This is a genomic window from Labrenzia sp. C1B70, assembly GCF_000475395.1.
Lineage (GTDB): Bacteria > Pseudomonadota > Alphaproteobacteria > Rhizobiales > Stappiaceae > Roseibium > Roseibium algicola.
This window is the reverse complement of the sequence record NZ_AXCE01000014.1, coordinates 1-57,671: the sequence shown is the minus strand read 5'-3', so window position 1 is coordinate 57,671 and position 57,671 is coordinate 1. Positions and strand designations below refer to the sequence as shown.

The following is a 57,671-nucleotide window of genomic DNA, read 5'->3' as shown; positions in this document are numbered from 1 at the left end:
GTTCAGCCGGAAGGTGGAACGCTGAAGGCGAAGCTCACCTTGCTACCTGAAAAAGGTACCTTGAAGCTGCCGGGAGGCCGGGCCGTTGCTGAGGGGGACGTGATAGATGCGGCAGAGCTTGCCAGTCTCGAGTTCTTTCCGGAAGGCTCCCAACCCGGCGACGTGGAACTGATCTCCTACGAAGTAGAGGACCAATGGGGTGGTTCTGCATCCGCGATCGCCTCAATTACGGTCGCACAGGCCGAAGCGCCGGTGCAAAACGAGCAGGTGGAGGAAAACCGCACGAAGCGGCTTGAAGCTCTCCTGTCATGGCTGGGTAACACGGCCTCAAAGGGAGCGGTAGAAGCTGATATCGGCACCGGCCCCGTAAACGTCTATCCGGATGCGCCTGTCGAGGATCTGCCGGCAACAAGCGATTGGTTGAAGGTTGTCTCTGTCGATACGGACCTGCAGCTTGCTTCCGATAACCGCTTGCTGCAGGCCGGCGACCGTTTTCCTGTTTCTGCGCTCGCGACATTGACCGTCCGTCCGCAGATCGGCAGCGAAAGTGAAGCGCGGAAATTTGCTCTGGAATTGCCGGCTGTCGAAGGAACGCCTGCAAGAACCATCACGCAGATCGTTCAACCCCGTGTAACGCAGTGCGATCGCCTGGCAACCCAGCCTTTCGATTTGCAGGCGGTTACGGAAGGACGGCTCGCCAACGATCTGGATGCGGCGGCTGTGGATACGGCCTGCGCCGAAGCGATGGCTGCTTACCCGGAGATCGGCCGGTTCGTCTTCCAGCGCGGCCGTGGAGCATTTGCTGCCGGTAACCTGCAACAGGCTGTCGGTTACTTTGAACAGGCCTACCAGATGGGACATGTTCGTGCCGGCCAGGTGCTGGGGCGCATGTATTTCCTGGGTGCGGGGATCGATCGTGACCGCGAGAAAGCTGTCGACCTATACCGCAAGGCTGCGGAGCGGGGAGACGCCTATGCTCTGCATTCGCTTGGTATGGCCGAGATCAAGGGCGAAGGCACGGCCCAGAACGAAAAGGACGGCCTGGACAAACTGCTACAGTCGGTGGAGGCAGGCCACACGTTCTCGTTCAATGCCATTGGCGGTTTCTACCTGAATGGCCAGCATGTGGAAGAAAACATCGACCGCGCCGTTTATTACTACAATCGCTCGGCATCGCGGAACGACATTTATGGCTACCTGAACATGGGGACGCTGTACCGCGATGGTAAAGGTGTGCCGCAGGACTATGAAGCAGCACTTGGCTGGTTCATGAAAGCACATGAAGGCGGGCATCCCGCAGCAGGCACGGCTATCGGACTGCTTTACTACAATGGCCAGGGTGTTGAGAAAAATGCGGAAGAGGCAACTCGCTGGTTCCGTGAAAGCGCCCAGCGCGGAGATCCCTGGGGTGCATTCAACACCGCGTGGATGCTTGGCCAGCAAGATGGCGATGCCGCAGGCCAGGACCGTGTTCGCATGCTTGCCATGGCTGTGGCTGTTGAACCGTCTTCGCAGGCTGCCGAGCAGGCAAAGACCGCTCTCGGCGATGCGCGGAAAAACCTCAAGGCAAAGGTGTTGCAACAGACCCTGACCGATCTCGGTTTCGATCCAGGACCGGTTGACGGGCAGCCGGGACGGAAAACCCGTGAAGCCCTGGCCGACTTCTTTGAAGCCTCTGGACGGGCGCCTTCCGAAGGCGATGAGGCCCTGATTGCACTGGTAAAGCATCAGTGGGAACAGAACCGTCCCAGATATGATCTGTTTTAATCGTTGAGGGAGATATTCAGATGAAATCGTTCTTGTACTTATTGCCGGTCACAGGACTGCTGACGCTGATGGTGGCAGGATGCCAGACACAGCAAAACCCGGCCCCGCAAGGTGTCAGGCAGCCTGCGACCACGAGCCCGACGACCAATAGGGCTTCGAGACCTGCCTATGATCCGATCAACGATCCTAGCGCTCAAGACCGCAACAACGGCAATAGCGGTGGCGGCAATAGCGGCGGCGGAAATAGTGGAGGCGGCGGCAACAGCGGCGGCGGAAGTGGCGGCGGTGGCGGTGGTGGCGGCGGCCCAAGTGGTGGCGGTGGCGGTAGCTGGGGCTAACCTCGCACAGAAAAGGTAACACCGATGAATGTTCCATTTGGCCTGGCGTCCGGACGATATTTCTGGGCCAGAGTGTGCAGCCTGTTTCTTATCGCAGTGAGCTTTGGCTCGACAGCGGAAGCCGGACAGTGGCGAGCACTCGTTGTGGGCGTCGACGCCTATCAGCACGTTTCTCCCTTGAAGGGGGCGGTCAATGATGCGCGAGACATCGCCGAAACACTGACAGCTGCCGGTGTTACCGACCTGACCACGCTATACGATGCCGATGCGTCGAGGCAGGCAATCCTGTCCTCATGGCAGGATCTCATTTCCCGCGCGGACGCTGATGATGTTCTTGTTTTGTCCTATGCTGGGCATGGGGCACAGGAGCCCGAGTGGGTAAAGGGTTCGGAAGAAGATGGCATGGACGAAGTCTTCCTTCTGGCCGGTTTCGATATTGCAGCTCCGGGTAATGGCGAGAGACTGCGAGACGATGACATCGCCGCAATGCTCCGGGCTGCCGGTGGACGCAGTGTTCTGGTTCTGGCAGATAGCTGCCACTCGGGCACGATGACCCGATCCGTGGACCCGCGTATCACACGGCTGGGGACGCGGCTGGTTGGTTTACCCCCGTTCGAGAACGACGCCCTTCGCTCTCAGCCTCTTCCGCCCATGCTGGCCGGAAACGCCCAGCAGACAGGCGACGTCCAGGACCTTCCCAACGTTATCTACGTAGGCGCTACTGTCGATGGACAGGTCATCCCCGAGCTTTTGATTGCCGGTGAACCGCGAGGTGCCTTGAGCTGGGCCTTTGCGCGCGGTGTCGAGGGAAGGGCGGATCTGGATCGCGATGGCGGTATCTCCATGGAGGAGCTCAGCCTGTTTCTCAAGGAAACCGTGCGGGTCGCAACGGAGGGGCGCCAGTCGCCCAGCCTGACCATGAGCGGTGACAGCCGCGCCGCTGTCCTTCCGCGTGTCAACGAGCAGATATTCGCACATGAAAACGGCGTCCTGACCCTGTCTGCGAGCACCAATGCTGCCACGCCGGTATTGCAGCAGCTGGCCGGCAAACAGGAGGGCCGCCTCAAGGTCGTTGAAGATGGGACCGCGGATCTGTTCTGGGATGTGGAAGAAGGCGACGTCCTGACCAAATTTGGCGACGTGGTGCTGCGCGGCAAGGCGACCAACATCGACCGGTTTTCCGATGTTGTGACCAAATGGGGTTTTCTGACCGATCTTTATGCCTTGTCGCGTGAGCGCCAGCCTATTGAAGGAACACTCCAGCCGTCAGTCGGGCATATCCCCGAAGGAGATGCATTCAAGGTTGGTCTTAAATCGGACCAGGCAGGCAATATGGCCGTGTTTGCACTGGAAGCAGACGGCACGCTTCGTCTGCTTGCCCCCAACAAGAAGGCAGACCCGCTTGGCAAGGACACCATGGTTCAGGCAGCCAAGCCTTATGTGTTGAACTTGAGGGCTGCCCTGCCGTTCGGTGCGGACCATATCGTTATGGTACGGGCGGCCAAACCGATGCCTCAATTGGTCGGCGTATTGGCTGCACTCGATGGCAAACCTCTGAGCGCCGAGCTGACACCAAAATTGCTTGAGTTGATTGGCCAGTATGCAGATGCCGTGGGTATTGCCGGTGTCTACACTGAGCCCGCCGGCTGACACGCGAAGTCTCCTTCTATCTTGTTGCGCTTGAAAAGAATTTTTGTGACCATGGCCACACTCATTTCGCCATCCTCTGGTAATATCGAACCATAGTCAGCGCTGGGCTGCGTCGAAAAGGCCGGGCGTATTTGGAATGACCAGGGAATCAGGAGCCCTTCATGAAACGGATTTTGAAGCATGCCTGTTCAAGGCGAAGTTTGCAGGCCACGAGTGCTCTCGCGGGTCTGATGTTTGCGCTGTCCGCCGGATCTGCACTAGCGGATCCGATTGCGCTGGTGCTGGACAAGTCGGAAGGTGTTGATGTGTCCGCGTTTACCGAGCTTATGCCTGGTGACGTAGTCGATCTCGGCGCTACCGGACATGTTGACCTGCTGGACTATTCCGCATGTCAGGAAGTCAGGATTCAGGCCGGTGTGCTGAAGGTATCTTCCGAAGGATACACCGCAGAAGGTTCTGAACAGAAAGTTCTGAGAGCGGGTAACTGCTTGCAGGCAGACAGCGGAACCGACAGCGAAAAGGCTGACAAAGGTCTGACCGTCACGCTGCGTGGCCTTACACTGGAAAACAAGAAAGCTGCGTCATTGATGCTGCGGTTCGACAACAAGCTGCGCGATCAATACGACACGGTGTTTGTTTCCTTTGGGGGCGGTGAACCCAAGCGCTTCGATATGCTCGACAATATTCTGACCGACATGCCGAACCGTGAGCCGGAAGACGAAGCCGTAGAGGTTGAGCTGTTCCTGCAAGGCAAGGCGCCAGACTATGGTGTCGTCATGCGCACGATCACCATTGACCCGGTCCAGGTTGGACGGAAAACCGCTGTCGTCATCGTGAAATGATATTTGGCGGCCGGTTCGCGGACGCAGCCATTGGACGAAAACAGCTCATCTTGCTCATCGCACTCGTTGCGGTAGGGGCTGGGATCGCCATCGGTTTATCCGCTCAAAAGGCCATCTGGGAAGGGTGGGTGACAGACCGCCTGTTCCAGATCAAGGCCCTCATGGACAACAAGGAGCAGGCAGGTCCTGCACCTGTTGTCGTGGTCGGCCTTGATCAAAAAGCGCTTAACTCCGACCGGTTGGCACCAATACCGCGGGTTCTGATGACCCCGGTTCTGGCAGAGGCCGGACAAGCCATGTTGAATGCCGGCGCGGTGGCGCTGGGCTATGACTTTGTATTTGCCTATAGTGCGGACGGCTTTGTGGACCCCAGCACCGGCGAAGCCAGATTGAAAGGCTTTGACCTGGCATTTCAGCGGTTCCTCTATCAGAACCGCGGCAAGGTCTTCATTGCTCACACCGAAATAGGCGTACCTCAACGCATGTTTTCCGCTGCAGCCGGTGAGGGCGGTGTCAGGTCGGTTATCGTTTCAACTGACAGCGACGGTGTGGTGCGACGACACGAGCCGCATTCACCTCTCACCGCTTCGCCACATCTGATCGATGCGCTTTTGGGTATCGCAGGTGTCGAGGTCGCTGAAACCTACATTCCGGTGCCATCCGCCCGCCTCGCAACGTCCGTTCCGTATCTTTCGCTTATCGACGTTCTGCAGCTTCTGGAAAGTGATGAGGGCAGGCAGGAACTTGCCCGTTTTGCAGAAGGCCGCATCGTACTGTTCGGCGGGCTGTTGCCCTATGAAGACGAGCATCTTTTTTCTGACCGTTTCCTGCCTCATCTGCCAGAACAGCTGGCAGAAACGGGGCCAAGCGGGCGACCGCGCGTACAGCCGCAAACCGCCGGTGTATTTGTACTGGCCGATTTCATCGGCTCGCCTATCGCCGGAAGGATCGTGACCGAGCCTCCCGCTGGTCTCGTCCCCGCATTTGCGGTCATCTTTGCCGTGGTTGGCGCGCTCGCAGGTCTGTCGCTTCCGCTGGTCGTCTTACCTGTTGTGGCTGTCGGCGGAGTGCTTTGCGGACTGGGCGTGAGCCTTGGCAGTATGGAGCTCGGTATGTTTCCTTCGCCAGGCGTTGCTCCGGTTGCCTTCGTCACCGCGACAATCATCTCGGCTGTCGGGAAGGTCGGCATCCTGCAGCGCCGGCAGAGGTCTCTGGTAAGGCTCTTCGGTCACTACCTTGCCCCGGATGTCATCAAGCTGATGGCGAGTTCCGAACAATTGCCGGCGCTTGGTGGGGAAACCCGGCATGTCGTCGTGGCCTTCATCGATATCGTCGGCTTCACCAAGATGTCGGAAAAACTCGCCGATAAGGATGTGGTGCGCGTGGTCAATTCCTGTTTCGACAGCATCGGACAGGTGATCACCGCTCACCAAGGGTATATCGACAAGTATATCGGCGACGCGATCATGGCGGTGTGGAACGCACCCAATACGGTCGAGCATCCCGAAAAATCGGCTGTCGATGCCGCAACAGAAATTATAAATCTGCTAGACAGATTGCGCGAAATTACCGGACAACCACCGCTGGACCTGCGCATAGCCCTTAACGCCGGACCGGTTCTGGTGGGCGACATCGGTGGTGAACATCGCCGTTCCTTCACCGTCATGGGTACCACCGTCAACACGGCAAGCCGGGTCGAATCCGTTGCCAAGGACCACAAGGTTCGTCTCGCAGTCAGTCAATCGGTCGCCGAGAAACTGCCTTCGTCCTATCCGGTTGCTGAGATCTGGAAAGGACAATTGCGTGGTCTCAGTTCCGACATCACCGTTTACACTCTGGATCTACCTGAAATGTACATGGAGCCGGAAGAAAAACGGACGATCTCGCGGCAGGAACAGGACAGGAGCAAGCTGGTCACGTTTCCGCGCTCCTGACGAAGCGCTTTCAAACACAGCATTTTTTGCATCTTTCCCAATCATCCTGCATGATCAGGATATTGATTTTCGGCAGCCTGAGCAGCTGCGACGCTGCGCTTAAGGTCTCACAATGGTCCAATGGCCTGACAACCAAAATCCGGGTGCTCATCGCCCAGAGTTTGACAGGACCGTGATCCGTCCGTCGCAAAAGGCGCCACAAGCTGGCCCTACCGCTACACCACCACCAAAGCCAGGAGCTGCGCCGGCCAAGGGGGCGGCTCCGAAACGGTCACCCATTGTACTTTATGCTGCAATGGCCATCGGGTTCCTGGTGCTGGGCGGTGCTGCTGGTGGCATTGCCCATCTGATCTCCTCCGGCGCGATATCCTTGTCACCACCCGAGGAAATCGGGTTACAGGATATCGCCGAAGCGGTGTCGGACAGCGCCTCTCCGGAAAATGCTCCGCAGCAAGATCCGGACGAAAGCGTCGCCAACGACCAAGCCCTGGAACAGGATGTTGATGACACTGCGTTGACCAACGAGGAGGATCTCGATGTTCCGGCCGATCCTTTTTTCGACATGGCCCTCTCTGCTGTCATTCCGTTGGCGGGCGACCCGGTCCTTTTGAAGGATGGTTCCGCCAATCGGCGGATAGACTTGTCGGAGCGTCCAGTGCCAGCCGCTGCGATCGGGGACGGTGCTGCGTCGGTACCGTCTGTTGCCGCATATGTGCTGGACAGCCAGATGCTGGACGATGACGGCAACCTTGTTATACGCGCACCGGGTAGTGAGGCGGACTTTCAGTTCGGCAATTTCGGGGGCGGGGATGAGGCCGAGGGCATAGTCGTTGAAGAAGATGCGCAGCCCGCGGACGATGGTTCTCCCGATTTGCCGGTGTTTCTGAAGCCCTCAACTGACACGTTGAACCTCTATCTTACCGAGCGTCCCATCGGTCAGGGGCCCAGCCGGGTCGAAGTGCGCGAGGAGGTAGCAAAAGCGGCTCCGCTCAAGGATTTCCTGAAAGGCAAAGGGTTCGACGAGGAAGTCCTGGATTCGCTGGTGGAATTCGTCAAGGAGAACTTTGACAAAAGCGATTTGATCGCAGGCGACAAGATCGCAGTGCGTGGTGTTCGCATGCCGAACAAGGTAGGCCGGATTGGCGATTATTATCGGCCTGTCCAGATTTCGATCTACGGCCAGGAAGGGTATATAGGTACAGCTGCCTATTCGGTCGGAAGAGACGGGGACGGGTATGTAGCCGGCGCCGATCCCTGGTTTGGCAAGACGATCGTGGAACAGAAGATCGCGAGTGAGGAGGCAACTCAACCTGCCAACTTGCATCGCTTGATCGACGGTGTTTATGCCACCGCAGTCCGCAATGCCGTGCCCGCTTCTATCGTGGGCGAGGCAATCGCATATTTGGCGCCCATGACCGACCTCAAGCGGTCGATCAAACCAGATGAGAGAGTCACTCTGGTATTCACGGACAGTGCTCGAGACGAGAAGCGTGGCGGTGGCAGGGTGCTCTTTGCCGGTGTTCGGCGTGGGGACGACTGGTCCGTTCGCTGTTACGTGCTGAAAGCGCCCGGTAATCGCGGTTTTGCCTGTGTGAACGAAGGCGGCAAGGTCAGTTTGTCCGGCGCCATGCTTGTCCCGGTCAAAGGTGTTCTGACATCGAAGTTCGGCATGAGATTTCATCCGATCAAGAAAACGGAACGCCTGCATGCCGGTGTCGATTGGGCGGCCCCCACTGGAACCGCGATCCACGCGGCCTTTTCCGGAAAGGTCACCTATCGCGATGTGCGAGGCGGGTATGGCAATTTCATTGAACTCACCCACAAGGACGGAATTACCAGCCGCTACGCGCATATGCATGAATACGCCGATGGCATCCAGCTAGGGTCTGTGGTTCAGGCGGGTGATCTGATTGGTTACGTCGGAACTACGGGGCTTTCCACCGGACCGCACCTTCATTTCGAAATCAGACACAGGGGAGAGCCGACAGACCCGTTGGCCTTTGAAATGGAGACGGGAGCGGAAGCACCGCAGTCTGTCGGGGGCAAGGATCTGCAGGAATACCGGACGGTGATTGCCGACATTTTGAGCGTGCAGTGAAACAGGACTTGCGGCAGCGCTGAAATACGCCAGACTGTGATCCAGGTCCCAGTATTTGTCGCAGGAACGTTCATTCTGGCAAGAGTGTAACAACGCACGAGGCTGCCATGACCAGACCAGCTGCCCGCCTGGGCGATTTTCATATGTGCCCGATGACACCCGTTCCGCCAGGGTTGCCGATTGCGCCCCCCTGCAAGATCAACGTCCTGATCGGTAAGCGTCCTGCTGCGAGAATGACGGACCTTTGCGTGTGTGTCGGCCCTCCGCCCGCAAATGTCGACCCCATTATCATGGGGTCGCTGACTGTTCTTATCGGAAGTTTGCCCGCGGCCCGCATTGGTGATCCAACAGCCAAGGGTGGCGCGATCACGACCGGGGAATTTACCGTTCTTATCGGGGGCTGAACCAGGACCAGCGACAATCAGGCAGATTTCCGGGCAGAATCGAAACGCCGGACAGGTGGGAGAACCTGTCCGGCGTTTTTGTTGGTTGATGTCAGCTGGCCGGCTCGATTTCGATACCGGTTTCCGTGGCTTTCAAGGTCACGCCCTTCAGTTCTTCGCCGTTCATTTGCGCCGTGAGGAACGCACGCGACAGCTTCGGCAGAAGGTCGTTGGTCAGGATGTTGTCGATCATGCGGCCACCGCTGTCCGGGTCGCGGCAGAGTGAAACGATATGGCTCACCACGTCGTCGCCATAACTCAGCACGGCATCCCGGTTCTGCTTGACCCTTTTGACAATACGGTTGAGCTGAAGCCGGACGATGAACCCGAGCATGGATGGCGATAGCGGATAGTAGGGGATGGTCACGATACGGCCGAGCAGGGCCGGCGGGAACACGTCGAGCAATGCTGGTCTCAAGGTTTCCGCGAGCTTCTCCGGATCCGGTGCGTTCGGGTCGGTTGCCGCAAGATCCGGATCACTGGAAACCGGCGCATCCAGCATGTGACTTGCTGCATTCATGATGATGTCAGTACCGACATTCGAGGTCAGCAGTATCAACGTGTTGCGGAAGTCGATCTTCCGACCCATGCCGTCTTCCATCCAACCCTTGTCGAAGACCTGGAAGAAGATTTCGTGAACATCCGGATGAGCCTTTTCGACTTCGTCCAGAAGGACGACCGAGTAAGGCTTACGCCGCACGGCTTCGGTCAACCGGCCGCCTTCGCCATAGCCTACATATCCCGGAGGAGCGCCTTTGAGACCGGAAACGGAATGCGCTTCCTGGAATTCGGACATATTGATGGTGATCAGGCTTTCCTCACCACCATAAAGGGTCTCGGCAAGGGCCAGGGCGGTTTCGGTTTTACCAACACCGGAGGGGCCGCACAGCATGAACACGCCGATTGGCTTGTCCGGATTGCCCAATTGGGCGCGGCTGGTCTCGATGCGCTTCGAGATCATTGCCAGGCCATGGGCCTGACCGATCACGCGCTTGTTGAGGCTGTCGGTCAGCGTCAGGATCGTCTGCATTTCGTCCTGCACCATCCGGCCGACCGGAATGCCGGTCCAGTCGGAAATGATGCTGGCAACAGCCTCATCGTCGACATAGGCATAGACCATGCGATCATCTTCGGGGATTTCGGAAAGCTCCGTGCGCATCGCCTGGAGCGCATCGCGAATGGCGTCTTCGTTGGTCAGGTCGACGTCAAGTTCAAGCTCGATCTCGTCGATCGGAACTAGAGCGGGCTTGTCGTGCTGCGGATCTTCGATTGCCTCGCTTTCCGGATGAGGCGCAGGTTCAACACCGCGAAGCTTTGCAAGAGCGGCATTCAAACGCCTGATTCCGGCTACCAGTTTCCGCTCGTTTTCCCACTGATTGCGGACAGTCTCAATGTCGCTTTCGGTTTCCGTAATCGCGTTGGAAAGTGCCTCGAGCTGTTCCTGATGCTCCAAGCCCAGTTCGGCATCGTTGGTCAGGGCCTTTTTCTCTGTCTCCAGAAAACCTTTTCGGGCAACCAGGTCCAGCAACCGGGCCGGCTGTGCTGCTTGCGAGATGTTGACGCGTGCCGAGGCGGTGTCGAGAACGCTGACCGCCTTGTCCGGCAGCTGGCGCGCTGGAATGTAGCGATGCGACAAAGATACCGCTGACCGCACAGCGCTATCGAGGATGCGAACCTGGTGATGATCTTCCATCGGGCCAAGCAGGCCGCGCACCATGGCAAAGCACTTTTCCTCATCCGGTTCGTCAACCTGCACGGGCTGGAAGCGCCGTGTCAGGGCCGGGTCTTTTTCAAAATGCTGGCGGTATTCCGACCACGTCGTGGCCGCGACGGTCCTGAGTGTGCCGCGGGCAAGCGCAGGCTTCAGAAGGTTGGCTGCATCGCCCGTTCCGGCAGCGCCGCCGGCTCCGATCAACGTATGGGCTTCATCAATGAACAGGATCGTCGGCACGATGGAGCCATGGACGGCATCAATGACCGCGCGCAAACGTTTCTCGAATTCGCCTTTCATCGACGCACCGGCCTGAAGCAAGCCGAGATCCAGCGCACAAAGGCGAGTGCCCAGAAGCGCGGGAGGAACATCCCCGGCAACGATTTTCTGCGCAAAGCCTTCGACGATGGCCGTTTTGCCGACGCCTGCTTCGCCGGTCAGGATCGGGTTGTTCTGGCGGCGGCGCATCAGAACGTCGATGACTTGCCGGATTTCTTCGTCGCGGCCGACGATCGGATCGAATTCCTTTGCCCGCGCACGAGCTGTGAAATCTACAGTGAACTGGCTGAGTGCATCTTCCCCGGGGCCGCCTGCCGCGAGCGGCTCTGCGCCCGGTTCGCCTGCTGCGCTACCGGAGGCTGGACTTGAACCGTCGATGGGCCTCGCCCGCACTTCACCGGATGATCCGGCGATGGCGTCAAGGTTGTTCGCGATTTCGTCGTGCTTGAGCTTGTTGAGAGCCTTGGACAGCTGGAAAAGCTGCGTGCGGGTGCTCTCTTCGCCAAGCATGAAAAGAAGGACATAGGCCGTGCGGATCTTGTAGTCGCCGTATGTCAGCGTGCCAACGAACCAGGCTCCTTCCAGCGCTTCGCGGAAAGGCTTGGACATGGACGGAAGTTCGGTCTGGTTGATCTTGAACTCTGCAAGCGCGGCCTGCAGGTCCTTGTCCAGGGTGCCGAGATCGACGTCGAAATGCCGCAGAATATGAAATACATCAGAATTTTCGTTGCGGATCAGATAGTAGAACCAGTGGACCAGCTCGAGATGCCGGTGGCCGGCATCCTTCGTAAGCCTCATGGCCTTGTCCAGGCTGTCGTAGGCAGTTGAGTTGGTCTTGTTGACAACTTTTTCAACCGTAATGTCATTCATAATATCGGTCCTTCAGACTTGAGACCTATTGGTAGACTGTGGTGTGGCGACGCACAGGCCGGAAACGGGTGTCGGTAAGCATTTCTTCTTCTTCGGCCTCCAGGTCAGTATCGTCGTCGGGGCCGGAAGCGGCCGGCTTCAGCCAGCCGATATGTCCAAGCGTTGCGGAGTTGTTGGCATCCATCCGGACAGCGGATGCGCATCTCTTCGGCAGCGCAAGTTCAATTTCATATTCAATTTCCAGACCCAGATAAAAATCGATGAGGTCGAAAAGCTTCTCTGTCCAGGGATTGGGTCTTGCCCGGGTTGGCGGGAGAAACTGCCGATATTCCTCCAGACTGCTCGTGAAAATCCTGATCCGGATCTTGTCACTCACACTATAGACCTTGGATCCAACGATCGTGTCGGCGCCAAGTTGCCCGGCTCCGCCTGGCCCGAAACCTCCAAGCTTGAGCTGATCGTCCTTGTCCAGATGCAGCCACGTCCCGACACATTGATCAATCTCTACCCGGACATCGAAAACGCCCGTGATGAGGGCCTTCAGACGAGCGGCGCTCTTTGTCTTGGGGGCCATAAGGCCCGCGTAGAGCAGCTTGAGCCGATCGTCGATCCTGTCGAGGTCCCGGTAAAACGGGGTGCCGATGCCGATCGCCGACCCGAGATAGGCGAGAAACCGGTCGTCGTCTGGACGGTCATGTTGAACGATCGGTCTGGCATCGGCCCACGCGCGGTAGAATAACTGCAGGAAGCGGTTGTTGAACAGGTCAAGGAATCTTGGAAAACTGTCATCGCCTCTGAGCCCGCGCATGATCGCTTCATCGGTATAGGCGGATGGCAGAGCGCCTTGCGGTCCAAGCAAACCAAGGAAGCGTTCCAGCAAGACCAGGCCGCCGTCACCGTCCTTTGTCGCACGCTCAATGGTCGACGTGGCGAATTCGCTGGACGGGTCCTGACCGAAGCGAACGATGTCTTCCATCATGCGCCGGCTTTTACCGATCCTGGGTGGAGCGGGCTCATCGGCGTTCTTCGGCTTTATTCCGCTTTCTGATATTCCCGGAGCGGTCTGGCCTTCGAGCATTCTCAGCACTGCCAGCAGATCATGTCCACCTGGATGCTTCTCGATGCGGTCTCCAAGGGCTGCAAGCAACGACGCGTATTGCTGCTGGACCGGCACCTCGATACGCGGGCTTTCCGGAACTGCTTCCTCAGCTGTTGGATCAGGCGCAGTCTCTGCGGTCTGCGTTTCAATCACCTCTTCCGTAACCTCGGCAGGGGTCTCCGCCGGAGGATCGATTTGTGGGGCAGGCGTTTCTGGTTGGGTGTCGGCAGGTGAGGGAGCGGCGTGTTCGGCCGATGTGATCGCGGCAGATTCAATCGCGGGCGACTTGATTGCGGGCGCTTCTGCCTCGTCCGCAGGTGTGTTGTTGTCCTGCCGTTTTACGGTCCAGATATCGTCAGCGTCGGCCTTCTCATCAGTCTCGACTGCCGTCGCCGTCTCCTCTTTGGTCGGCCATGCCGGGGCCTTCCGGGAGGATGAAGGCACAACGGTCTTGTCCCGTGCAACACGGGTTTTCGTCAGATCCTTGTCTGCCGGACCGCTCATAGAATTCCTTTCGCGCCGATCCGCGGAGGCCACTTCATGATAACGCCGCGCTCTGTCGTTGCGATCACACACTGCGTGAAGTGATTGATGGAGGCGTATTCGGCGACAAACCGATCTAGGACAGCCCCCATCAGAAAGGCACTCGCCCCTTCAAAAGCCTTGTCATCGAGCGTGATCGTGATTTCGAGCCCCCTGGCGACACCTGTCCCGGACTTCTGTTGCAGGCGGCGCACAACTGGCCTTGTCGAAACCGACCGAACCGACTGGGCCTGCCGGTCTGCTGAACTGTCGGAAAGTGGCGCGAAGACGCTCAGCACATCGCGGAAAGACCGACCGTCCTGACCTGCCGCATCGTGCACAAGGCCGGTATGGTTCAAGGCCAGAATGTTAATGAGCCGCCAGGCAATAGCGCCAGCGTGGCCCTGTTCGCCTAGTCTTTCATTGTAGGAAAGAAGCGGCGGCCTCGGGGACGTCGGTCCGGCGACACAATCTACCTTGAGGCCGATATCCTCCAGTATGCGGAAATCCCCAATCTCGGACTTGTCCGGGTTGGTTCCCACGGGGAGATCTGCGGCCAGCGACCGGTTGGATGCCAATACCTTCAGTGATAGTTCCGAAAGACGTTTCTTGCCGGTTTGCAGCAGGGCGGCAGCCTGCGCTCCGCTTGAGATAGAGATGAAGGTTTCTGTACCTATGTAGTGGCTTGGCTGCATGCGCCGGATTTCGGAAGACGACTGGCGTCGCGGCAAACGACGAATGGTATAAAACCACTCGTGACCGGCTTTTTCAGTGTCTGGTGCAACGCTGTAGAGCGGCTCAACCGGTCGTTTCTCGCCTCCTGAGAAGTGGGCGGAAACTTCAGTGACGGCATGCACTTCATAATCCAGTGGCCGTGTCCGGTCCGTGATGACAGCAAACTCGTGCTGCCCTTTCTTGATCGGCACCCGGTCAGTCTGCCTTTCGAACAAGTTGACGGCCGGTGCTGAGTGAAGCGCGAAAATCTTGCGTTCAACGTGAGCAGGCAACCGGTTTTCTGCTTCATCGAACACGAAGACCAGATCGAATGCTTTTGCCTTGACCCTATCCAGGTAACGGCGCAGACCCGTCAGACGGAACCCGAGGAAGCTGCGCGGAAAGTTGAAATAGTCGCGCAAGTGATCAAAGCCGGTGAACAGGCGCAAGTCGTTGTGCAAGAGGGAATCTTCTTCATCGAAACCCAGCTGCTCGATGGCATCGACGGGCAGGCGCTGCAGGCTGGCCTGACCGAAGGCGTCCTCGGTACGGATGTAGAGCGCGATTGTATGTCCGAAGATCTGTTCATAGACCTTCGCAGCCAGATCCAGAGGTCCGATCAATCGGACGGGAAGTGAATCGATCCGACAGCCGGCCACCTGGTATTCTGGTTTCTTCAAGGCTTCTTCGGCTGAAACCTCGTTTTCCGGATCCTCGGACATGCGGTGTGTGAACGTGATGGACAGACCTGCGCGTGTGCGTCTGTCTTCAGCCATCTCCGCACCGAGACCGGAGACCTGCGCAGCTGAGCTCAGGTACTTTGCAGCTGTCAGCTCCAGGGGCGTCAACGTAATAGGAGAGGTGAGAGTGAACCTGCAGCGAACCTCTCCCTGGCGTTCACGGAAGACGGCCTCCATGGGAGCATGGCGATCGACCTTTATGCCGTTGCGCAAATTCGCATCGCCATATTTCGGCGTCACGCGGGCAAGTACCAGAGAGGGAATGGGCGCCAGCGCAGTTGGATATAGTTGTTCGAACAGGTTGGAAGTGAATTCGGCGAACTCATGCTTCATTTTCAGCTGCACGCGAGCTGACAGGAAGGCAGTACCTTCAAGCAATCCGGACAGCATGGGGTCGGAACGATCTTCCAGAAGCCCACCCAGGCGTTCTGCTACAGCAGGATAGGCCTCCGCGAATGACGCCCCTTGTTCTCGCAGGTAGGTGAGTTCCTGATTGTAGAGGTCGAGAAATTCCCGGTTCATGCAGTTGCCCCGATGATCTTGATACGGCCGAAAGCAGGGTCGACGTCGGCTACGAATTCACTCGCGACCCGGATCGGATCGCAGCGTATTTCTGCCTTGATGAGAAATCTTACCTTGAAGGTATCGCTTTCGACCTTGTCGTCGCGCTCGACCTTGAGCGTGCGTGGGTCCATGCGCGGTTCGAAATGGATGAGGGCCTGTCGGATGTCTTCGGCAAGTCGGTCAATGCGAACGCTGTCAACAATATGGACAGAAAGGTCTGGCAATCCGTAATTGATGATCGAGCTCTCAACTTCCGGAAAATCGGAAAGGTCCTGAGTGGAATTGAGGTTGACCGTATTGAGGAGCGCCTGCAGATCTTGCCGGACTTCGGAAAGCAGCGTGTGTTCAGAGACACCGTAGGATCTGGAAAGCCGCCGACCGGACCTGAGGTTGGCGCCGTTCTGTGCTTCTTTTTGCCTGTCCTGAGCGGCCTTGTAGTCTGGGTCGTCCATTGCACGGAAGGCCCACATCAGCGGGGAGTGCATTTTCACATTTGATTTAGCCATCGGCCAAGCCCACGCTGACTGCTGCCCCGGAAATTCCTAAGTATGACCGTGGCGGTGCCGCTTCGAAAATTGAAAGTCTGCATCGCCGGTCCGAACCAAAGAAGGCTGCCGCGCCGAAGCGCGGCAGCCCTGCAGGCCGAAGCCTTATTTCTTTTCGTTTGCTGCAATGTCCCAGGCAAACTCAGGGGCTGCGCCCTTGGAGCCGTCCGGCTTCTGTTCGGTGTAGATGTACTTGTACTCACCGAAGTTCAGCGTGACGCTCTCCGTGATGCGATCGTCGGAGCCACTGCCGCCGGTCGAAACGTTGGTCACGATAATGTCCTTCATTTCGAGCTTGATGTATTCCAGCGGGTTATCACCGGCAGCTTTGCGAACAAAGAGAGTGCCTTTGGTGATATGCTTGCCGGTCGACACGTGCTGCAGAAGCACAGGGGTGGATTTGTCGACGAACTTGGTGATGCTCAGATCCTGGAAGTGTGCCTTGCCGGAGCCGGAGCCCGAACCCATGTGGGTGGTGCCGGACTGGGAAGCGCCCCAGGACCAGGAAAGGACGTCAATCTTGTCCTTATGGGTCTTGTCCTGTGCTTCGCCTTTGATACCTTCAAGTTCCAGATAAAAATCGACGGCCATTTTAATAGATCCTCTTGGTTGTTGAGGGCCAGGTAAATGTTCCTGGCTCAAACTCTGCTATTCCTGACAACTACCTCGGACCTCGCGGTCCAAACCCCTAGGCGCTTGCGCACCTTGTTTGTACCTCCGCCCGGGAAAACCGGGCTGCATCCCGTGGGATGCATGCCGGGGGGCGGGCTGCCGCCCCGCCGGCAATTTGTGAAATCAATTACCGTCTTGCGGAATGCGGGACGCCAGGCTCATGCCGATGTCCATACCTTCCAGCTGATAGTGCGGACGAAGGAAGAACTGAGCCCGGTAATATCCGGGGTTTTCCTCGTCGGGCACGATAGTGACCTTGGCTTCCCGCAGCGGCTTGCGCGCTTTGGTTTCCTCGGTCGAGTTGTCCGGATCACCATCGACGTAGTCCATGATCCAGTCATTCAGCCAACGCTGCAGCTGCGCCGATTCCTTGGTCGAACCGATCTTGTTGCGCACCATCACTTTCAGGTAGTGGGCGAAACGAGTGGTCGCGAACATGTAGGGCAGGCGGGCAGACAGGTTGTCCGATGCCGTTGCATCCTTGCCGTCCGGTCCGGAGAACTGGCGCGGTTTGAAGACGGACTGAGCTCCAAGGAAGGCTGCCTGGTCCGTATTCTTGCGGTGGATCAGCGGGATCAGGCCCAGACGGGAGATCTCGTGTTCGCGCCGGTCGGAAATCGCGATTTCCGCAGGACACTTCTGGTCCACACCGCCATCGTCGGTTTCAAAGACGTGGGTCGGCAGGTTTTCCACCAGACCACCGCTTTCGACGCCGCGGATGCGCACAGTCCAACCGAATTCCTTGTAGGCACGGTTGACGTTGGTTGCCATGGCATAAGCCGAGCTCATCCAGGCGTAATTCTCGTGGCTGTCTTCGCCGAACTCTTCTTCGAAGGCGAATTCTTCCACCGGGTCGGACTTCGCACCGTAGGGCTGGCGAGCCAGCACGCGGGGCATTGTCAGACCAAGGTAACGGGAGTCCTCGGATTCCCGCAGCGTCCGCCACTGGGCGTGGATCTCCGTATCGAAGATCTTGGACAGATCACGCTTGGCCGGCAGTTCCGTCCAGCTATCCATCTGCATCAGTTGCGGATTGGCCGCTGCCAGGAACGGTGCATGGGCTGCCGAAGCGATCTTTGCCATGCCGCGCAGCACGGTGATGTCCTGCGGGTCGTAGGAGAACTCATAGTCACCCACGAGACAGCCGTAGGGCTGACCACCCAGTTGGCCGAATTCGGCTTCATAGATCTGTTTGAACAGCGGGCTCTGATCCCACTTGGCACCACGGTAGCTCTTGAACACGCCTGCAAGTTCTTTCTTGGAGATGTTCAGGAACTGAAGCTTGAGCGAAGCGTCGGTTTCAGACTGGTGCACGAGGTAATCGATCCCGCGCCAGGCACTCTCAAGTGTCTGGAACTCCTCGGCGTGAATGATCTCGTTCACCTGAGCCGTCAGTTTTTCGTCCAGCTTCGCGATCATCTCATCGATCGTGTCGTAGACGTCTTCCTTGATAAGCGCCTGATCGGACAGGGCTTCGGCGAGGAAGGTCGACATGGCGTTGTCAACCAGCTGATTGGCCGTATCGTTTTCGTTCTTGATCCGGAAATTCTGTTTCAGGATCGAAGCGAACTCCTCGGGGCTCTTCTCAACCGCAACTTCGCCGGCTGCTGCGCCACTTGCCTGGGCGCTGGTATCGGTGCTGCTCATTTATGCCTCCTCCGTGCCGTCGCCGTCTGCCTGCTTGTCGGCGGACGATGCCTTGTCGGCTTCGATTTTCTGAGCAAGTGCCTGCATCAGGGCCGGGTCCCGGGTCAGCTCCTCGAGCTGGGAGATCGCCTGGACACGTCCGTCCATCATGGTGCGCAATGCAGCCAGGCTGCGGCGTGCATCGAGCAGCTTCTTGAGTGCCGGAACCTGTTCGGCAACGCGTCCCGGGGTGAAGTCGTCCATGCTCTTGAAACGCAGCTGGACGCTCATTTTGGAGTTTTCTTCGCCGGACAGCTTGTCCTTCACGGTGAAGGAGGTGCCAGGTTCAATTGCTTCCATGCGCTTGGAAAAGTTGTCCATGTCGATGTCGAGGAACTTGCGGTCATCGATATCGGCTTTTTCCACGCCAGGGTTGTCGCCGGAAAGATCGGCCATGATGCCCATGACGAATGGCAGTTCCACCTTCTGTTCCGCGTCAAACGGATCTTCATAAAAAATGTGGACCCGCGGAGGTCTGTTGCGCTTGATAAAGCCTTGCCCGCTGTTCGATGCCATTGTACTTGCCTTTCATTTTCATGACCCAGAAGAAAAAAAGGTCAATTTTAGTCAAATACTAGCGCGTAACTCTTGTTTGCTAATTGCTGTACTTAGGTCGGCGCTGCGTTTCGTTGATATCTATGTACTGCGTTTCTGGGGAACGGGAAGTGATCACGGTCACATGATCGATGGTTTATTTTTTTCTCGAAATATTGAGGACCCGTTGGCCATTGGTGTCAAGTAAGAAGCTGAAAACCCTAGGTAACATAGGGGTTGTAATGGCAGTTGAATCAGTCCTCCTCCGGCCTCAGGAAGAGGTTGAGAAGACCGGTGAATGAACCGGAACTCATATTCTGCGCCTCGTCCAGCAAAAGGGGGATTGGGCTGGTGGGTTCATTGGAAGAATAGTAACCCTTGACCGCCGCAATACCCTTCATGGCGTCACTTCGGCTTTCGATCACCATCACTGCGAAATCATCAATTTCGCCCAGTTCCCGGTCTCCACCGTCGTTCAGGTCGATCAGCCGATCGTTGGAAAGCTGTAACCCGCTCGCACCCAGAATCAGTGCTACGTCGTCGAACCTGCGCGGCATCAGTATTTTCAAGGCATCCAGGTAGGACTTGCCGACGAGGCCGCGAGCCTCGCGCACCAGAAACAGCGCCGGATGCGACGGTTCGCGGCTGGCGAAATAGTCTTCGACAGCATCTAGAATCAGTTTTGCCTGGGCGGCATTCTTGATTTCTGATTGAGACGCCTGCGACGTGTCGCCTGCTGCTGCCTCTGCTGCAGTATCTTCAGACGAAGAGGCTTCCGTCTCTTCAGGGGAGAGGCGTCCGAGCCGCTTGTTCAGTTCGGCATTCATCTCCTTCAGGAGAGTGGACAAGGCCTCATAATTGGGAGGAGCTGCTTTCGCACCGCTCTCCTTGAGCTTTTCGGTGCACAGCTCGGCTATGGTCTGAAGTTCGTCCGGCAGGTCTCCAAGGTCCTTGAGGATCTCGTCGATAGCGTCCTGCTCGAGTTCGCCCGATGTCAGTGCAGCCTCAATCGCACCAAGTGAGATTGTATGCTCATCCGGACGTGCCGTGGCATCGCCGGCCGCAATCTGGATGGCGCGATAGCTGATGGGCCCTGTCCGTCTGGTTTTGAGCAGGGGCGCTGCTTCCAGCGGAAGAACGACCGTGGGCCTGTTGTTGAGGGATTCGAGCGCTCCGATTCGTTCCATGTGGCCGAAGTCGGCATCGCTTGGATGGACGTCGTCCCAATGGTTCTCCAACAGTTTGCGAATGATGCGAATCGAGTTCGCAAACGTGTGGACTTGACCGCTCAGCAGACCGAACTGCGCGAGAATGACAAGCAGTCTCAAGTCTCTGGACTGCTTCAGGAAGCCGTCCATCTGCTTGAAGAGGTCGGTAAAGTCGATCTCGGATCGGTCGAATTCGCTGAAGCGCTCCGGCAGCAATTCCTCACACGAATCCAGAAGTGCGGCAAAGGCGGGTTCGGTATCGTAGAGGTCCGGCCCGCAGCCAGCACCCGGCGCTACTTCAGTGCCGTAGGTTTCCGGATCGAAATTCATTCGTGCTCCCCAGCCCGGTATGCATTCCGGTGGTATGTCCGGGATCGGTCCCGGTTATTGTTCAGGAGACCCGGACCGGGAAAAGCACCGGTCCGGCATGTCTGATGTGTGAATTTTTACTGCTCGAGTACCAGCTTGCTTTCAACGCGGCGGTTTGCCGGATCGTTGACATCCGCAACCTTCGGCCGGGATTCGCCGTAGGCCACAGTTTTCAGCCGGTCCCGGCTGACGCCGAGGTTGACCAGATACTGCGTAACCGCCTGCGCACGGTCTTCGGAAAGACGCTGGTTGTAGTTGGTCGAGCCAATTCCGTCGGTATGGCCTTCGATCACGAATGTGGCTTTGGCCAGGTCGGGATCATTGATGCCCTTGGCAAACTCACGAAGGTTGGCCTGTGCGGACGTGCTGAGCTTGGCCGAGGCATATTCGAACGAAACCAGCAGGTTGAAGGCAGCGTCGATGGCGTTGGTTTCCGGATCGACCACAAGGGTCTGTTCCGTTTCACCACCTTCGGTCTTTGCGCCGTCCTGGGAGACTGCGACCTGGCCGCCTTCTTCCGGTTTGGCGTTCGGATTACATTCGTCGCGAGTACCGATACAAAGGGCTCGCGTTCCGCCAGCCGGCTTCAGTGAACGCGTTTTCAGTTGCTTGAAGTGCTTGCTGACTTCATCGGCCGAATAAGTGGCGTCCTGGGCAAAAGCCGGATCGGTTCCAAGTGCCGGCAAGGCAATGGCAAGAGAAACGGAAGCAGCCAGGAGGGCGCGGCGAAGGCCGGTCCGAGCGGCATTGTTCCGGTCGAGCGAAAATACAGTAGGGGTCACGATTTCAATCCTCCCTTGTGGAGTGTTCAAAAGCGATGTCGCTTTGGGCTTCGAAATGGATCGTGCCATATGGATAAGAATAATAGTGTGGCGAAAGTCACTAAAGTGCGATTTGATGTCAGTATGTCGTTTTATCGGCAATAAGCAAGAGGAGAGCTGTTGGGGTGACGTCGGTGAGCAGGGTTGGTATTTAAAAGCAGCAGGCGGTGTTTTTTAGCCGCACTTGGGGAAGGGCCAAGTGCCTCCTCCTTCACAAAAGAGTTTGAAGTTCAAAGTATTTGCATCAAGTGTGTTCTTGAGCACACTATTTTTGCCGGAAACGCCTTAGTGTCTGAAACGTGGTAGCCGCCAGGCTGCCTTTTTGCAGAAAACCGCGTTATTTCCGAGGAGATCTTTCGTGGCCGAAGGACAACTTAAACAAGCTAACCGAATGGCCGAGCTGACATCGGTCTTTGGCAAGGATGAGCTTTCCGTTGTCACCATCGAGTGCGACGAGGGGCTCAGCGAAGATTTTGAGATCAGGCTTGAGGTTCTGAGTCAGAAAGAGGATCTGGAGTTCGACCAGGCCATAGCGACTTCCATGACGGTGAAGGTTGTCACCAACAATGGTGATACGCGGCATTTCGACGGTCTTCTGACCGATGCGAAATGGATGGGCTATCGCGATTCCTATTACATCTACAAATTGACGCTACGCCCGTGGTTCTGGCTGCTCACCAAGAATTCAAATTGTCGAATTTTCAAGGACATGTCCGCGCCTGACATCATTAAGCAAGTCCTGGGGGAGCATGACTTCGCCGATTTCCAGGATAAGCTGACTGAGGCCTATGATCCGATTCATTACTGCGTCCAGTACAGGGAATCGGATTACGATTTCTGCTGCCGGTTGATGGAAGAATTCGGAATTTCCTATTTCTTCGAGCACAAGGACGGCAAGCACGTCATGATTCTGGCGGACGCCAAATCGTCCTACAGCCCGATCGTGGGTGACAGCTCCATTCCCTACATTGCTCTTGGTGGCGACAGTCAAAGGAATACGGAGCATCTTTACCATTGGATTCCGACGCGCAAGTTTCGGACCGGCAAGTTTGCAGTCAATGATTATGATTTCGAGAAACCGAGTGCGCTGCTGGAAGCAGAGCGTGATGCAGGTACTCAATATCGGGCCGGGTCTCTGGAAAATTATGACTATCCGGGAAGGTACACCGAAAAAGACAAGGGCAGCACTTTCAGCAAGATTCGTATGGAAGCCGAACAGGCTGCGGACAAGCGAATTGAAGCAGCCGGCGAAGTGCCGCGGTTCTTTGCAGGAGGGCTGTTCGCGTTAGTCAAACATCCACACAGTCCGCAGAACGCGGAGCACCTGATCGTGCGTGCAAGCCATCGGATCATCACCGAGGCATATCGATCCGGTGGTGGTGGGGCCCAGGGAGAAGCCTATACCGGGACATATGACGTTCTGCCTGCCAGTATAACGTACCGCACACCGGCCATCACCCGCAAACCGCGAATACCAGGCCCGCAAACGGCAAAAGTCGTGGGGCAAGGCGAAATCGATGTGGACGAATACGGTCAGATCCTGGTCGCCTTTCACTGGGACCGCGACAAGACTGCGTCTCGGCGGGTTCGTGTGGCGCAAGTGTGGTCAGGCAAGAACTGGGGCGGCATCTATATCCCGCGTGTCGGCCAGGAAGTGATTGTTCAGTTCCTGGAAGGCGATCCGGACCAACCGATCATCGTCGGCACAGTCTACAATGCGGAAAACATGCCGCCTTATTCTCTGCCAGGCGAGAAAAACAAAGCCGGCATCAAGTCGGATTCAACGGTAGGCGGCGGTGGTTACAACGAGTTCGTGCTCGATGACACCAAAGGGAATGAGCTTGTTGGGGTTCATGCCCAAAAGGACATGGAGACCGTTATCGAGAATAACGAAATGCTGCATGTCAAAAACTGCCGCGAGACCCAGATCGACGTTGACCGAACGGAATCGGTTGGCCGAAACACGACCGAAGATATCGGCATGAACTGGAAGGTAACTGCCGGAACGAAGATCGAGTTTATCTGCGGCGCCAGCAAAATCACCATGACGCCTGCCTCGATCAAGATCGAGTCGGTGAAAATCGATATCGTGGCTTCGGGCATGCTCAACGCCAAGGGTACAATGACCAATGTGACAGGCAGTGCGTTGCTGAAACTCAAGGGCGGCCTTGTACTGATCAATTGATGCTGCGGTTCTTGAACGAATGCGGCCAAGAGAAAAAACGGAGTAGAGCAGATGGGATCACGTATCCGCTTTACAAAGGCTAGACAGGTATTTGAAACTTTTCCGGAGTTGTCGGAAACGGTAAGCGAACCGGCCACGGATATCGCTCCGGACGCCTATGCTCTGGAATTGCAGAAAAGCGAGGCACCGCTGTCGGCGATTGCCTATTTCGCTCATATCCTGCCGAAACGGGAATCGGTCTGGTGGGGCATGAATTGCGTTGCCGGTCTGGATCAGGCCAAGAACGAGGATGACCGGCAGGTTCTTAAACTCAGCGAGACCTGGGTCCGCGAGGGGGATGAAGATGCCCGTGTTGCGGTTCACGCTGCGGCTGAGGCCGCCAAGAAGGACAGCGCGTCCGTCTGGATCGGTCTTGCTGCAGGCTGGTCTGGCGGATCCCTTTCGCCCAGCCCCGAGCACCGGGTGGACATGCCTGACGACCTGACGGCCAAGGCCGTGAATACAGCTGTGTTGATTGCGCTTGGAACACTTGAGCCTGCCAAACGGGATGAGGCTCTGAAATCTTGCCTGTCTGCCGGGCTGTCCTTCGCCGGAGGTGGGATGATGCCCGCGGTGACTGTCGGCGGCCCTTCGTCAGCCTTTTCCTAAGCGCAAAGAGGAAATGTGGGAATGCGCATAACGCTCCAGATTGAAAATGTTGACCGGTTGGAGACCGGCGGTCAGCTGTCCTACAGCTGTGCCGACCGAGGCTTCGACATTGGTCGGCACGAGCATCTGGACTGGAGTCTACCCGATCCCCAGCGGGTGATTTCCGGCAAACATTGCGAAGTGCGCTTTGAAAGCGGGAATTTCGTTCTTTACGACTATTCGACAAACGGCACTTTCCTTAATGGCAGCCAGACCCGCATGGACAAGGCACATGTGCTGCGCTCCGGCGATCGGCTGATGATTGGCGATTACATCATTGTCGTATCGCTGGAAGCCGGATCCGGGCAGCCGGCCATGTCCGCAGCACCAGTCGCCGCCGCTGCTCCGCAGCCTTGGGACGCACCTCAAACTTCGTCTATGTCCGGTGGTGGCTCCTCCTGGCCTACGGGACCAGGACCGGCGGGCGCGGCTCCTGGTCACTACCCAATGGAAAATCAGGGTGGGCCCTGGGCTACACCGGGAGCGGGCATGGAAGGGCGACACGCTCCGCCTTCCTCCAATCCAGGCATAGGCACGCCGGCAGATGATGTCTGGAGCCAGCAAGGACACGGCTGGGGTACGGCGGATCCTTCGCTGTACGATCCGAATGCGCACATCGGAGAACGGGAAGCGCCTCGACCGGCCCAGGCGGACCCGCTGGATCATCTTGCCCAGCAACCGCATCTTCAATCTGCCGGAGCCGCACCCGCAGAGCCGCTTTTTGGATTTCCGGAACCTGTAGCTCAATCTCCGTTTCCGGCGCTGTCTGAAAACCCGGCGCAGGAAAGTGCTGAGCCGCTTTTCCAGATGCCGGATCTTCAACCAGAGGCACCAACCCAGCAACCGGCGGCCGAATCTGCTCCGCCACCTGCTGGAGAGCCCACAGCGTCGCCGTTTCCCGAAGCGCCTGTCTGGAGCGCGCCAGAGGCAGAGGAAAAACAGCCGGCAACGGTCCAGGAACCACAGCCTGAACAACCGGCTCCAGTGGAGCAAGCTGCACCTGCGGCCATGCCTGTTGTTGCCCCGCAAGAACCAGCGAAGGCAGACACAGCGGCGGTTGCAAAGGTCGATATTGAGCCGGCAAATAATCCGGCGGCCACTGTTGATTTCATCAAGGCCTTCGCCGAAGGAGCCGGTATTCCGGCTGCAACGCTAGCCGGCCGCGATCCAGAAGAATTTGCCAGGGAAGTCGGGGCCATATTGCAAGGCATCACCGGCGACTTGATGGGTCTTTTGCAGGCACGCAGTCAGGTGAAAGCCATGACCCGGAACGCCAACCGCACGCTGATCATGCGCAGCGGGAACAATGCCCTGAAGTTTTCGCCAACACCGCAAATGGCATTGCAGACGATGCTGGCTCCAGGAGCGGAAGAAAACGGGTATTTGCCGATTTCAAAGGCCATGCAGGCTGCTTTCAAGGACATCCAGAAACATCATGTCTGGACCTATGCAGCCATGCAGAAGGCTGCAGGAAGATTTGAAGAAAAGCTTTCCCCCAAGGCGATCGAAGCAGAAGGTCAGGTCGCCAAGAGTACATTCGGTAACCAGAAGGCCAAGCTATGGGAGCGGATCGAGGAACGCTGGAGTTCCTTGTCCGGTTCGTACGACGATGGCGTGGTCGGGCTTTTCACGCAATACTTTACCGAAGGTTATGAAGAATTGAGCAGTGACGATCCGGAACAGAGCTCCGGACTGATGAATTAAGACCTTTGCCAGTTTTAAGAGCGCGAAGGCGCGAAAGTGTTAAGGGAGCAGTACCTTTATGTCGTGGTATAGCAAGGTTGCATGGACCGAAGGCTTGTTTCTGCGGCCTCATCATCTCCAGCAGAGCGACCGGTACGCGGAGCATATGCTGGACGAACGGGTCCGTTTTGCCTCTCCCTATCCCTGGGGCTTTTCCGAGCTGGAAATAGATCAGGACGTAGGACAGCAATGCCGGTTCGCGCTTCGCTATGGCCGAGGCATATTCTCCGACGGAACGGTGTTCAACTTCCCGGCAGACGGCACACCGCCGCCTGCAATCGACGTTCCGGAGGACGCGGCAGGACAAATCGTCTGGCTGGGAATTCCCGAGACGACCGTCAATGCAGTGGAAGTCGCCAATGGCCGCGACGATGCCGCTACGAGATATATTCAGGGCAGGGAGACGATCATCGATTCCACCTCCACCATCCGCCAGGAGGAGGAGATCGATGTTGCGCATCCGCGCCTGCAGTATTCGATTCGCTCGACACCCCATCCCGGTCAGGTCTGCCTGCCGGTCGCCCGTATCACGGAAATCAAGGATCGCATTGTCATAACCGATGGTTCCTTTGCGCCACCGGTACTTGCCTGTCATGTGCATCCGGTCATCACCGGCTGGATTGACTCCGTCATTGGCTGGGTGGAGCGCAAACTGAGCGAACTGGCGCGTTACGCCGCCGATACGTCCGCCGGGGGCGGATTGCAGAATTTCGATTATCTGACGTTGCAGCTGCTCAACCGCACTTATCCTTTGCTGATGCACCTGCGCAAATCGGCTTATGTGCATCCGGAGCGGCTGTACATACTGTTCCTGCAGCTGGCGGGGGAGCTTGCAACGTTTGCAACGGAAGAGCGCCGAGCGCGCAATTATCCCGTTTATGACCACGACAAGCTGCATGATATCTTCAAGCCTGTCCTGGCCGACATACAGGCGTTCCTGTCGGCCGGCTACGACCGGCGTGCAATCCGCTTGCCTCTGGAACAGCTGGCGCCGAATGCGTTCAAGTCGACCATTGTCGATCGCAACCTGTTCTCGCAGGCGGGCTTTGTCATCGAAGTGGCTGCCCGCAGGCCTTTGACGGAAATTCAGAACGAGTTTCCAAGGCTCTTCAAGGTTGGCCCCTTCGGCCAGATGCGCCAGATCGTCTACTCCAACCTGCCGGGTATTCCGTTGATCCACATGCCGGTACCTCCGGCACAGATCCGGGCTCTCACGGACCGTGTCTACTTCCGGCTGGACAAGACGACCCCGCTTTGGCGCGAATTTAGCCAGGACTCGGCGATCGGGCTGCAATTCTCCGGCAACTGGCCGGATCTGCAGCTTGAGTTCTATGCCGTCCGGGAGGGCCGCTGATGTCGGACAATGACGATCCCTTTGGCGTTTCCAAACGCAAGGGAAAGACAATTGTAATGCCCAATCCGGGCGGGCGATGGAGCGAAGGCCAGCCAGGACAACCCGGGCAGCCGCCTCAGCAACCTGCGCCGCCGCCACAACAGGTTCCCGGTCAGGCGCCTCCTGGACAGGCAGCTCCGCCACCGCCACACAATCCGCCTTCCGGTGGCTCTGATCCGTGGCAAAGCGGGGGAGGCGGCGGAGGACGTGATCCTTACGCTCCAACGCCAGCCGGGTATGAGTATGGCCAACAGCAGGCACCAGATCTCAGAACTCCGCCAGGCGGTTACCAGGCACCGCAAGGCGCCGCGCCACAGCCGGCGGCCGCACCTGCACAAGGTGCCGGTAAACTGGCGCATATGCCGGACATCAACCAGATCCGCGTTGCCAATCGAAATCCGATTTCCCGTGCGGCTGCCCCGTTGCTTCTGCTTCTGGGCCGGCTTCACCTGACAATGACGGACGCCCAGTTCGACCAGTTGATGCGTGATGTCTACAGCGCCATCAAGACGTTCGAGAAAGAATTGCGGAGCGCCGGAATCACGGACGACCAGATCCGTTCAGCCGCCTATGCGCTCTGTGCGACATCAGACGATATCGTTCAGAACCTACCGTCTGCCGGACGTCACCAATGGACGCAATACTCCATGCTGACCCAGTTCTTCGGTCAGGCAACCGGCGGTGTCGAGTTCTATCAGCTACTGGAGAAGGCAAAGCAGGATCCCGGTCGGAACTACGGTGTTCTGGAGGTCATGCATTCCTGCCTGTCACTCGGCTTTTACGGCAAGTACCGTGCGATCCAGGGTGGCCAGCAGGGCCTTGAGCGCGAACGACGCGACCTGCATGAAATTCTGCGTCGTGTTCGCCCGCGGCCTGGAGACGATCTCTCTCCCCATTGGCGTGGCCTGGAACTCCTGCAAAAGCGGGCAGGGTTCTCGGTACCGATCTGGTCGGTCGCGGCCGTTGCAGGCGCATTGCTTCTTGGGGGCTACGTCACCTTGATGCTTCTTCTGTCGAGCGGAAGCGAAGTTGTCGCTGGACGCGCAAGTGCGCTTTACCCGTCGGGCCCGATTGAACTGGCGCGCGAAGGCTACCAACCCAAACCGCCACCTGCGCCACCACCACCGGAAGATGCGGCGATCGATACTGTCTCCGCACAGCTGGCAGGTATCGATGGCCTGGAAATTTCGCAGGCGGGACCGGCGATCATGTTGCGCATGCGCGCGCAGTTCGACGTCGCAGCTGCCACGCTGCGCCCTGAATTCCAGCTTCTTGTCGAGCAGGTCAGCCAGACCCTCGATCAGGTGGAAGGTGAAATTCTGGTCGTCGGCCATACGGACAGCGACCCGATCCGCAATAATCCGCGGTTCCCGACCAACTGGCACCTGTCCGTTGAAAGGGCAAAGGCAGTTGCTGCCGTCATGGAATCAGTCCTCCAGACACCAGGGCGGGTGCAGGTGGAAGGACGTGGCGCCGACGAGCCGATCGCTCCCAATACAAGCAGGGAAGGCAAGGCGCTCAACAGACGTGTGGAAGTCTTCCTGAAACCACCGGCCAAAGGGCTGGTGATCAACAACTGATATCCGGGGCAACCGCAGAACAAGGCTGTATCTATGAAATTCTGGCTCGGAATAACGGCAATCGTCATCGGCATACTCGCCCTGATCGGTCTGATCTGGTTTGGCGGGCCGTTCCTGTCGATCGCCGGTGTGAGGCCCTTCGAACCTCTCTGGGTAAGGTTGTCGCTGGTTGCGCTTGTCCTTCTGACCGTTGGCGGCTGGACCGGCTACCGGATCTACAAGCGCATCAAGGCCAACCGGGAACTCGAGAGTGAGATCCTGCAGCCCAAGGCAAGTGATGCCGACTTGCAGATCATGTCGGAGCGCATGAAGGACGCGCTGAAGACGCTCAAGACGTCCAGCGGAAACGCGCGCACCTATCTTTACGACTTGCCCTGGTACCTGATGATCGGCCCTCCGGGCGCCGGCAAGACCACGGCTTTGATGCACTCCGGTTTGAAGTTTGCCGGTTCGCGCGCAAAGGGAGAGGCCCAGAAGCTGGAGGGCCTCGGCGGAACCCGGTATTGCGACTGGTGGTTTGCTGAAACGGCTGTGCTGATCGATACGGCAGGGCGTTACACCACGCAGGATTCCGACGAAGAGCATGACCGCGAAGCCTGGCACGGGTTCCTCAATATTCTGCGCAAGGCGCGTCCGCGTCAGCCGATCAACGGCGTCATGGTGTCGATCAGTCTTGAAGACCTGATGACGCTGTCTGACGATGAGTTGAAACAGCATTCCGATGCGATCCGCACGCGCTTGATCGAACTTTACAAGACCTTGAAAATCGATTTCCCGGTCTACGTGATCTTCACCAAGGCCGACACGGTTGCGGGCTTCATGGAGTTTTTCGGCTCCTATCCCGAAACCCGTCGCAACCTGGTCTGGGGAGCGACCTTTCAGACACGCGAAAAAACCAAGAACATGGTGTCGGAAGCGCCCGCCGAGTTTGATCTTCTGGTGGAGCGTCTCAACGAGGAAATGGCGGACCGTCTTCAGGAAGAACCGGATCCGCGCGCCCGGCTGATGCTCTATGGCTTCCCGACACAGGTCGCTGCTCTGAAGGACCGTCTGACCGGTTTCCTCAATGCGATTTTCGAACCGAGCCGGTATTATCCGAATGCTGTTCTGCGCGGTTTCTATTTTACCTCCGGCACCCAAAAAGGCACGGCCATCGACAGGGTCATCGGCTCAATGAGCCAGGCCTTCGGGACAGCCTATCAGGCGGCCGCTCTATCCGGTCAGGGCAAGAGCTACTTCCTGCGTGATCTTCTTTCCAAGGTGATTATCGGAGAAGCCGGCTGGGTAACCCATAACCGGCAGGCCGTCAGAGTTGCGACCGCAACCCGCATTGCGGCTTACGCAGCCATTGCTCTCGTGACCTTGGGCCTCGGCAGCTTGTGGGGGATCAGTTATCTCAACAACAAGGCCTTGATTGACGAAACCGCCAAGGCTGTCGACACGGTGCGCGTAAACGGCGAAACCGTTCTGGCGGAGCGGGTTGTACGTGACGACAATCTGGCGGATACCGCCTACATCCTGTCAATGTTGCGGGGCTTGCCGGCCGGCTACGACAGCCGCGATACGCCAACGCCTGTCATGGAACAGTTCGGCCTCAGCCAGCGCGACCGTCTGGAAGCAGCTGGCGTGACGTCCTACAGAAGTGGTCTTGAAAGATTGTTGCGACCGCGTTTGCTCTTGAGGATCGAAGAGCAGATGACCGAGGTGCTCGACAATCGCACCGGTCCGGGCGGACAGGACGTCGATACGCTCTACAATCTGGCAAAGCTGTACCGCATGGTGGCGGGGGATGCGCCGGAGATCGACAAGGAGCAGATCAAGAATTCGTTCCGTGCCGACTTCCTGCAAAGCTTCCCTGGACCTCAGGGCGAGATCTTGCGCAACGAGCTCAACAACCACGTTGCCGCGATGCTCGATCTCGATTTCGGTGGCAATGTCCTGACCGATCAGTTGGACGGCATTCTGGTTGCCGAGGTCCAGCGAGAGCTCGGACGTGTCAGCCTCGCCGAGCGTGGGTATGCACTTCTCAAGTCTCGTGCCAAGGGTCTTGCCAGCGAAGACTGGATTGCAGAACAACGTGGCGGCTCCGACATGGAGACCGTTTTCGAAACGGAGAATGGCGACACGTTGGACACGGTCGCGGTCGACAAGTTCTTCACCTATCCGGGCTTCCACCTTTCCGTTCTGCCGAACCTTGCCGGCATTCGTGAAGAACTGGAACGGGACAAGTGGGTGTTTGGAGACGTCGGGGAAGCCGATGCCTTTTCCGATCAATATCAGTCGCTTCCCGGCGAGATCCTGGCGCTTTACACCAAGGATTTCATCGAAGCCTGGGAAGAGGCGCTCGGCAACTTGAAATTCAAGTCGATGCGCAACGACAAGCCGCTTTACACGACGCTTCAGGCCGTCTCGGCACCAACATCACCTGTTGTGCAGCTTCTTGAGAGCATTCGGCGCGAAACCCTGCTCACCCAGGATCTGTCTAGTGAAGGCCTTGCCGGAAACCTGACAGGCGGCAACGCGCAAGATGCCGGCACTGACGCTGCACAGAAGATCTTCCAGCGCTACGTGCTGGATTCGTCCGGTGGATTGAAACGTATCGGCCTTGAAGCCGGACTTCAGGCAATCGCGCCGGGAGGTTTGTCGAATGCGCTTGGAACTGCCGCTGGTGGCGGAGGTCCAACCATCATTCCAGGCAAGGCGATCGAGGATCACTTCCGTCCTTACCATGTACTTGTGGAAGGCGAGAACAGCCGCAAGATCGATGCCTTGCTGCTGAACTTCAAGAACATCCTCGACAACCTTCTGATCGTGGCCAACAACCCGCTGCAGAGCGAAACGGCAAATTCCAACGTGCAAATTCAGGCGTCTCTGCTGAGAAGCAACGCGACGCGTTTCCCGCCGCCTTTCGATAAACTGATTATCCAGGCTGCGAAGGAATTTGACGAGGAGTTCAAGGAAACCTCGATCACTCAGCTGAATGAGAAGCTGAGCACCCAGGTTGTTGGTGAATGCCGCAGGATCGTCGCCCGGAACTACCCGTTTGAAAACGGTCGCTCCGAAGTGCCGATGACGGAATTTGCCAAACTGTTCGCACCGACGGGAATCATGCAGCGGTTTTTCGATGAAAACCTGAAGCCGCTTGTCGATACCTCGACGCGCCCCTGGAACTGGAAGCCTGAGGTTTCTCAGGCGGACCGTCTGTCGAACGCAACGCTTCGGCAGTTCGAACGTGCAGACCTGATCAAGCAGGCCTTCTTCCCGACAGGAAACGCGTTTCCGTCCGTCGGACTTCAGGTGGTTCCGCGCGCCCTGTCTCAGCAGGCTGACGCGGCCAGCCTGGAAGTGAACGGCAATCTCGTACTGGTGACGCGTGGTCCCGGCTTCAATGCGGAAATCGAACCGTTGCCGGCCAACTTTGATTGGCCCAGCAACACGGCTACTCCGCGCGTTGTACTGGTGATTCAGCCTGAAGTGCCTGGCTACAGATCTCGTCGTGAAATCCATGGAGATTGGGCCTTCTATCGCTTCGTTCGCGATAACAGGGTCAGTTCCGGACAGAACAAGTTCGTCGTGCGCGAAACGCTCGGCGGCAGACAGGTTGCCTTCACGGTGACACTGAGAACGAATCCGAACCCGTTCTTCCTGTCTGCAGTCGGCGATTTCAGTTGCCCTACGAGCTTCTAGAATGGGAACCGGTTATTTCGGCAAACTGCCGGCACGAGCGGATTTTGTCATCGGGCAGTGCCCTGCCGGCTTTCTGAAAAGCTGGGAGGCATTCCTGATGACCGGACTGGCTCAATCCCGTCTGGATCTGGGCGCGGGGTGGGAGGAAGCCTTCATGACAATGCCGGTGTGGCGATTCTGGCTATTGCACACTTCAGAGGGTGACGAACCTGTTCAGGCCGTCGCCGGTGCTTTCATGCCAAATGTCGACAAGGTCGGCCGGACCTTTCCATTGACACTTGCCTGCGACATCCGACTGGAAACGCAGAATGGTCGGCCGGAAGAGACCTGGTACGACCGTGCCGAGTTAATCTTGCGCGACACCTTGCAGGAAGATGCCAGCCTGGAAGACTTTCAACAGGCTGTCGCAAGTCTGGAAACGCCAATTGCGGTGGAGGCAAGCGGCAAGAAGGGCAGGGATGCCGAATTACCGACGATGCCTGGAACGGATGTTCTGTCATCTGAATTCTGGTGCCGTGCAGGAGAAGTGGGTTTTGAGTTTTCGTGTGCAGGGCTGCCGGACGCAAGCGCCTTTCGATGGCTGCTGGTCCCGGAAACCTACGCCGGTTCGGAAGCTCGACAGGACGTGGCAGGGAATAGTCATGGGCGATTTCATCCGGAGGATCATCGAACATGATCGAACAAATGGAAGCCTCTATGCGTGGCTTTGCGATTGGACTGACCCATGTTGGCCGGGTTCGGCAGCACAATGAGGACACGTTCTACGTTGACGAGGGCAAGGGCGTTTTCGCAGTGATGGACGGAGCGGGAGGCATGCATGACGGTGCGATGGCATCCAGTCTCGTGCGTGAGGCCCTTGCCAGTATCGCGCAACCGCGCAGTGCGGAAGACCTTCTGGAGCAGTTCGAAAGCAGGTTGATTACCGCAAAGGACCGGATCGAACAGGCCGCAGCCAAGGCGAACGGAGCTGCCATGGGCACGACGATCGCCGCGCTTCTGATTTCCGGATCGAACTTTGCGTGCCTTTGGGCAGGCGACAGCCGTGTCTACCGTCTGCGCAATGGCCGTCTTGAACAATTGACGACAGATCATACCGAGGCGCAGGAACTGGTGGACCAGAACGTGCTGACGCCTGAAGAAGCAAGAACATTCGCCCGCAGGCATGTCATCACCAGGGCGATCGGATCCGGGATCGAGCTTGAACTCGAACTGGTTTCCGGAAATCTGCGTCAGGGCGATCGGTTTCTTCTGTGTTCGGATGGCTTGACCGGACATCTGGACGATAGTGTGATTGGTACTTTCCTGATGAACGGCGCGCCGAAGCCGACGGCACAATGTCTTATCAATGGAGCGCTCGAAGAGGGCGGCTCGGATAACGTGACTGTCGTGATTGTCGATATTGATGCAATGTCTGCGCGCGAAGGAGTTCGCAACTGATGAACGTTGGTGCCCACCTGCTGCCTGCCGGAACCCGGCTCAACAATCTCTATGAGATTGAAGAACATATTGCCGATGGCGGTATCGGGACGGTTTACAAGGCAAGGGACGTGGAAAGCGGGGATCCGGTTGCCGTCAAGGTCCTTCTCGCGACCTTCTCGCGCGACCCGATGATCCTGGATCTGTTCAAGCGGGAAGCAAAGATCCTTCGCAAACTCAAACACGACGCACTGACCCAGTACTACGTGTTCGCGAAGGAACCTACGCTCGGTATCTATTACCTGGCGATGGAGTTCGTCAGTGGCCCGTCATTGAGCACACGCCTTGAATCAGGCCCGCTGGAACCTGAGGCGGTGGCACGGTTGATCAAGCGTCTGGCTGAAGCCCTGCAGGCGGTTCACGACCGGGAAGTGATCCACCGGGATCTTTCGCCGGACAACGTCATTCTCCAGAACGGCGATGTCGCGCAAGCCAAAATCATCGATTTCGGTATTTCGCGAGCAAACACGGGCGGGCCGACCATTATCGGTGACGGCTTTGCAGGCAAGGTCAATTATGTTTCGCCAGAACAGGTCGGCATTTTCGATGCCAAGGTGACTGCGCGCAGCGACATCTATTCGCTTGGCCTGGTCATTGCGGAAGCCCTGACCGGCAAACAGATCGACATGGGCGGCACGCAGGTGCAGATCGTCGACAAACGACGGCAGACGCCTCCCTTGGAAGGTATCGACAATCGTTTCCGTCCGTTGCTGGAGGCCATGTTACAGCCCGACCCGGCAAACCGTCCGGCCAGCATGAAGGAAATTGCGGACTGGACGCTAGGTGCTCCGATGGGGCGGCAGGACCAGGACCGCACGATCATTCGGCCATCTTCTGCGCCACCGCCGGAACAATCCGCACTGGATCAGCCGCCGCCTCAGGCAAACTGGGGCAAGCGCATTCTGGTCGCCTTGTCGCTGCTCGGTTTCGCCGGTGTCGGTGCCGGGGGTGTCTATTTCCTGGTCGGTCAATCCGTGCCCGAGCAGGACCAGAAACCTGTACTCGTGGCACCGCCACGACCGAATGCGCCGGACGCACCGTCGCAGCAGACGAATGTGACACAACAAACGCAGACGCCAACGACCCAGCAACCGGCAACGCAGCAACCAGTGTCCCAGCAGCCAACTGAAACGCAAACAACTGCACTTCAGTCGCCTTCAACACAAACGCCGGAAACGCAGGCGCCCACGACGCCGGACAACACCGTGCCGACAATTCCGACCACGCCTCCAGAGGAGACCGTCGACACGAAACCGGAACCGACCGAAACCGTTACCCGGCCACCGGTGGCAACCGATCCGCAAGAGACGCCTGAAAACGTGACCCCCGAAGACCGGATCCGGAACTTCGTAAGCAGTTACCAGGCGGGCGATTGCATGTACTTGCAGCCGATAGAGATCGCGAGCCGTTCCGCAGAGATCGAAGGATTTGCTTCCAGGACGCCGCCATTCATCAGTTTCGACAGCGACTTCACCCAGTCTCAGGGGTTTGAAGCGAAGATCCAGGTCAACCTTGTGAGCGATGCGCAATGTCCGGCGATAGCTTTTCTGAGAGGAACACCACAGGGAAACGCCAAGACCGAATTGCGTCTCGACATGCAGCGGACGGTCGTGCCGAACGGCAGCAACATGGCTGGCCGAATTTCCGGTTATGAACCATCAACGGGCGGGCTCGGGCTTATATTCGTCAACAGCAAGGGGGAGACGGTCAATCTGTCCCCATATCTGCAGACGGACGACCGGGGCGCCGGTTTCGTTGTGCCGCTGACCTTGAAAACGTCTACTGAAGAAACCGGCCTGATCATTGCCATGGTGGGCCCGGACATAACCAAGACGCTTTCTGAGCGCCGCGAAAACGATCCGGAAGACTATTTCGAAAAGCTGATGCAGGGTGGTCCGGTCTTGCGGGCAACGGCAACCACGGTCAAAGTGGTTCCCTGACCGGGAAGAGACCTGGCGCAGCGGATATTCTGGCCAACCATGAAACGCTACACCAAACCGATCCATTTGCAGGAGCTGAAACCGCACCGGCGTGCAGACAGCTCCCTTGCATTGATCAACGTGGTGTTCCTGCTGCTGCTGTTTCTACTGGTATCCGGAACGCTGCGGCCACCCTTGCCTGAAGGGTTCGACTGGGCGGAAACGCAACAGAACGATGGCAGCGGCAAACTGGAAGGCAGTCTTGTGCTGGACAGGGCAGGGACAGTCTGGTTCGACGGTGAAGTTCTGGCTTACGACGACCTGGGCTCATTTCTTGAAGCCCGGCAATCCGACGGAACCCACATGGTGGTTCAGGTCGACAAGCGAACCAGAATGGAAGCCATTTCCGCACTTGCCGACAGATTGAAAGCTGGCGGTGTGAAACGCCTGACGCTGATGACTGTTGAGGCAGGTGCACCTTGACCGTTGTCGCCTATAACCAGGACCGGCAATGGGATATCCCGGGGTATGTCTGGCCGGCTGTTCTGGGCGTTTCGGTTGCCTTGCATGTTTCCGCGCTGATCTACGGCCTGCCAGCGTTGCCTTGGACGGAAGAAGCCCCCTTGCCACCGGTCGAGACCGAAGTGATCCTGGAAAGTGGTGGTCTGCCATTTGAAGATCTGGCAAGTGTCGAAACTGAAATCACACAACCGCTCGAACCGGACACTCCCTTGCCCGTCGAGACTTCTGTGCCAGTGGAAACGGTTGTCAATTCCGAGACTGCGGAGATCCTGGAGCCGGTATTGTCTGAGCCGGTGGTCACCGAAAGCCCAGTCAATACACTGGTTGAAGCCGTGCCGGTAACCGTTCTGGATCAATCGCTTTCCGACGACACGCCTATCATTGAAGCGCAAGAAGTCAGCCCCGTCGAAACAAGCCCGGTCACCGCAACGCCGCCGGAGCAGCTTCAGGTGACTCAGCCTTCTGTTGTTCCGCAAACCGCCTCCACCGTTGTCGCCGCCACGCCTGTACCGGATGCCGTTGTCGCTGTGACGCCCGTCGCGCCAAGCGTTGTTGCCGGATCTGAAGTCACTCTTTCCGGTGCCGAAGTCCCTGCCACGGTGGAAGTGGTGCCTTCGGTAGCGGTTGCAACGGATATCGGTGAGGTTGCCGCCGCAGGTGAGACGCAGACAATCGTTTCGGCCGTGCAGGAAAGTCCTGTTCTGGCTCCGCTCGCAGTCGATCAGACACCTGCCGAACCCACTGGCAACGAAATCGTGTCTGAGGTCTTTGTTCCACAAACGCAGCCTTCCGTTGAAAGCCCGGGCATTGTTGCACCCGATACCAGCGTAACTGTCGATCCGGTGGTTACTGCGGAGGTGGATGCGGTATTGCCAGCGGAACAACAGGTTGCTGCCCTGCAGCCCACGGAAACGGAAACGCCCGAGCTAGCGCCCAATGCCTCGGTCTCTTCAACGGTCCCCGCAACGCAGCCTCAAGGGGAGTTGACAGAAAACGTGCCGCCCGTCGCGGTCGCTTCCATAGATCCACTGGCAAAGGTGTCGGACTATGTTGCCAGTTACAAGTTCGGTGAATGCACACATATGTCTGTTCTTGCAGCTGGTGCGGATACCGCGGAAGTTACGGCCTTTGGCGCAGGCATAGCGCCTTTCGCTATCTTCGATCAGCGCTTCAAGGCTGATCAGGGTTTCGAGGCAAAGATCGAAGTCCGACTGGTGACGCGCAGGCAATGCGCCTTGCTGGATGCCCTTGGCGTTTCTGAAGGCATTGAAGCTGCCGGTCTGGTTGAACTGGACCGGACGGTCGTGCGCAGCGGAACCCCTGTTTCAGGAGTGATTCAGCGTGACTTGCCGATTGAGCGGATCGCAAGCGCGGAACAGTCGGGACTGGATCTCAGCGGCAAGGGGCCACCTGAACTGTACCTGATCGATGATGCCGGGCAGATCCATGACGGCCGGGAGTTTCTTCTGCCTGCATCGAACAGTCAGACGGCAGGCGGCTGGCGCTTCAAGGTACCGGTGACGATGATTGCCAGCGACAAGAGTGACGAGACAGCGCTCGTGCTCGCAATCTGGAACCGGCCTTCAGAGCGGCAGCCTTCTCGATTCGGACGGCTTCCTGCCGAACGGGTGGCCGAGATACTGGCAGAGCCTGGGGTCTATTCGCTGACGGCGTTCAAGGTTTCACGCTGAGGGTTGCGATGATGAAGCACCGGCAGTGAAGACGCCGGTGAGGAGAACTTCCAGCGCGGCCCGTTCCTTTTCCAGCCTCGTTTCGAACCAGGTGACGGCAATGGATACCGGCATTGCAACGGCGAGGCCGCAGGCAGTTGTCAGGAGCGCTACCCAGATGCCACCGGCAAGCGTGGCAGGATTGGCGGACGCACCCGATTCCTGAAGGGTCTGGAACGTTTCGATCATCCCGAGAACCGTGCCGAACAGGCCGAGCAAGGGCGAAATCTGCGTCACCAGGTCAAGTGCCTTCAGCCAACTGGCGAGGCCGAAGAGACGGTCGGCAGCCCTGGCAGAAATTTCCTCACGTAGTCGTTCTTCCCTGATGTCGCGCACTTGAGAGGACAGGGGCTGCTGATCCAGCATCTGGATGGCATCCATGGCGCTGCGCACCAGTGCACCCGACAAGGACCTGTCCTTCAAAAGGTTTTGCGCGGCTTTGGTGCGTTCACCACTTCGCCATTGCGTAACAGCCTGACGAACAAGTCCGTGACGGCCAACACGGGCCGTGGAGAATTGAACGGTCTTGGCGAGGATGACTGCAAGCGCTGCAACGGAAATTGCGAGCAGGATGAGCACGACCGGCCCGCCAAGCTCCAGAAGGGAGGAAGATGTCTCGACCATGCGAAAGACGCTCCATCAGACGTTCAAGGGTAGGGTCAATCGCCGAATTCGATGGGTGTACGATTGCTCAGGTCCAGCAGATCCGGGCAATAGACATCGGTAATACTGGAAGGCACACAATTCATGACGTCGTTGATGTGAAGCCGCGAAAGGCTGTCGCATGCCTTCCCGGCAAGGTCGAATTGCAGGATCTTGGTTTTGCCGGCGGATATGCGGGAGAACTGAAGACGCAGAAACTGATCCACCAGGCCGTCCTTGTTGAAGGCAACCATTTCCAGGCCGAGCTTGTCCATGGGGCGTTCAAGGCCATTGGTCGCGATGATCGAAAGGCGGCAGCCGCCGTCCGCTGTCGGTTGCAACTGGTTGAGTTCGAGGCTGATTTTACCCGTCACTTGCTGTGCCTGTGCGGGTGCCGCCAAAATGGCAACTGCAATCGCTATAAAAACTCTTTGAACCAATATCCGCATCTTGTTCCCCCGGTTAATGCGTCAATGAATGTTGGAAAGGATTGTGAATGCCGGTCTTTGCCGTTCCTAATCGTAAGACAGTAGGACCGTCCAATCCTGTTTTCCCTCGGTTTCGACCTGAAAGAAATCTGCTTCGATCAGCCCGCGTTGCCAGCACTGATCGCCATCGAAAAGAACGAATTTTTCCTCGCGAATACAAAGCGTGATATCGCCTCCAAGACGGCTTTCGCCAAAACCGTCTGCCACGTGCAGATAGTAGCGTGCTTTCTCGAGAGGTTCCTGCAGCACCTGGCTGCAGGCGTTGGCAGTGATTGTCCACCAGCCTTCAGTCCGCATGCCTTCGTCCGTTTCATAGCCAATCGCGACGTTCACGAGATCAACGGACCCGTTGCAAACACGCAGGCCCGCGTGAGCAGCAGAGGTCGACAAAATTCCAGACAGCGCCACCGCCCCGAATAACGCGATCCCGCGTAACTCGATCCGGCGTCTTTGCCTAACCTTGCCGCTGTCGCGGTCCGTTTTCATGGTCGTGTTTCCAGTTTGCCAACCTGCTAAATACGCTAAGGAATTGCGAACCCGCGGTCAATTTAGGAAAGTCGATTGAGCTGAAGTCCTATTTCGGCGAAACTCGATTTTCGGAATGACCTGAAGACCCGGGATGGCCTGAGCCATGATCTCCATCGAAACACCGCTTGCAAGGCGAAAGCGCATTCCGCTGACACCTCTGATCGATGTGATCTTCATTCTGATCATGTTCTTTCTTTTGTCTTCCACATTTGGTGTCTGGCGGCCGCTGGAAGTTGCGCTTGGTGGTGGTGCGCCGGCAGGGGGGGCAGAGGCACAATCGAACGCCAGCGTTCCCGCTGTCCTGATCGTCGTGAAGTCTGTTCCCGGTGAAGATCTGTCTGCCGTGACTGTCAACGGGAATGCACTACCACTTGCGGGATTCGCAGAGGAACTGAACCGGTTGGCAGAAGCTGGTGCCAGGGATGCTGTTCTTTTGCCTGACAAGGGAACCGATTTTCAGCAGGTCGTGCGGATTTTGGACGAAGCCCGAACCTCAAAGCTGACAAGCGTCCGGCTGCATCTCGATTGACAGGAACACAAGGCGTTACTGCAATGCAAACGAACCGTTCGTACGCAAAACCCCATCTGTGGCTACAAAAACGGCCCGGTTTTCAAGACCGGACCGTTCTGGTTTGACATGTGACTACAGGTCGGTTGATCAGCGACCGATTGCACCGCCGATGATGCCACCCACAACGCCACCGATGAAAGCGGCTCCAGCCGGGTTGAAGTTACCACCGTTGTTGTTGTTGTTGTTCGCACGGTGAGTGGTGGTGTTGTTGGTGCGGCGCGTGGAAGTCGCACTGCGAGAGGCGCTCGCGGCAGCCTGCTGCTTGCGGTTCACTTCAGCCTGGTAGACCGAATACTGCGTCGCCGTCTGTGCAGTCAGCAAGGCGTATTGGGCGGCGGTGAAGTAACCCGTGGCGACGATGCCGTTGGCAGCCTGCCATGCACTCACACCGGCGCGGGTCTTCGGACCGAAGGCACCATCCGGGCGGCCGACATCCTGACCAGCCAGGTTCAGACGGGTCTGAACTTCGCGGCGGGCAGTACGGTTCCAGCCGAGTGAAGCTTCGGTTGCCTCATTACCCGGAACGGCCTTTTGCGGGTCCGGCAGGGTCGCCACAACACCCGTGGTGCTGGCGGCAGGAGCCGTTGCTGCACCCGGGACGACGGTCGGATTGACCGAAGCAACCTGGCTGCCGGCTTCGAGCCGCTTGATGGAATTGCGCGCAAAGTCCGCGAAGAGGCCTGACGGGTAGGCATCCAGGTAAGCCTTGTAGTCAGCAACGGTGTTGCTGGACTTGGCGGTTTCCCAGATGAGCTTCTCACGTTCCCATGCAATTGCCGACTGGCTGGGGGAGGTCGTTGCTGCATTGTTGACAACCGACTGCTGCGGAGCGGACGTCGCGGTGTCGCCAAGGGAGGCAACAGTGGTCGTCGCGGCCGGTGCGGCCTGCTTGTTCAGGAACACTTCGCCGATCAGAGATGCATTCACCCACGGGCGCTGCTTCTTTTCCGTCTCTTCATAGACTTCACCGGTAACGCGAGTCATGACGGTCTGGATGGAAGCGTTCGGCGTGTCGATATGTCTGATCAACGCAGAGGTGAAGGGCGAGTTCGCACCGTCGCCGTCCAGGGCAACATCTCCCGGGCTGGTCGCGAATGCGATCACGGAGCCTTCTCCGCCGGTTTCCTGAATCTTGATTTCAGCAAGACCTGCACCAATGCTGCCGGAGCGGCTCGGTCCCATGCGGCGTGCGAGGGTGCGGGCCAGCGGATTGTCGCGGCAGGCATCCAGGAACACCATCTGTACCTTCACGTCCTTGGACATCTGGCGCATGATGAAATCGACGGTAATGGTTTCGAAGTCGAGCGAGGTTTCATCCTCGATCGTGGCGTCGATAGGTACCAGGTGATTCTGACCGGCGACCTGAAGGCCGTGGCCGGCGTAGAAGAGAATGGCGATATCCGCGCCATATGCCTTTTTCGCAAAATCCATGACGGATCTGCGCATTTCGCCATAAGTCTGGTCCTGGCCGGCGACGACTTCGAAGCCGAGGGCCTTGAGTTTGGCGGCCATCTGCTCGGCGTCATTTGCCGGATTAGGAAGTTGTACTGTGTGCTCGTAAGCGCCGTTGCCGAGTACGAGGGCAACGCGCTTAGCCAGTGCCGGAGCCGTCCCTGCGAGAATTATTGCCAGCACGGCGATCATTCGTTTGAACATATCCTGTCCTCTCGTAGATCATGGTTGCCTGTCGGTTGAACCGATCTTTACACGAGGTCTTTGTCCTCTTGAGAGGAACAGGTACCCCGGATGGCACTATGTTTCTGTAATACGCGTCACAGGAACGTCAAATAGAAGAAGCTGTCCCTGCAACCAACTGAATCCGGACCGCAACGGTCCGTTGATGACCCCACTAAAATCAGTTGCAGACTATAGCCAATCCTTTTTTTAAAAACCACTTTTCAACAGACAGTTGCTGCCATTTTTCGAGTTACGTTAACACGAAAGGACGTTAGGGAAGGTAGTAGTGGGTTTTTTGCCGGCCACAACTTGAAAACGGACCGGGTTTTTCGACCTGAAAAAACGCTTTGTGACTTGAATCACCGAGTTTGGGAGACTGTCTGGTAATCTGGTTTCATTGCAAATGCGCGTTTTCGCAGGCCCGGTTGAAGCCTGCACTCAGCGGAGAACACATTATGGCCGGAAGAGCAGATATTCTCAAACATATGAGAGCCAAGCATGTCGGCGTATTTCAGTCCGCAGCCCGGCTCTACAACGTTGCGATTCTGGTACGACGGACAAACACAGCATCCCTTGAGCACGTTGGCGAACCCTACGCCACGCCCAAGCGTCTGGATTGCAAGGCAAAGACTGCGGATTTCGATGTTAAGCCCGTCGGAAGCAAGTGTCCGGACGCGCAGCGCAAGAACTTTGCGGGCCTGGTAGTCGATCCAAAAATCGTTGGCGAAAAGGCCTTCAAGGCGAGCAAGATGGCAAAGGTGATCGAGGAATGGGGGGAATTTCAAAAACAGTTGCGACCGGAAATGGCAACCTTCGAACAGCAACGGAAACTGACTTATATTCCGCGTGGTGGCGTTTATTTCGTCGAACGCAATCCAGAAGACCCCTATTTCGGCTGTGTGAAGTTCTCGTTCAGTTCGCTTATCACCGCGGCCAAGTGTGTGCACGGAGACTTCGATCTCTACGGCATCGTCGATATGGACGCTCCTGACCAGCTGATCCGCGTCAGAGAGGATCGCCTGGGTCAGAAGCACACGCGCTCGCCAAAGTTTTTTGACGTGCAGCATTTCGTCAACAACCGGCTCGGCATTGCCATGGTCTTGCACGGATCGCAGGAAACCTATGCGACGGAGCACAAGGATGACGACCTGGACATATTCTTCCCGAGCGGACGGATAGAGTATGCCGGCCCTGCAGCCGCAGATATCGAAGCATTCTACAAGAAGGAATTTCCGGGGCGGACATTGTTCCGCAAGGACGAACCTGCCCTGGATATAAAAGGCAGTTACGTATCGCCAGGTGCACTTTGACCAGTAGCTTACGCCAATGCCAGGTGCCTGCTTCTGAACCGGAAGGGAAGAAGTTGGCACGCCCAACGGGACTCGAACCCGTGTTTCCGCCGTGAAAGGGCGGCGTCCTAGACCGCTAGACGATGGGCGCGCGGTCGACGCGGCTGCGTCGTGGGGAGGCTTATAGGCGGGATTGGAGCAGCCCGCAAGAGCCTTTGCGACAATTTTTTGCAAGCCCGGAATCCCGGGCCTGCGCCTGTTGAAAACTGTCCGGTTTTACCATTCGCCGGTATTGGGCATGGAGGCCCAGGGTTCTTTGATTTCAAGCGCTTCACCCTTTTGAAGCAGCTCGAAGGAGATGTTGTCCGGCGAACGGACGAAGGCCATGCGGCCGTCACGTGGAGGACGGTTGATGGTGACACCTTTGTTCTGCAGGTTCTCGCAGAATTCGTAGATGTTATCGACCTCATAGGCGAGATGGCCGAAGTTGCGGCCGCCGGTGTAGGTTTCCGGATCCCAATTGTAGGTCAGCTCCAGAAGCGGCGCGGCGTTTGCCTTTCCGGCTTCGACATCATCGGATCCGGCGAGGAAGATCAGCGTGAACCGGCCTTTTTCGTTTTCGTAGCGACGGACTTCCGTCATGCCCATCTTGTTGCAATAAAAATCAAGTGAGTCTTCAATGTTGGTCACGCGGACCATCGTGTGCAAATAACGCATGTCCTATCCTTTTCCTCAATCGAGGGACTTTCCAAACGGGCACCGGACCGGCCGATGAAGTGCATTGATACCTTGCCCGAAGCTCAGCGCTTTGTGGCACAGTTCAAGGAAGGTTCCTACCGGCAGATCGTTGCCCTGACCGGGGCGGGGATATCGACGGACTCCGGAATTCCGGATTTCCGTTCACCTGGCGGGATATGGTCCAAACGTCAGCCTGTTCAATACCAGGACTTTGTCGCCGATGAGGATAGTCGCCTGGAAGACTGGGACCGCCGGTTCGAAATGATGGACTATTTCGCAAGAGCGGAGCCGAATGCAGCACATCTGGCCATGACGAGCCTGGCGCAGGCCGGCAAGCTTCATTGCCTCATCACACAAAATGTCGATGGCCTGCACCAGCGAGCTGGGTTTCCGGAACACCAGCTTGTCGAGATCCATGGCAATTCAACATTCGCAACCTGTCTTTCCTGCGGGGCGCGGGCTGAACTGGAAGCTCAGAGGCCGATTGTTGACGCCGGGCAAAGTCCGAGATGTTCAGATTGCAACGGACTGTTGAAGGCGGCGGTCATAAGTTTCGGGCAGCAGATGCCGGAATTGGAACTGGAGCGGGCAGCGGAGGCTGCTGCTGCTTGCGATATATTTCTGGTGTTGGGCTCGTCACTTGTTGTGCATCCAGCCGCACAACTGCCGGCCATCGCTGTTCGTGGCGGTGCTGAACTGGTGATTCTAAACGGCCAGGAAACGCCGCTCGATTCTTACGCGTCAACAGTCATTCGAACACCTTTAGCTCAAACATTTGCGAGATTTGGCGAATAACCGGCCTGATTTCCGTAAATGGTCTGTGGTTAGTCCGACAATTTCCCTTCTCGCCAGAAAGCACAATGTTATCCTTTTGTTAGGAATCAGCTGGCTGGTGAGTCGAATTTTGCCTTCAGCTTAATGATGCGGACCAGAGACGGGACAAAAGGCTATGGGGGTTAAAACCGCACGGGAGCCCCGCGCACTCGAAACATTGACGGACGAAGTCGCCGTTGATGTTCTCGAGATTGCCGGAACGATTAAGTGGTTCGACGTCGGGAAAGGATATGGCTTCATCGTCCCGGACGACGGCGACGGTGATATCCTTTTGCACGTCACCTGCCTCAGGCGAGACGGGTACCAGACTGCTTATGAAGGCGCGCGGGTTGTTTGCGAAGTACTCGACCGGCCGCGCGGTCTTCAGGCCTTCCGCATCCTGTCGATGGACGAAAGCACAGCGACCCACCCGTCGCAGCTGCCACCGTCGCGCACCCATGTTCAGGTTGTCCCCGAAAGCGGTTTTGAAAAAGCGACCGTCAAATGGTTCAACCGCGTCAAGGGTTTCGGGTTTCTGACCCAGGGTGAAGGTTCAGAAGACATCTTCATTCACATGGAGACGCTGCGACGTTTCGGCATCACTGAATTGCGTCCCGGCCAGGATGTGCTGGTGCGCTTCGGCGAAGGCCCGAAAGGCCGCATGGCCGCTGAAATTCGTCCGGTCGGGACAGGCACCCACATACCTGCCTCTCACTGACCCCACTTTCCGTCATTCTGCACATTGACTTGGCCGGACATGTTCCGGCCTTTTTGTTTGTCGACCTTCAGGCAATCTTCTTTGGCAAACGGGAAGTGTTATTCCGGTCTTGCCCTTGACTGCCAGTTTCCCAAACCGGTTCTGCCGGGTCTTTCAGGAAGTTTTCAGAATGCGTCCTTTCTTTCTGTGCCTCTCGCTTTTTGCTGCAACACTCTGGATTTCGCTCGCGGGTTCGCCAGGACAGGCGCTGGCACAGGACCCGCAGTTGAACCTGCCGGTGGAAGACCTCGTCATTCGGTCTGGAGACAAGGAACACCAGTTCAAGGCGGAGGTTGCGGCAACGGACCGGCAACGGTCGATGGGATTGATGTTCCGCAAAGAGATGCCGGCGGAACGCGGCATGCTGTTCCTCTTCGAAGGGGAGGGCGACCGTTACTTCTGGATGAAAAACACGCCCCTGCCGCTCGACATCATTTTCATTGACGCAAAGGGTTCCATCGTCAGCATCGCCGACAACACCACGCCTTTTTCCGAAGACGTCATTCCCTCGCTTGGTCCGGCGAAGTACGTGTTCGAAATAAACGCCGGTCTGGCGGAAAAACTCGATATCTCGGCCGGAGACAAGGTCAGCAGCCCGTCCATGCAGCTGAAATGAAACCGAATTGCACCTATTCCAGCCTGCCCGAAATTTCTAAAAACATGAATTATATGCGTTGACCGATGAGGCGGCCAGACTGGCGACCGACAGTGACCTGCTCCCCCGATTGTCCGCGTTTATAAGTTAGCTCTGTTCACGTTGTGGACCGTTATGGACTGGGTTGCGAATTCGTATGGGGTGAGCCCGTCGAGGCTCGTATGCGGTCGGTTCAGATTGTAGTCGATCCTCCAATTTTCAATGATGTCCCGGGCATGTCGGTAGCTGCGGAACAGATGCTCGTTGACGCACTCATCTCTCAAGCGTCCATTGAAGCTCTCGACAAAGCCGTTTTGCATAGGTTTGCCTGGGGCGATGTAGTGCCATTCTACGCTACGATCTTGCTGCCATTTGAGCATGGCGTTTGACGTCAGCTCGGTACCGTTGTCGCTGACCACCATCAACGGATAGCGACCCCGGCGTTCCGCGATCCCATCCAGTTCCCGAGCGTCCCGGGCTCCGGAGATCGAGTTGTCGACCACGGTTGCCAGACATTCGCGGCTGAAGTCATCAATGACACACAGGATACGGAACCGGCGACCATCAAGCAGAGCATCGGAGATGAAGTCGAGAGACAAGCGTTGATTGGCGGCTTGCGGCACAGCCATCGGTGCTCGCGTTCCCAGAGCTCGTTTCCGGCCGCCGCGCTTGCGCACCGTGAGACGCTCTTCCCTGTAGATCCGGTAGACCTTTTTCCAGTTGGCCTCGATGCCTTCACGCTTCAGCAGGATGTGCAGGCGATAGCCAAAGCGCCTGCGCTCTGAGGCCAGTTCCTTCAGCCTCTGGCGCAAGCTGGCATCATCGGATCTGGTCGACCGATACCGGTAGACACGCGGATCAATGCAGACCAGACCACAGGCCCGTCATTGCGAATATCCCTTGGTTTCGATTGCCCAGCTCACGGCATTTCTCCTTGAGCCAGGCGTCAGAAGTTTTTTCTAAGCATCTCGCGAAGCGTCGACACATCCATCACCGACTCCGCGAGAAGCTTCTTCAGTTTTGCATTCTCTTCTTCAAGGGTCTTCAGCCGTTTGGCCTCGGACACCTCCATGCCCCCGTACTTCGAGCGCCACTTGTAAAAGGTCGCATCGCTGACGCCGTATTTGCGGCACAGTTCGGCTGCCGTCAGGCCAGCTTGATGCTCTTTCAAAATGCCGATGATCTGTTCTTCGGAGAACCTGGATCGCTTCATCGTCTGTATCCTTCAATTGGAAACAGACTAACTTCAAAACGCGGAACTTTCAGGGGAGCAGGTCATGCGCTATAAATTACCGATGCAATTACTAGATAGTGTAACTTAGTGCAGAGTAGTACTTTCTAGCATAGCTAGCAACTAATTCGGCCTTGTCTAACCCGTTAACAATTCGTCTTGCGTTGCGCCAGTCATCCTTCTGCGGGGCGAAGTAGCGACCGAGGTTACGTCCCGTGAACGCTCCCTCAATCATGCCTCTGACAAGGATATTTGCGGCAATCTGCGGCTGCATCGCAACGTCTGGATTGGTGATAAGGTCAATCTTTAAGCGGTGGCTCATTTTAGCATAATTTGTCTTGTGTGTAAGTTGAACAAACCCCCTTCCAATCCAACATTTTCCATCGGCATCCCTGATCCAATATGGCTCACTGACCCACGGTAGGCGCCCCATTTTCCAAGCCCGTTCCAGTGTGCGGATCGCCTGCTCGTCTGTATTAGCAAACGTCTCACGTACAGGCTGCATTGTACGCCCTGTCTCATGGTGAGCCGTTCCAAGAATATAGGCAAGCCACCTGTCATCCAACGCTGAGTGATGAGGCTCCCAAATATTGAGTATTAACTCAAGTCCTTCGACCTGCGGACGGCTCAAACGGCCATCGAATAAGTTAAGCCTACAGAAATCGTAGAAGAACTTCCTGTTAATTGCCATATCTCGCCCCACCCGACATCGAGGATTTTTCGGTCACTCCACTAGCTTGGACCGCTAGCGGATCAGACTGGGTCTTTGGGTTACTAGATTGGGACGTCGAAGGTAATCCGCATTCTGCGGGTTCTTCAGGCAGCAATACGTTCACACCTTTTTTGCGGATGTCGACCCCTTCACTGGTCCAAACACTTAATGTAGTAAACCCAGCCTGAGTTGGTTTGTGGATTCTATTAAAATCAGCAATGATCCCGCGCATGTTTGGCAGAACTGTAATTCGATTAGCTTTTTGGGAGCCAATTGTGACCATTGAACTGCGCCACAAGCGCACACCAGGTATGAGAATCGCTGCGGGTCGGCAAGCAATTACATCAACACTAGCGAAGGTTGAGCTTATCTGTGGTCGCCTCGCGGCTTCATCCCCGCTAATGAACGCATCGAAAGCTTCATAATCTGGCGGGATCGGAACCTCCAACGAATAGATAGGATTTGACGATACTTCGTCAGCGTTTTCGTCCAACCAGCCAGTTTCTACTGTGATATTGAGTTTGCTTGTCCACGCCGGAACAGAGATCAAGGCAAATTGTGATTTTTGAAACGGAGCTCCACCTGGTGATACGGCGACCACCCACCCAAGGTTTATAGCTCTTCGGTCTGAACTTTCTTTTGGTCGCGAGTCCGTAAAGCCGGCCGCTAGGGGCTCGAGCGAAGCCGATCCGGTTCGTTTAGTGAGTGATATGCCAAATTCAAACGCCCTAGAAGGCAACTTTCCTTCGAAGCTACCTGTCCGTGTACTAAGTAGCGCCTCTGTTTCCATTCGCGGAAAAAGCGAGTAGGCGTACATGTCAAGACTGAGCACCTTTTCTATGAAATTGAAGTAGCCCGACGGTAACATGTAAAATTCCATGTTTTTGTAATCGTGATGCCTTTGAAGCTTCCGGATCGATCTAACATAAGCCGACACAGGCGCCACTCGCCGATAGCGCGGTAAGGCTTCCAAGATGAGCTTTGCGTCCTTGCTTCTAATTGGTCCTACGTCAGAGAAGACAGCGTCGGAACTCCCAACCCAATCGACTAGGAAGAAGCTTTCCGGAATTTCCTCGGCGCTCCGCGGTCCAATGTAAATCTGGTCCTCTACTGCTGAAACACTGAAGCGCGGAGGAACACAGGTGTCTTTTTGATTATTTACATTAATGGTTATAAGGTCTGCCCATGGCTTCGAAAGCTTAAGACTAAATGCAGTTTGTATGGTGTCTTCTGTGGTGGGCGCAGGTGATGGTATAGAGACCTGTTCAGTCGCAATTATTGTTGCGACACTCTCTAATAAAAACTGACTCCAATCCTGTAGACTGCACGAGTTGGCACGCATTCCTTGCGTACGTTCTGCCATTTGAGCGTTAAGTCGCCATTCAAGATTTGAGAGCCACTCGTTATATAGACGAAGGGAAACATGATTTGGGTTTTCTGGATCCGCTATAATGTCGGCGAGTGAGCTTTTGAAGTAGTCACGGAGATGCTTTGGCAGCGAAGCGAAAGCAGGATCTTGATCCTCTGCCTCCTCCACATCCTGCGGGGTTGAAACGTCAGCGTTGGTCTTTATTGATAGTCTTACAAAGGCTTTACCTTCTGCGAAGCGTCCAGGGAAAACTGTCGTATCGAACTTCAGACCATAGACCGAGTTGCCGGTAAGATCATGCCTGTCGTCCAGCAGGTTCTCCAGGATGCTCTGTCGTATCACGTCGCGTGCCGCAGCCCGGACAATGTGGCCCTTGAGAAAGGAGAGTTCTGGATGATCTACAACCCCATTTGACCGGTCGCTTACACTTGGGGCCCCCTTATCTATGAACATCGGGTCTAGTCCTGGGCCGAGCGAATCCGGATTCGCCTCCCGGCTCGAAAGAGGTAATTGCCCTCCGTCGCCATCATTAGATTTGTGTGTTTTTTGAGAGGAAAGAGAGAACTGACTTGTGGTATCCAAACGCCGAGACGGTTCAACAGGTTTTGAATCCAGTAACGCGAGTTGAGCGCGTAACCAGAAGTCCTGATCATTGCGATCATTTACAAGCCTCTCGCGAGTATACACCCCAGGACTGCTAACATATATTTTTCCAGAAGGCTTTTTTAATAGTCCATAAAGTCTACTTGGCTCGAAATCTACGAGCCACAATGCCGTAGCGAGTGCAACGAATAGAATTGGCATCGACAAGTAGATGAAACGGGCAGTTTTTCCTCCGATTAGGAATACACTAGCGAGAAATGCCTTCAGCCTCATTTTGCTCGCCTGCGGCGGTTCTTCTTCGTTTTCCCCCAATGCCTCGCTCCCTAGTCTCGTCCATTCTGAACTGGCCGCGTGCACTCACCGACTTCTTGACCAATCCGTCTGCCGGCGGAGTCGAACAATGTGTAGTGGACTCGCTGTCCTGAGTCGCAGTTTGGGTCAGCCACTATTCGCGGCACGCGCCGGTTGGCATCCGATGACACATCGTTTTGGGCGATTGCGTTTGAAAGAGCGCTTAGCGCAGATAGGCTAAGTAGGAACCCGAATACAGAAAAACGGAGCCCTATTGGAAACCTGACCATATCCTTCTCCTAGAAGATTACGGTGCCTTGATATTGGCCACACGAGCAAGGACTTTGGATGGGCGCAGGTTGTTGGAGAACGCAGATCCCCCAATTTGGAACACTGCAGCGGATGCCGAGCATTTGTGCGAAAATATAACTAGGCGCTTCAACAGCGCGTGAAATCGTCATGTTGGCGGTTAAGCAAGTAAGTGTTATAAAAAAACACAATGCGATCTTCAAAACGTGCATAAAAATCTTCCTCTAGACCATTCGTCACCCGCATCAATAAACGAAAGTAAATTTTACAACATAAAATTGACTGCCGCAACGGAAGTTTACCCTGGGGAGGCAAAAAAATCTCGTACTACTAGCACTCTTCCCTAATGCTCCAACCGAGATTAGGCCGCAGCGATAGCACCTGGCCACTTGTGTAGAGGGTTTACAACTGACGCTTAGCCTTTGGCGCTCAACTACTTTTTAGTGTCGATACAGTGGTCGCCATATCAATTTGCGTAGTGATTGACTAAACCTACAGCCCGCCATTTGAGGCTAGCGATTGGGGTGCTAACAGTTGATAGCAAGACCCAAATCTGATTGGCCGCTCAAATCTGGATCGCCTAAAAGGTCCAGTGTCGGCGGGAGAAATTTCGTAGATTTCTGAGCCCATTTCTGTCTTTGGAGGAGTAGCTACTGAGCCTAGACCTATCGGTTCAGACCTTGCCCGACGGAAATCATGCGCCTGAAGCGATTGACGAATAGGAGAGCTGTGAACAAGTCATGAACATATTTCGGGACTATTTCGGGACTCGCTTGTCCCATCTTGTCCACAAAGGTGAGATTTTCATGTTTTGTTCTAGCTTGACTGGCCTCAGTCAGAGCTATAAACCCAAGCAAATCAACGGATCGGGGTATAGCGCAGCCTGGTAGCGCATCTGGTTTGGGAGTTTCTTTGCCGAAATTCGTAGAGCCCTGAAAATTCTCACGAAAATCACCATTCGACCTCGCCGAAACCCTTCTGTTCGGGACTATTTCGGGACACCAGGTTAATATGGCGGTCGCAATCTTCGTCAGCAGACGCGGACTCCAGTTCAAACTGGTTGTACGAAGCACATAAACAGCTTGTCAGCACAATTACCCCAAGTCTGTCGTTTGCTCGATTTTGGCCCAACCTGCAAAGCTGCTTCTCGTTGGGGGGGAGCGAAGGTCTATAGAGTGCGGTAAGCGTTCTATCGCTGCAATCGTAACGAATGACCGGTTTGAGGCCGATGTCCAACTTCTGTTGTCCGCACAACCTCAAGTTGTTGATAGATTCAACTTCAGCTTTCCGATAGAACTGGGTTCGGTACACCGCAATCCGGGTGGCAAGGGGCAGCCATGGGCACGAAGCAAACTTTACCGGAACTATCAAGCCAATTGATTGAAGCTGTTAAAGGCCAGAGGTGCGTTCTGTTTCTCGGAGCAGGGGCTTCAAAAGAAGCTAGGAACGCCGAAAACCAGACCCCTCCCGACGCAAATCAATTGCGTGACATTTTGGCGGAGCATTTTTTCAAAAAGGAAATGCCGCAGCGTGACGTCATGGCCGTGGCTGAAATGGCTATTGCTGCGAGCGGTTCGGCAGGGCAAGTCTATGAAAAGGTGCGCCAAGCATTTACTGGCTTTGTCCCTAAGGTGGCGCATCAGCTTATCCCAACATTCGCGTGGCGCGCGATCGCGACAACTAACTACGACACTATCGTGGCGCAGGCATACCGAGACGTCCCCAATCGAATCCAGCAGATCGTCCCAATTGTCAAAGACGACGAACCCATTGACGAGCGACTGCGAGAAGAGACGGATCCCGTACCATACCTCAAACTTCACGGATGTCTGAACCAACTACATGATTCAGATATTCCTCCAGTTCTTTCGCGTGAGGTCTACTCGTCGTATTCTAAAAACCGCAAACGGCTCTTCCTCCGGCTTCAAGATCTCGCTTACGAGCACACCTTTATCTTCGTCGGCTACAGGCTCGATGATTCCCATATTCGCGAACTCATTTACAATCTCGGCCCTGGCAAACGACCGCGATGGTACATGGTCACCCCAAACGCAGAGGCGGAAGACGTCGCGTTTTGGGGCACCAAAAACGTGGAGCTCGTTAAATCGTATTTTGGCGATTTCATAGGGGCTCTCGACGAGGCAGTGCCTCCATTATTTCGACGACTTAGCCAAGCGGCGGACGTAGCAGATTTCCCGATACGACGTTTTTATAAAACACATACTCTGGAATCAGATGCTACGAACAGGTCGCTTCGAACCGATCTGACATTCATTCACGCGGAAATGCCCTACGAAGCGCAAACTGCCGAGCAATTCTATTCCGGCTATGATACTGGATGGGGTGCGATAGTGAACCGTTTTGATGTCCGGCGCAGAGTTGAGGAGGACATTCTTTACACGGCGCTGCTGGAGAATGAAACACCCACAGGCCCGGTTTACTTGTGCGTTAAAGGCCCTGCTGGATCGGGGAAGACGGTAGCGTTGAAGCGGTCTGCGTTCGAAGCCGCGACTGCTTCAAACGCCTTGGTGTTGTGGTTCAATTCGACGGGTGCTCTTAGGCCTGAGGTTTTCTCAGAACTCTACGAACTCTCCGGTAAAACGATTTATCTCTTCATTGATGACGTCGCCCTTCACGTCGACAGACTGATGGTTCTTCTGAGGCACGCCAGTGAGCTCAAGATACCTCTCGTAGTCGTTGGAGGTGAACGCAATGCCGACTGGAACACCTATTGCGGCTCGTTAGAAGAGAACTTTCCTGGACCCGAAATCAAGGTGAGATATCTTTCTCGAAGGGAGATTGACGGTTTGATCGATCTGCTCCAGAAGCATCAGTGCCTAGGGTTGTTGGCGAATGAGACGCGGGACGAACAGATTCGGCTATTCGAAAACGTGGCAGAGCGACAACTTCTCGTTGCTCTCCATCAATTGACTTTGGGTAAGCCTTTTGAGGAAGTGTTGAAACTTGAGCATCAAAGGGTCAGTCCAGAGCATGCCCGACAGTTGTACTTGGATATCGCGACGATGCATCAATTCTCGGTGAGTGCAAGGGCCGGGACCATATCGCGAATTTCGGGAATCACGTTTGAGGACTATCAGGAGAAGTTCTTCTCTCCTTTGCAGAATATCGTCCAGGCTCAAAAGGACAAGTACAGCAAAGACTACAGCTATCGAACACGACATGCCAGAGTGGCCCAACTCGTTTTCCGACAGGCCTGCCCTTCCGATGAAAAAAAGGCAGACCAATTCGTCAGGCTCATCAACGGGCTAGATTTTGGATATACGTCGGACTCCCACGCACTTGAACAGATCACAAAAGGTCGGTCATTGGCCGAGGCGTTTGGTGAAACTGATCATGGGCGTCGGATATTTGAAGCCGCGATCGCTGTGGCGCCCAATCAGGCATTCTTATATCAGCAATGGGCACTTTTCGAACTGCATCACCCACGTGGCTCTTTGGAAGAGGCTGAACGGCGGGCGAATGAAGCACACGCGATTGACGACAAGAATACTGCGGTCATACATACCCAAGCTGAGATTGACCGCATACGGGCTACAAAGTCGGGCTCCTCACTTCTTAAAGATCAGTTGCGTCGGCGTGCTCGCGAGCGCTTGAATATGTTGTCGAGCCAAAACCGCTTCGCGGTATCAAGCAGATGTAAGCTTCTTGTGGACGAGATTGCAGAGCTCAACCGCGAGCTAGGCGACGATCCGGCCGAGCATCAGGCCGTTTTTTTCGCGGACAAAGCCAAGGAGACGGAGAACCGCATCCGTCTAGCACTACAGCAATTTCCGGATGATCCCGACTTTGTCCAAGTTGAGGCTCGGTTCCGAGATGAGCTGGACCAGGAAGAACGTGCTCTTAGGGCGTTGGAGAAAGCTCTTCGTTTGAACCCGAAGGGCTCGGGCGCGGCGATCCGAGTGTCGCGCATCTATCGGTCACGCGGGCGCGAAGAGGCCCTGCAGGTGTTGAATGAAGCGTTGGCGTCAAATCCCGACGACAAGGCAATTCATTCGGAAATCGCAAAGTATCATCTCGAAAATCAATCCGGTGATGACCAAATGATAGAGAGCCACCTTCGTCGTTCCTTCTCCCCAGGCGACTCGAATTACGAGGCGCGTTTCGAACTAGCGCAGTTCCTGTTTTCTATTGAAAAAATGACTAAGGCCGCTGACTTATTCGGAGAAATCGATTCGAACGCTCCGCCCGCGTTTCGGTCGAGCGCGGCCACACGCGAGACCGTTTTCACCAAACGTATTCCACAGTTCTCGGGTTATGTCCAAAGTATATCTGGCCACATGTTCTTCATACGGTCAGGTGGGTATCCTCGCGAAATTTTTGCTCATAAAACGTACCTCATCCAAGGAGAGTTCGAAGATATTGTGATCGGTACCAATGTGAACTTTACGGTACGCTTCAATCGGAAAGGACCTGTCGCTACCTCGGTTACACTCTCTTGATCGGTGTTTCTCTAGGCGAAGAGACAAAGTTTCGCCGATTATAGATTTCTTCAATTCACGCAATTATCTCAACACGTCGAGGCGGGTCTTACGTCTGGTTTCAAGGAAACACTAAACGGTCCAAACTTCTGAAGTACGAAACCGAAAAACGGTCATTACCCCCACGCCTTGCGAATGATTGCAATGGACCGTTTGTGCCCGCCAGCACGCACTGGGACCAATTAGTCTTTTTGGACGAGGGGATTCAATGAAAGCGGAAGTTTGGCAAAACTTACTTGAATTGGAGAGCCGTGATTTCGTCAGTAGCTGGTTTGAGCGAATTCACGGAAGAAAACTGAACGCACGAAGGGCGAAAGAAATTATCGCTTCCGCACGACAAGGACGAGAGTATTTTTACAGCGCGTCCGCTGCGTCTTTCGCGGTTCGGCCTCTTCTTGCTTTTTATGGTGTTGCCTCGCTTTGCCGTTCGTTGACGCTGTTGCATCGCAGGGATGCCGGGGAAGAGGGATTGAAGCAGGGCCACGGATTAGAAACAGTGGCGTGGTCAGCGACGTTATCGGGCGATCTACCTGTTGCATTAGCATCGATCAGCAATCTGCGTGTACGAACATGTAGTGGGCTGTTCTCTGACCTCCAATTGGCCACCCGCAATCACAATGTGCTTCAGGTATATGATAATTTCGTACGAGTTTCTTTTAGTAATGAAGAACAGCGGCTTGGGCAGGAAATCTCGCTGGGGGACATTCTGAATCGCCTTCCCGACATAAGCCTTGCCGGTTCAACCAAGCCACGGCAAATGCGAATAAGACTTAAGGGTTTTGTCTATTCTCCTGACTCGGGCGCAAGAATTACTGTTCACGGAGCTCCTGATCATCCTGTTTGCGTCGAATATTCAGGTGTTGGGTATGAGCTTTTACCAGACGATGACCCTTATGACTCTAGCCCTATGAGAACCATACTCAAGATAAGCGATGCCGGATTCAGAGATTATTTTCCGCAAATATTAGATACTCGTGTTATTCGTACTATGGGAGGCTATCCTAGTCCTCACCTAGTGTCGAGATTTTCTAAAGATATGCTTCTATCTCAAATATCGGTAACTTACATGGTTTCATATATACTCGGAATGTTAGCGAGGTATTTCCCGACGCATTGGTATGCGTTGATGGGAGGAGAAAAAGGAGACGCGATATGGCCGGATATTAATGCGGCTCAGACGTACGTAGAAGTCGCGTTACCCGAGTTAGTGCAAGAGGTTATCCATGGTTCGCTATTCGAGCCCGCCGTTAAAGTGACGGAACATTCTGCTTCTGGTTCCGCTGATGGTACCTAGCGATGGTGTGTTGAGGCGGCAGATCAGCGTCGCCTTCGGTCGCATTGTCCACACTGCCGGCATCTGGCAGCCACCCGTCTTCGCGAAAGCTCCCAATGGCGGCTTCGACGGATTGCATCGCAGTAGCAAACCAGTGGGTGAATGACCAGTTCGGGCCGTTTGTGTCGATTAGGCACCAATCCAAGCCTGAGTCGGAATGCCGCACCGCCGCAAGTCTGCTACGAGCTCATTGTGGGCATGCCCTGCGCGAAGGCTTTCACACGTACTGCAATACCTCCTACGAAGAGTGACACTTGAACTAGTTGGCATTAAGCCCGTGGGATCTGCTTCCCAGCTTGTTTTTCCAAGCACTTTCTCGATGGATGATTTCCTTTGAAGACATGTCTGGGGAGGCTACCTCCAGAATTGACACTGAATAGTTGGATCTCTCTCGGGCCAGGAGACGTCGATTTCCACCATGTCCATTTGAGGCGTAACTTCTCCAACGCCCCATAAAGCCACCATCACCACATGCCGATCCGACATATTGTTCACCGCTCGTGGGGCAAACAAGTAGATAAACTCCTCCAACGCTGGAAAGAGCACCTTGCCAAGCCTCGGGAAGAAATTCCACTTCATCGATGGTTGTTTGAAAACTTGAAAACCCAGGGAACCGTTCATCTTGTTGCTTAGCTCGAATTTCGACAATTTGTTTGTCTTGTCGTGCTGGCCACTGCGACCAAGCTCGGGTGCCTGTTCCCCAATCAATTACTACAAGTCCAACCAAGTCTTCGAACTGTTCAACTCGCTCCAAATCATACCGAAGGTGCTCGTGGTGGTCGTTCTCACCGAACGCTGGATCATGCAATATCGGTTGTCGTGTCGTTTCTGGAAAACGGTAAGCGCGAATTTCTCGGCA

At 56.1% G+C, this 57,671-nt stretch carries 43 protein-coding genes, 1 tRNA gene and 1 pseudogene (1 of these 45 running past the window's edge); 26 read left to right on the top strand and 19 right to left on the bottom strand.

What is annotated here, in order from left to right:
- From Q666_RS52395 to Q666_RS52365, 7 genes are all read left to right on the top strand, one after another.
- Nucleotides 1–1,767, top strand: partial view of a caspase family protein gene (locus Q666_RS52395; protein ID WP_022999380.1) — the 3' portion only. Its footprint begins 858 nt before the window's first position; the window shows 1,767 of its 2,625 coding nt (coding positions 859–2,625); its start codon lies beyond the left edge, outside the window; it ends in the stop codon at nt 1,765–1,767.
- A gap of 20 nt (nt 1,768–1,787) precedes the next feature.
- Nucleotides 1,788–2,105 carry a hypothetical protein gene (locus Q666_RS66410; protein WP_187306522.1) on the top strand — a complete coding sequence of 106 codons (318 nt, stop codon included), beginning with the start codon at nt 1,788–1,790 and terminating at the stop codon, nt 2,103–2,105.
- Nucleotides 2,106–2,129: 24 nt separating this feature from the next.
- Nucleotides 2,130–3,755, top strand: coding sequence for a caspase family protein (locus Q666_RS52385; RefSeq protein WP_081713299.1), 1,626 nt, complete (start codon nt 2,130–2,132; stop codon nt 3,753–3,755).
- A 161-nt stretch (nt 3,756–3,916) separates the two neighbouring features.
- A complete protein-coding gene (locus Q666_RS52380) occupies nt 3,917–4,597 on the top strand; it encodes a hypothetical protein (RefSeq protein WP_208984155.1) in 681 nt (226 codons plus the stop codon).
- On the top strand, nt 4,594–6,531 hold the full coding sequence (locus Q666_RS52375; protein ID WP_022999375.1) for an adenylate/guanylate cyclase domain-containing protein: 1,938 nt from the start codon (nt 4,594–4,596) through the stop codon (nt 6,529–6,531). Before Q666_RS52380 ends, Q666_RS52375 begins: the two co-directional genes overlap by 4 nt.
- A gap of 172 nt (nt 6,532–6,703) precedes the next feature.
- Nucleotides 6,704–8,629 carry a M23 family metallopeptidase gene (locus Q666_RS65020; protein WP_161633221.1) on the top strand — a complete coding sequence of 642 codons (1,926 nt, stop codon included), beginning with the start codon at nt 6,704–6,706 and terminating at the stop codon, nt 8,627–8,629.
- 107 nt (nt 8,630–8,736) lie between these two features.
- Complete coding sequence (locus Q666_RS52365) at nt 8,737–9,033, top strand: PAAR domain-containing protein (RefSeq protein ID WP_031268781.1); 297 nt, start codon at nt 8,737–8,739, stop codon at nt 9,031–9,033.
- Between the two features lie 91 nt (nt 9,034–9,124).
- On the opposite strand, the gene tssH is transcribed toward Q666_RS52365, so the two are convergent.
- The 7 genes from tssH to tssB all read right to left on the bottom strand — a co-directional run bounded on the left by tssH (nt 9,125) and on the right by tssB (nt 18,990).
- Nucleotides 9,125–11,932, bottom strand: a complete 2,808-nt coding sequence (gene tssH / locus Q666_RS52360; RefSeq protein ID WP_022999372.1) for a type VI secretion system ATPase TssH — start codon at nt 11,930–11,932, stop codon at nt 9,125–9,127.
- A 25-nt stretch (nt 11,933–11,957) separates the two neighbouring features.
- Nucleotides 11,958–13,535, bottom strand: coding sequence for a type VI secretion system baseplate subunit TssG (gene tssG / locus Q666_RS65015; protein WP_022999371.1), 1,578 nt, complete (start codon nt 13,533–13,535; stop codon nt 11,958–11,960).
- Complete coding sequence (gene tssF / locus Q666_RS52355) at nt 13,532–15,529, bottom strand: type VI secretion system baseplate subunit TssF (RefSeq protein ID WP_022999370.1); 1,998 nt, start codon at nt 15,527–15,529, stop codon at nt 13,532–13,534. Before tssF ends, tssG begins: the two co-directional genes overlap by 4 nt.
- The gene (gene tssE, locus Q666_RS52350) at nt 15,526–16,077 is read right to left on the bottom strand and encodes a type VI secretion system baseplate subunit TssE (RefSeq protein WP_022999369.1); all 552 of its coding nucleotides are present in this window, start codon (nt 16,075–16,077) and stop codon (nt 15,526–15,528) included. The genes tssF and tssE overlap by 4 nt, the downstream gene beginning before the upstream one ends.
- Nucleotides 16,078–16,221: 144 nt before the next feature.
- Nucleotides 16,222–16,707, bottom strand: coding sequence for a type VI secretion system tube protein Hcp (locus Q666_RS52345; protein ID WP_022999368.1), 486 nt, complete (start codon nt 16,705–16,707; stop codon nt 16,222–16,224).
- Nucleotides 16,708–16,911: 204 nt separating this feature from the next.
- On the bottom strand, nt 16,912–18,435 hold the full coding sequence (tssC, locus tag Q666_RS52340; RefSeq protein WP_022999367.1) for a type VI secretion system contractile sheath large subunit: 1,524 nt from the start codon (nt 18,433–18,435) through the stop codon (nt 16,912–16,914).
- Nucleotides 18,436–18,990 carry a type VI secretion system contractile sheath small subunit gene (gene tssB, locus Q666_RS52335; RefSeq protein WP_022999366.1) on the bottom strand — a complete coding sequence of 185 codons (555 nt, stop codon included), beginning with the start codon at nt 18,988–18,990 and terminating at the stop codon, nt 18,436–18,438.
- Between tssB and Q666_RS66405 the strand changes: the two genes are divergently transcribed.
- Complete coding sequence (locus Q666_RS66405; RefSeq protein ID WP_200863756.1) at nt 18,953–19,216, top strand: hypothetical protein; 264 nt, start codon at nt 18,953–18,955, stop codon at nt 19,214–19,216. The genes tssB and Q666_RS66405 overlap by 38 nt on opposite strands.
- A 46-nt stretch (nt 19,217–19,262) precedes the next feature.
- Here the strand turns inward: Q666_RS66405 and Q666_RS52330 are convergent, their stop codons facing one another.
- Nucleotides 19,263–20,546, bottom strand: coding sequence for a type VI secretion system ImpA family N-terminal domain-containing protein (locus tag Q666_RS52330; RefSeq protein WP_022999365.1), 1,284 nt, complete (start codon nt 20,544–20,546; stop codon nt 19,263–19,265).
- A 116-nt stretch (nt 20,547–20,662) separates the two neighbouring features.
- Nucleotides 20,663–21,367, bottom strand: coding sequence for an OmpA family protein (locus Q666_RS65010; protein ID WP_161633220.1), 705 nt, complete (start codon nt 21,365–21,367; stop codon nt 20,663–20,665).
- A gap of 361 nt (nt 21,368–21,728) precedes the next feature.
- On the opposite strand from Q666_RS65010, the gene tssI reads away from it, so the two are divergent.
- Genes tssI through Q666_RS52285 form a run of 11 tightly spaced genes read left to right on the top strand, consistent with a single transcriptional unit; the run spans nt 21,729 to nt 38,289 of the window.
- Nucleotides 21,729–23,591: a type VI secretion system tip protein TssI/VgrG gene (tssI, locus tag Q666_RS52325; RefSeq protein WP_152533379.1), complete on the top strand. Its 1,863-nt coding sequence runs from the start codon at nt 21,729–21,731 to the stop codon at nt 23,589–23,591.
- A 51-nt stretch (nt 23,592–23,642) separates the two neighbouring features.
- On the top strand, nt 23,643–24,239 hold the full coding sequence (locus tag Q666_RS52320) for a hypothetical protein (RefSeq protein WP_139314123.1): 597 nt from the start codon (nt 23,643–23,645) through the stop codon (nt 24,237–24,239).
- A 21-nt stretch (nt 24,240–24,260) separates the two neighbouring features.
- Nucleotides 24,261–25,982 carry a type VI secretion system-associated FHA domain protein TagH gene (gene tagH / locus Q666_RS52315; RefSeq protein ID WP_022999361.1) on the top strand — a complete coding sequence of 574 codons (1,722 nt, stop codon included), beginning with the start codon at nt 24,261–24,263 and terminating at the stop codon, nt 25,980–25,982.
- A 58-nt stretch (nt 25,983–26,040) separates the two neighbouring features.
- Nucleotides 26,041–27,375 (top strand): type VI secretion system baseplate subunit TssK, encoded by a 1,335-nt coding sequence (gene tssK, locus Q666_RS52310; RefSeq protein ID WP_022999360.1) that lies wholly within the window; start codon nt 26,041–26,043, stop codon nt 27,373–27,375.
- Nucleotides 27,375–28,994 (top strand): type IVB secretion system protein IcmH/DotU, encoded by a 1,620-nt coding sequence (gene icmH, locus Q666_RS0133480; RefSeq protein ID WP_031268775.1) that lies wholly within the window; start codon nt 27,375–27,377, stop codon nt 28,992–28,994. Before tssK ends, icmH begins: the two co-directional genes overlap by 1 nt.
- A gap of 33 nt (nt 28,995–29,027) precedes the next feature.
- Entirely contained in the window at nt 29,028–32,681 is a 3,654-nt protein-coding gene (gene tssM, locus Q666_RS52305; protein WP_022999358.1) for a type VI secretion system membrane subunit TssM, read from the top strand.
- A 1-nt stretch (nt 32,682) separates the two neighbouring features.
- Nucleotides 32,683–33,357 (top strand): type VI secretion system-associated protein TagF, encoded by a 675-nt coding sequence (gene tagF, locus Q666_RS65005; RefSeq protein WP_022999357.1) that lies wholly within the window; start codon nt 32,683–32,685, stop codon nt 33,355–33,357.
- Nucleotides 33,354–34,118 (top strand): PP2C family serine/threonine-protein phosphatase, encoded by a 765-nt coding sequence (locus Q666_RS52300; protein ID WP_022999356.1) that lies wholly within the window; start codon nt 33,354–33,356, stop codon nt 34,116–34,118. Before tagF ends, Q666_RS52300 begins: the two co-directional genes overlap by 4 nt.
- A complete protein-coding gene (locus Q666_RS52295; RefSeq protein ID WP_022999355.1) occupies nt 34,118–36,097 on the top strand; it encodes a serine/threonine-protein kinase in 1,980 nt (659 codons plus the stop codon). The genes Q666_RS52300 and Q666_RS52295 overlap by 1 nt, the downstream gene beginning before the upstream one ends.
- A gap of 39 nt (nt 36,098–36,136) precedes the next feature.
- A complete protein-coding gene (locus Q666_RS52290) occupies nt 36,137–36,559 on the top strand; it encodes a biopolymer transporter ExbD (RefSeq protein ID WP_022999354.1) in 423 nt (140 codons plus the stop codon).
- Nucleotides 36,556–38,289, top strand: coding sequence for a hypothetical protein (locus Q666_RS52285; RefSeq protein ID WP_022999353.1), 1,734 nt, complete (start codon nt 36,556–36,558; stop codon nt 38,287–38,289). The genes Q666_RS52290 and Q666_RS52285 overlap by 4 nt, the downstream gene beginning before the upstream one ends.
- Here the strand turns inward: Q666_RS52285 and Q666_RS52280 are convergent.
- The 3 genes from Q666_RS52280 to Q666_RS52275 all read right to left on the bottom strand — a co-directional run bounded on the left by Q666_RS52280 (nt 38,281) and on the right by Q666_RS52275 (nt 39,944).
- Nucleotides 38,281–38,952 (bottom strand): MotA/TolQ/ExbB proton channel family protein, encoded by a 672-nt coding sequence (locus Q666_RS52280; protein ID WP_022999352.1) that lies wholly within the window; start codon nt 38,950–38,952, stop codon nt 38,281–38,283. The two genes, Q666_RS52285 and Q666_RS52280, sit on opposite strands and share 9 nt — an antisense overlap.
- Before the next feature lie 35 nt (nt 38,953–38,987).
- A complete protein-coding gene (locus Q666_RS0133470) occupies nt 38,988–39,344 on the bottom strand; it encodes a hypothetical protein (protein WP_022999351.1) in 357 nt (118 codons plus the stop codon).
- A gap of 141 nt (nt 39,345–39,485) precedes the next feature.
- A complete protein-coding gene (locus Q666_RS52275) occupies nt 39,486–39,944 on the bottom strand; it encodes a DUF1036 domain-containing protein (protein ID WP_022999350.1) in 459 nt (152 codons plus the stop codon).
- 145 nt (nt 39,945–40,089) lie between these two features.
- Here Q666_RS52275 and Q666_RS0133465 point away from each other — a divergent pair, with 145 nt between their 5' ends.
- A complete protein-coding gene (locus tag Q666_RS0133465) occupies nt 40,090–40,515 on the top strand; it encodes a biopolymer transporter ExbD (RefSeq protein WP_022999349.1) in 426 nt (141 codons plus the stop codon).
- A gap of 129 nt (nt 40,516–40,644) precedes the next feature.
- Here Q666_RS0133465 and Q666_RS52270 read toward each other — a convergent pair whose 3' ends face one another.
- A complete protein-coding gene (locus Q666_RS52270) occupies nt 40,645–42,213 on the bottom strand; it encodes a caspase family protein (protein WP_031268767.1) in 1,569 nt (522 codons plus the stop codon).
- 476 nt (nt 42,214–42,689) lie between these two features.
- Between Q666_RS52270 and Q666_RS52265 the strand changes: the two genes are divergently transcribed.
- Nucleotides 42,690–43,544, top strand: a complete 855-nt coding sequence (locus Q666_RS52265; RefSeq protein ID WP_152533378.1) for a hypothetical protein — start codon at nt 42,690–42,692, stop codon at nt 43,542–43,544.
- A gap of 54 nt (nt 43,545–43,598) precedes the next feature.
- Here Q666_RS52265 and Q666_RS52260 read toward each other — a convergent pair.
- Both Q666_RS52260 and Q666_RS52255 read right to left on the bottom strand, forming a co-directional pair.
- Nucleotides 43,599–43,674: transfer RNA gene (locus Q666_RS52260), tRNA-Glu, on the bottom strand.
- Nucleotides 43,675–43,799: 125 nt separating this feature from the next.
- Nucleotides 43,800–44,240: a VOC family protein gene (locus Q666_RS52255; protein ID WP_022999346.1), complete on the bottom strand. Its 441-nt coding sequence runs from the start codon at nt 44,238–44,240 to the stop codon at nt 43,800–43,802.
- Nucleotides 44,241–44,294: 54 nt separating this feature from the next.
- Here Q666_RS52255 and Q666_RS52250 point away from each other — a divergent pair, with 54 nt between their 5' ends.
- The 3 genes from Q666_RS52250 (at nt 44,295) to Q666_RS52240 (ending at nt 46,447) form a co-directional block, all read left to right on the top strand.
- Complete coding sequence (locus tag Q666_RS52250) at nt 44,295–45,056, top strand: Sir2 family NAD-dependent protein deacetylase (protein ID WP_022999345.1); 762 nt, start codon at nt 44,295–44,297, stop codon at nt 45,054–45,056.
- Between the two features lie 154 nt (nt 45,057–45,210).
- Nucleotides 45,211–45,792, top strand: coding sequence for a cold-shock protein (locus Q666_RS52245; protein WP_022999344.1), 582 nt, complete (start codon nt 45,211–45,213; stop codon nt 45,790–45,792).
- Nucleotides 45,793–45,961: 169 nt separating this feature from the next.
- The gene (locus Q666_RS52240) at nt 45,962–46,447 is read left to right on the top strand and encodes a DUF192 domain-containing protein (protein WP_022999343.1); all 486 of its coding nucleotides are present in this window, start codon (nt 45,962–45,964) and stop codon (nt 46,445–46,447) included.
- A 119-nt stretch (nt 46,448–46,566) separates the two neighbouring features.
- Here Q666_RS52240 and Q666_RS52235 read toward each other — a convergent pair.
- The 3 genes and pseudogenes from Q666_RS52235 to Q666_RS52220 form a co-directional block, all read right to left on the bottom strand.
- Nucleotides 46,567–47,678: pseudogene (locus Q666_RS52235) on the bottom strand (IS3 family transposase).
- Between the two features lie 91 nt (nt 47,679–47,769).
- A complete protein-coding gene (locus Q666_RS52225; RefSeq protein ID WP_022999340.1) occupies nt 47,770–48,387 on the bottom strand; it encodes a hypothetical protein in 618 nt (205 codons plus the stop codon).
- Nucleotides 48,377–50,692 carry a hypothetical protein gene (locus Q666_RS52220; RefSeq protein WP_152533377.1) on the bottom strand — a complete coding sequence of 772 codons (2,316 nt, stop codon included), beginning with the start codon at nt 50,690–50,692 and terminating at the stop codon, nt 48,377–48,379. Before Q666_RS52220 ends, Q666_RS52225 begins: the two co-directional genes overlap by 11 nt.
- 1,625 nt (nt 50,693–52,317) lie before the next feature.
- Between Q666_RS52220 and Q666_RS52215 the strand changes: the two genes are divergently transcribed.
- Together Q666_RS52215 and Q666_RS65570 are read left to right on the top strand one after the other, a co-directional pair.
- A complete protein-coding gene (locus Q666_RS52215) occupies nt 52,318–55,440 on the top strand; it encodes an SIR2 family protein (protein ID WP_022999338.1) in 3,123 nt (1,040 codons plus the stop codon).
- A 247-nt stretch (nt 55,441–55,687) separates the two neighbouring features.
- Entirely contained in the window at nt 55,688–56,773 is a 1,086-nt protein-coding gene (locus Q666_RS65570) for a YaaC family protein (protein ID WP_081713297.1), read from the top strand.
- 298 nt (nt 56,774–57,071) lie between these two features.
- Here Q666_RS65570 and Q666_RS65970 read toward each other — a convergent pair.
- The coding region (locus tag Q666_RS65970) for a GIY-YIG nuclease family protein (protein WP_161633297.1) at nt 57,072–57,671 on the bottom strand (600 nt) is incomplete at its 5' end.

Bases quoted from the DNA above. Each gene is read 5' to 3' on its own strand.
- Q666_RS66410 (WP_187306522.1), top strand. From the start codon at position 1,788: ATGAAATCGTTCTTGTACTTATTGCCGGTCACAGGACTGCTGACGCTG.
- Q666_RS52385 (WP_081713299.1), top strand. From the start codon at position 2,130: ATGAATGTTCCATTTGGCCTGGCGTCCGGACGATATTTCTGGGCCAGA.
- Q666_RS52380 (WP_208984155.1), top strand. From the start codon at position 3,917: ATGAAACGGATTTTGAAGCATGCCTGTTCAAGGCGAAGTTTGCAGGCC.
- Q666_RS52375 (WP_022999375.1), top strand. From the start codon at position 4,594: ATGATATTTGGCGGCCGGTTCGCGGACGCAGCCATTGGACGAAAACAG.
- Q666_RS52365 (WP_031268781.1), top strand. From the start codon at position 8,737: ATGACCAGACCAGCTGCCCGCCTGGGCGATTTTCATATGTGCCCGATG.
- tssH (WP_022999372.1), bottom strand. From the start codon at position 11,932: ATGAATGACATTACGGTTGAAAAAGTTGTCAACAAGACCAACTCAACT.
- tssG (WP_022999371.1), bottom strand. From the start codon at position 13,535: ATGAGCGGTCCGGCAGACAAGGATCTGACGAAAACCCGTGTTGCACGG.
- tssF (WP_022999370.1), bottom strand. From the start codon at position 15,529: ATGAACCGGGAATTTCTCGACCTCTACAATCAGGAACTCACCTACCTG.
- tssE (WP_022999369.1), bottom strand. From the start codon at position 16,077: ATGGCTAAATCAAATGTGAAAATGCACTCCCCGCTGATGTGGGCCTTC.
- Q666_RS52345 (WP_022999368.1), bottom strand. From the start codon at position 16,707: ATGGCCGTCGATTTTTATCTGGAACTTGAAGGTATCAAAGGCGAAGCA.
- tssC (WP_022999367.1), bottom strand. From the start codon at position 18,435: ATGAGCAGCACCGATACCAGCGCCCAGGCAAGTGGCGCAGCAGCCGGC.
- tssB (WP_022999366.1), bottom strand. From the start codon at position 18,990: ATGGCATCGAACAGCGGGCAAGGCTTTATCAAGCGCAACAGACCTCCG.
- Q666_RS52330 (WP_022999365.1), bottom strand. From the start codon at position 20,546: ATGAATTTCGATCCGGAAACCTACGGCACTGAAGTAGCGCCGGGTGCT.
- Q666_RS52320 (WP_139314123.1), top strand. From the start codon at position 23,643: ATGGGATCACGTATCCGCTTTACAAAGGCTAGACAGGTATTTGAAACT.
- tagH (WP_022999361.1), top strand. From the start codon at position 24,261: ATGCGCATAACGCTCCAGATTGAAAATGTTGACCGGTTGGAGACCGGC.
- tssK (WP_022999360.1), top strand. From the start codon at position 26,041: ATGTCGTGGTATAGCAAGGTTGCATGGACCGAAGGCTTGTTTCTGCGG.
- icmH (WP_031268775.1), top strand. From the start codon at position 27,375: ATGTCGGACAATGACGATCCCTTTGGCGTTTCCAAACGCAAGGGAAAG.
- tssM (WP_022999358.1), top strand. From the start codon at position 29,028: ATGAAATTCTGGCTCGGAATAACGGCAATCGTCATCGGCATACTCGCC.
- tagF (WP_022999357.1), top strand. From the start codon at position 32,683: ATGGGAACCGGTTATTTCGGCAAACTGCCGGCACGAGCGGATTTTGTC.
- Q666_RS52300 (WP_022999356.1), top strand. From the start codon at position 33,354: ATGATCGAACAAATGGAAGCCTCTATGCGTGGCTTTGCGATTGGACTG.
- Q666_RS52295 (WP_022999355.1), top strand. From the start codon at position 34,118: ATGAACGTTGGTGCCCACCTGCTGCCTGCCGGAACCCGGCTCAACAAT.
- Q666_RS52290 (WP_022999354.1), top strand. From the start codon at position 36,137: ATGAAACGCTACACCAAACCGATCCATTTGCAGGAGCTGAAACCGCAC.
- Q666_RS52280 (WP_022999352.1), bottom strand. From the start codon at position 38,952: ATGGTCGAGACATCTTCCTCCCTTCTGGAGCTTGGCGGGCCGGTCGTG.
- Q666_RS52275 (WP_022999350.1), bottom strand. From the start codon at position 39,944: ATGAAAACGGACCGCGACAGCGGCAAGGTTAGGCAAAGACGCCGGATC.
- Q666_RS0133465 (WP_022999349.1), top strand. From the start codon at position 40,090: ATGATCTCCATCGAAACACCGCTTGCAAGGCGAAAGCGCATTCCGCTG.
- Q666_RS52270 (WP_031268767.1), bottom strand. From the start codon at position 42,213: ATGTTCAAACGAATGATCGCCGTGCTGGCAATAATTCTCGCAGGGACG.
- Q666_RS52265 (WP_152533378.1), top strand. From the start codon at position 42,690: ATGGCCGGAAGAGCAGATATTCTCAAACATATGAGAGCCAAGCATGTC.
- Q666_RS52255 (WP_022999346.1), bottom strand. From the start codon at position 44,240: ATGCGTTATTTGCACACGATGGTCCGCGTGACCAACATTGAAGACTCA.
- Q666_RS52250 (WP_022999345.1), top strand. From the start codon at position 44,295: ATGAAGTGCATTGATACCTTGCCCGAAGCTCAGCGCTTTGTGGCACAG.
- Q666_RS52245 (WP_022999344.1), top strand. From the start codon at position 45,211: ATGGGGGTTAAAACCGCACGGGAGCCCCGCGCACTCGAAACATTGACG.
- Q666_RS52240 (WP_022999343.1), top strand. From the start codon at position 45,962: ATGCGTCCTTTCTTTCTGTGCCTCTCGCTTTTTGCTGCAACACTCTGG.
- Q666_RS52225 (WP_022999340.1), bottom strand. From the start codon at position 48,387: ATGGCAATTAACAGGAAGTTCTTCTACGATTTCTGTAGGCTTAACTTA.
- Q666_RS52215 (WP_022999338.1), top strand. From the start codon at position 52,318: ATGGGCACGAAGCAAACTTTACCGGAACTATCAAGCCAATTGATTGAA.
- Q666_RS65570 (WP_081713297.1), top strand. From the start codon at position 55,688: ATGAAAGCGGAAGTTTGGCAAAACTTACTTGAATTGGAGAGCCGTGAT.